39 protein-coding genes, 2 tRNA genes and 1 pseudogene are annotated in these 53,335 nt (G+C 54.4%); 33 read left to right on the top strand and 9 right to left on the bottom strand.

The features are described 5' to 3' along the window. Positions 1–7 precede the first annotated feature (7 nt). From M3A44_05985 to M3A44_05970, 4 genes and pseudogenes are all read right to left on the bottom strand, one after another. Positions 8–1,080 (bottom strand): annotated as a pseudogene (locus M3A44_05985) (IS30 family transposase). A gap of 61 nt (positions 1,081–1,141) precedes the next feature. Next, a complete protein-coding gene (locus M3A44_05980) occupies positions 1,142–2,212 on the bottom strand; it encodes an IS30 family transposase (GenBank protein ID MEQ6341201.1) in 1,071 nt (356 codons plus the stop codon). Between the two features lie 86 nt (positions 2,213–2,298). Then, positions 2,299–3,465: an IS4 family transposase gene (locus tag M3A44_05975; protein MEQ6341200.1), complete on the bottom strand. Its 1,167-nt coding sequence runs from the start codon at positions 3,463–3,465 to the stop codon at positions 2,299–2,301. A gap of 400 nt (positions 3,466–3,865) precedes the next feature. Beyond that, positions 3,866–4,240, bottom strand: a complete 375-nt coding sequence (locus tag M3A44_05970; GenBank protein MEQ6341199.1) for a hypothetical protein — start codon at positions 4,238–4,240, stop codon at positions 3,866–3,868. Between the two features lie 222 nt (positions 4,241–4,462). Here M3A44_05970 and M3A44_05965 point away from each other — a divergent pair, with 222 nt between their 5' ends. Beyond that, the gene (locus M3A44_05965; protein ID MEQ6341198.1) at positions 4,463–5,842 is read left to right on the top strand and encodes a DegQ family serine endoprotease; all 1,380 of its coding nucleotides are present in this window, start codon (positions 4,463–4,465) and stop codon (positions 5,840–5,842) included. 216 nt (positions 5,843–6,058) lie between these two features. On the opposite strand, the gene M3A44_05960 is transcribed toward M3A44_05965, so the two are convergent. The 5 genes from M3A44_05960 to M3A44_05940 form a co-directional block, all read right to left on the bottom strand. Further along, complete coding sequence (locus M3A44_05960) at positions 6,059–6,451, bottom strand: sel1 repeat family protein (protein MEQ6341197.1); 393 nt, start codon at positions 6,449–6,451, stop codon at positions 6,059–6,061. A gap of 64 nt (positions 6,452–6,515) precedes the next feature. Then, on the bottom strand, positions 6,516–7,025 hold the full coding sequence (locus M3A44_05955; GenBank protein MEQ6341196.1) for a GGDEF domain-containing protein: 510 nt from the start codon (positions 7,023–7,025) through the stop codon (positions 6,516–6,518). Continuing rightward, on the bottom strand, positions 6,994–8,205 hold the full coding sequence (locus M3A44_05950; protein MEQ6341195.1) for a response regulator: 1,212 nt from the start codon (positions 8,203–8,205) through the stop codon (positions 6,994–6,996). Before M3A44_05950 ends, M3A44_05955 begins: the two co-directional genes overlap by 32 nt. Further along, positions 8,198–8,590 (bottom strand): response regulator, encoded by a 393-nt coding sequence (locus M3A44_05945; protein ID MEQ6341194.1) that lies wholly within the window; start codon positions 8,588–8,590, stop codon positions 8,198–8,200. Before M3A44_05945 ends, M3A44_05950 begins: the two co-directional genes overlap by 8 nt. A gap of 22 nt (positions 8,591–8,612) precedes the next feature. Then, positions 8,613–11,168 carry a PAS domain S-box protein gene (locus M3A44_05940; protein MEQ6341193.1) on the bottom strand — a complete coding sequence of 852 codons (2,556 nt, stop codon included), beginning with the start codon at positions 11,166–11,168 and terminating at the stop codon, positions 8,613–8,615. A 324-nt stretch (positions 11,169–11,492) separates the two neighbouring features. Here M3A44_05940 and recA point away from each other — a divergent pair, with 324 nt between their 5' ends. From recA to M3A44_05780, 32 genes are all read left to right on the top strand, one after another. Beyond that, positions 11,493–12,521, top strand: a complete 1,029-nt coding sequence (gene recA, locus M3A44_05935) for a recombinase RecA (protein MEQ6341192.1) — start codon at positions 11,493–11,495, stop codon at positions 12,519–12,521. A 71-nt stretch (positions 12,522–12,592) separates the two neighbouring features. Beyond that, the gene (locus tag M3A44_05930; protein MEQ6341191.1) at positions 12,593–13,015 is read left to right on the top strand and encodes a recombination regulator RecX; all 423 of its coding nucleotides are present in this window, start codon (positions 12,593–12,595) and stop codon (positions 13,013–13,015) included. A gap of 8 nt (positions 13,016–13,023) precedes the next feature. After that, entirely contained in the window at positions 13,024–15,633 is a 2,610-nt protein-coding gene (gene alaS, locus M3A44_05925; protein MEQ6341190.1) for an alanine--tRNA ligase, read from the top strand. Positions 15,634–15,747: 114 nt separating this feature from the next. Beyond that, on the top strand, positions 15,748–16,968 hold the full coding sequence (locus tag M3A44_05920; protein MEQ6341189.1) for an aspartate kinase: 1,221 nt from the start codon (positions 15,748–15,750) through the stop codon (positions 16,966–16,968). Between the two features lie 224 nt (positions 16,969–17,192). Further along, on the top strand, positions 17,193–17,396 hold the full coding sequence (gene csrA / locus M3A44_05915) for a carbon storage regulator CsrA (protein ID MEQ6341188.1): 204 nt from the start codon (positions 17,193–17,195) through the stop codon (positions 17,394–17,396). Positions 17,397–17,710: 314 nt separating this feature from the next. Further along, a tRNA-Ser gene (locus tag M3A44_05910) sits at positions 17,711–17,804 on the top strand. A 63-nt stretch (positions 17,805–17,867) separates the two neighbouring features. Continuing rightward, a tRNA-Arg gene (locus M3A44_05905) sits at positions 17,868–17,944 on the top strand. 252 nt (positions 17,945–18,196) lie between these two features. After that, positions 18,197–19,129, top strand: a complete 933-nt coding sequence (locus tag M3A44_05900; protein ID MEQ6341187.1) for an EpsD family peptidyl-prolyl cis-trans isomerase — start codon at positions 18,197–18,199, stop codon at positions 19,127–19,129. Positions 19,130–19,265: 136 nt separating this feature from the next. Next, positions 19,266–20,732 (top strand): undecaprenyl-phosphate glucose phosphotransferase, encoded by a 1,467-nt coding sequence (locus tag M3A44_05895; GenBank protein ID MEQ6341186.1) that lies wholly within the window; start codon positions 19,266–19,268, stop codon positions 20,730–20,732. Continuing rightward, complete coding sequence (locus M3A44_05890; GenBank protein MEQ6341185.1) at positions 20,732–21,511, top strand: helix-turn-helix transcriptional regulator; 780 nt, start codon at positions 20,732–20,734, stop codon at positions 21,509–21,511. Before M3A44_05895 ends, M3A44_05890 begins: the two co-directional genes overlap by 1 nt. Before the next feature lie 110 nt (positions 21,512–21,621). Continuing rightward, positions 21,622–21,786, top strand: a complete 165-nt coding sequence (locus M3A44_05885) for a hypothetical protein (protein ID MEQ6341184.1) — start codon at positions 21,622–21,624, stop codon at positions 21,784–21,786. Between the two features lie 455 nt (positions 21,787–22,241). Further along, entirely contained in the window at positions 22,242–23,069 is an 828-nt protein-coding gene (locus M3A44_05880; GenBank protein ID MEQ6341183.1) for a hypothetical protein, read from the top strand. 77 nt (positions 23,070–23,146) lie between these two features. Then, positions 23,147–24,451 (top strand): hypothetical protein, encoded by a 1,305-nt coding sequence (locus tag M3A44_05875; protein ID MEQ6341182.1) that lies wholly within the window; start codon positions 23,147–23,149, stop codon positions 24,449–24,451. A 257-nt stretch (positions 24,452–24,708) separates the two neighbouring features. Next, complete coding sequence (locus M3A44_05870) at positions 24,709–26,328, top strand: ShlB/FhaC/HecB family hemolysin secretion/activation protein (protein MEQ6341181.1); 1,620 nt, start codon at positions 24,709–24,711, stop codon at positions 26,326–26,328. Between the two features lie 116 nt (positions 26,329–26,444). Continuing rightward, positions 26,445–36,740 carry a filamentous hemagglutinin family protein gene (locus M3A44_05865; protein MEQ6341180.1) on the top strand — a complete coding sequence of 3,432 codons (10,296 nt, stop codon included), beginning with the start codon at positions 26,445–26,447 and terminating at the stop codon, positions 36,738–36,740. A 226-nt stretch (positions 36,741–36,966) separates the two neighbouring features. After that, positions 36,967–38,760, top strand: a complete 1,794-nt coding sequence (locus M3A44_05860) for a DUF2341 domain-containing protein (GenBank protein ID MEQ6341179.1) — start codon at positions 36,967–36,969, stop codon at positions 38,758–38,760. A 17-nt stretch (positions 38,761–38,777) separates the two neighbouring features. Continuing rightward, positions 38,778–39,182, top strand: a complete 405-nt coding sequence (locus M3A44_05855) for a biopolymer transporter ExbD (GenBank protein MEQ6341178.1) — start codon at positions 38,778–38,780, stop codon at positions 39,180–39,182. Positions 39,183–39,221: 39 nt separating this feature from the next. Beyond that, positions 39,222–39,917: an energy transducer TonB gene (locus tag M3A44_05850; GenBank protein MEQ6341177.1), complete on the top strand. Its 696-nt coding sequence runs from the start codon at positions 39,222–39,224 to the stop codon at positions 39,915–39,917. Between the two features lie 89 nt (positions 39,918–40,006). Then, complete coding sequence (locus tag M3A44_05845) at positions 40,007–41,551, top strand: putative porin (GenBank protein ID MEQ6341176.1); 1,545 nt, start codon at positions 40,007–40,009, stop codon at positions 41,549–41,551. Between the two features lie 48 nt (positions 41,552–41,599). After that, positions 41,600–42,304 (top strand): hypothetical protein, encoded by a 705-nt coding sequence (locus M3A44_05840; GenBank protein MEQ6341175.1) that lies wholly within the window; start codon positions 41,600–41,602, stop codon positions 42,302–42,304. A gap of 209 nt (positions 42,305–42,513) precedes the next feature. Next, complete coding sequence (locus M3A44_05835) at positions 42,514–43,287, top strand: DsbA family protein (protein MEQ6341174.1); 774 nt, start codon at positions 42,514–42,516, stop codon at positions 43,285–43,287. A 52-nt stretch (positions 43,288–43,339) separates the two neighbouring features. Further along, complete coding sequence (locus M3A44_05830) at positions 43,340–44,536, top strand: type II secretion system F family protein (protein MEQ6341173.1); 1,197 nt, start codon at positions 43,340–43,342, stop codon at positions 44,534–44,536. Next, positions 44,533–46,251, top strand: coding sequence for a GspE/PulE family protein (locus M3A44_05825; protein ID MEQ6341172.1), 1,719 nt, complete (start codon positions 44,533–44,535; stop codon positions 46,249–46,251). The genes M3A44_05830 and M3A44_05825 overlap by 4 nt, the downstream gene beginning before the upstream one ends. After that, positions 46,232–47,188 carry a hypothetical protein gene (locus M3A44_05820; protein ID MEQ6341171.1) on the top strand — a complete coding sequence of 319 codons (957 nt, stop codon included), beginning with the start codon at positions 46,232–46,234 and terminating at the stop codon, positions 47,186–47,188. The genes M3A44_05825 and M3A44_05820 overlap by 20 nt, the downstream gene beginning before the upstream one ends. Beyond that, positions 47,185–47,727, top strand: coding sequence for a PilN domain-containing protein (locus tag M3A44_05815; GenBank protein ID MEQ6341170.1), 543 nt, complete (start codon positions 47,185–47,187; stop codon positions 47,725–47,727). The genes M3A44_05820 and M3A44_05815 overlap by 4 nt, the downstream gene beginning before the upstream one ends. Further along, on the top strand, positions 47,724–48,293 hold the full coding sequence (locus tag M3A44_05810; protein MEQ6341169.1) for a hypothetical protein: 570 nt from the start codon (positions 47,724–47,726) through the stop codon (positions 48,291–48,293). The genes M3A44_05815 and M3A44_05810 overlap by 4 nt, the downstream gene beginning before the upstream one ends. After that, on the top strand, positions 48,290–48,919 hold the full coding sequence (locus tag M3A44_05805; protein ID MEQ6341168.1) for a hypothetical protein: 630 nt from the start codon (positions 48,290–48,292) through the stop codon (positions 48,917–48,919). The genes M3A44_05810 and M3A44_05805 overlap by 4 nt, the downstream gene beginning before the upstream one ends. Before the next feature lie 6 nt (positions 48,920–48,925). Further along, positions 48,926–51,211 carry a hypothetical protein gene (locus M3A44_05800; GenBank protein MEQ6341167.1) on the top strand — a complete coding sequence of 762 codons (2,286 nt, stop codon included), beginning with the start codon at positions 48,926–48,928 and terminating at the stop codon, positions 51,209–51,211. Beyond that, positions 51,195–51,692, top strand: a complete 498-nt coding sequence (locus M3A44_05795; GenBank protein ID MEQ6341166.1) for a type II secretion system GspH family protein — start codon at positions 51,195–51,197, stop codon at positions 51,690–51,692. The genes M3A44_05800 and M3A44_05795 overlap by 17 nt, the downstream gene beginning before the upstream one ends. Position 51,693: 1 nt before the next feature. Continuing rightward, complete coding sequence (locus M3A44_05790; protein ID MEQ6341165.1) at positions 51,694–52,071, top strand: prepilin-type N-terminal cleavage/methylation domain-containing protein; 378 nt, start codon at positions 51,694–51,696, stop codon at positions 52,069–52,071. 40 nt (positions 52,072–52,111) lie between these two features. Next, positions 52,112–52,546, top strand: a complete 435-nt coding sequence (gspG, locus tag M3A44_05785; GenBank protein MEQ6341164.1) for a type II secretion system major pseudopilin GspG — start codon at positions 52,112–52,114, stop codon at positions 52,544–52,546. Between the two features lie 22 nt (positions 52,547–52,568). Next, positions 52,569–53,051 (top strand): type II secretion system protein, encoded by a 483-nt coding sequence (locus tag M3A44_05780; GenBank protein MEQ6341163.1) that lies wholly within the window; start codon positions 52,569–52,571, stop codon positions 53,049–53,051. The last annotated feature ends 284 nt before the right edge of the window (positions 53,052–53,335 follow it).

Here is a 53,335-nt window from a genome sequence, read left to right as displayed (position 1 = left end):
GGCGGTTTCAATGACCAAGTGCAAAAAGCGCAGCGTGATGCTGTCTGAAATCGAAAGAGTCTGGTGTAAACAACTCGGCTGGGTATTTGAAGCCCAGTGACTTGCGTTCGGTCGGCTATTGAGTTGCCAGGCACTCGCATCCAGCTCCTCCTGCGTGAAACCACTCAAGTCACTCCCCTTGAGCAGGTACTGCCGCAACAGACCATTGGTGTTCTTGTTGATGCCGCGCTGCCAGGAGCTGTGTGGATCGGCAAAATATACTTTCACCCCTGTGGTTTCTGTCAACCGTTGGTGTGCCGCCATTTCCCTGCCTTGATCGTACGTCAACGAGAGGCGCTTTTGCGCATCAATGCGGTTGAGCAAGTGACTGAAGCCGGTCAACGTCGCCTCAGCAGTGGCATTTTCGATTTGTGCCAGTACCGTGAACAACGTGGTCCGTTCCACCAGCGTACCGACAGATGAGCGATTATGCGCGCCATTGATGAAGTCACCCTCCCAGTGGCCCGGGATCAACCGCTCTTCAATCTCAGGCGGACGGTCATGAATGCTGACCATGTCAGGAATCCGTCCGCGCCGGTCTTCGCCACGCGCACGGGGACGGCGCTTGGCATGGCCGAAACGCAACAAGCCAATCACTTCCGTGCGCAGTTCGCCACGCGGCATGGCGTAGATGGCGGTGTAGATGGTCTCATGGGAAACCTGCAAGGTAGGGGTATCTGGATGCACAAGCGCCAGTGTGCCAGCAATCTGCTCCGGTGAGTAGCCTGCTTTCAGGTGGCGCATGACTGAATCCCACAGCGTGGTTCCCAGTCGCAGGCGACCCTCAACACGCGGCTTGATCGTGCAGCCATGCGCACGTTTGTGGGCTGCCTCGGCACGATAGCCTCCCGCCACAGCCGGTCGTCCAGGGCCGCGAGGCGTTTTCGGGCGGCTCCAGCCATTGCGCCGAAGTTCACGTGAGACGGTAGAGGCTGACCGGGTTATGGACTTGGCAATTGCGGCAGGTTTGACCCCCATCTCCAGTTGCGTTTGTATCATTGCCCGCTCTTCAATACTCAATTGATCGTAGTTTTTTCCCATGCAACATTATCCCCTAAAAATGTTGCACTTGGTTTTTGAGCGCGCCCTACAGGGGGCGGTTTCAATGACCAAGTGCAAAAAGCGCAGCGTGATGCTGCCTGAAATCGAAAGAGTCTGGTGTAAACAACTCGGCTGGGCATTTGAAGCCCAGTGACTTGCGTGGTCGGGTATTGAGTTGCCAGGCAATCGCATCCAGCTCCTCCTGCGTGAAACCACTCAAGTCACTCCCCTTGGGCAGGTACTGCCGCAACAGACCATTGGTGTTCTTGTTGATGCCGCGCTGCCAGGGGCTGTGTGGATCGGCAAAATATACTTTCACCCCTGTGGTTTCTGTCAGCCGTTGGTGTGCCGCCATTTCCCTGCCTTGATCGTACGTCAACGAGAGGCGCTTTTGCGCATCAATGCGGTTGAGCACATGACTGAAGCCGGTCAACGTCGCCTCAGCCGTCGCATTTTCCATTTTTGCCAGTACCGTGAACAGCGTGGTCCGTTCCACCAGCGTACCGACAGATGAGCGATTATGCGCGCCCTTGATGAAGTCACCCTCCCAGTGGCCCGGGATCAACCGCTCTTCAATCTCAGGCGGACGGTCATGAATGCTGACCATGTCAGGAATCCGTCCGCGCCGGTCTTCGCCACGCGCACGGGGACGGCGCTTGGCATGGCCGAAACGCAACCAGCCAATCACTTCCGTGCGCAGTTCGCCACGCGGCATGGCGTAGATGGCGGTGTAGATGGTCTCATGGGAAACCTGCAAGGTAGGGGTATCTGGATGCACAAGCGCCAGTGTGCCAGCAATCTGCTCCGGTGAGTAGCCTGCTTTCAGGTGGCGCATGACTGAATCCCACAGCGTGGTTCCCAGTCGCAGGCGACCCTCAACACGCGGCTTGATCGTGCAGCCATGCGCACGTTTGTGGGCTGCCTCGGCACGATAGCCTCCCGCCACAGCCGGTCGTCCAGGGCCGCGAGGCGTTTTCGGGCGGCTCCAGCCATTGCGCCGAAGTTCACGTGAGACGGTAGAGGCTGACCGGGTTATGGACTTGGCAATTGCGGCAGGTTTGACCCCCATCTCCAGTTGCGTTTGTATCATTGCCCGCTCTTCAATACTCAATTGATCGTAGTTTTTTCCCATGCAACATTATCCCCTAAAAATGTTGCACTTGGTTTTTGAGCGCGCCGGGGAATTTTTTAAAGGTGGGGGCAGAAGTGTCCGGTAATTTAATTGAATAGATTCAATTGGTTATTGTCTTTCTGCATGCTCATTTGCGTCTCCGCATTTTTAAGTAATTGATCGAGTGGCGTTTTCTCGAAAAGAGTCAGGCTCAAAATCTGTAGGATTGTGTAAAGCGAAGCCTCGGTATTGAGCCGCTTTTTCACGATGGCGACCACGACGTAAACCGCGATGGCGATCCATATTTGCGTCTTGACTGCATTCTCGGTGGTGCCATAGAACCGCTTGATTCGAAGATGCTGTTTGATCCACTTGAAGAATAGCTCGACCTGCCAGCGGCAACGATAAAGCTGAGCGATGGTCAGCGCAGGCAGGTCGAAGTTGTTGGTCAGAAAGACCAGAAACCTGTCGTGTTCGGCATCGTAGAACTTGATGCGTCGCAGGTGCTGCGGGTAATCCTTGCTGGCCTTGCGAGCAGTCAATGCAATGGTCTGGTCGCAGCGCAGTCCAGTGGACTTGTCCACGGTGCGAGAGTAGACGCGACGAAAGAGCAGATTGGATTTGCCACGGATGACAAAGAACGCCTGTGCTTGATGCAGGGTGAACCAGCGAGCGAAGTCGGTGAAGCCACGATCCATGATGTAAAAGCTGCCGGCTTCGGGTATCAGGATATCGAGCACATTGACCTCGTGCATCTTGCCATCGCTGATGTGGATGAAGGTTGGAATGTTGCCGCGCAGGTCGAGCAGCGTATGCATCTTGACGGCAGCTTTGGTGGAGCGGAAGCGTGCCCACGGAAAGACGCTCAAGCACAGGTCGATGGTCGTGGTATCGAGTGCGTAGACCGTCTGTTCCAGTTCGACCGCAAAGCTGTCGCTGGCGTAAAGCTTTCTGGCGGTCTGGATTAAGCTCATCGCGAAATCCGCGTAGATGCGACGGTCGCGTTGCTCGTTGGCATCGGCCAGCGTGCTCTTGGCGATGTTGCCTCGTATGCCCAAGTGATAGAGCTTGGCTTGGTGGGCGCGCAGACAGGTTTCGATGTCGCGCAGGCTTTCGCGGTAAGTCAGCTGCGCGAACGCCATGCAGAGAAATTGATCGAGATGCGAAAAAGTCTTGGTGGGATATTTGGAAGGGTAGCGCTGCACGCAGCGACGGAATGTGTGAAGGGGCAAATGCTCCATGAGTTGTGCGAACACCAACTGGCCTGAATACATGACGGAAACTCCTGGGGGGAAAGCCCCAGTTTCCCAAAAAATTCACGTTCAAGTCGGTGACACCCCTAAACACACACTTTCCTATTCAACATCATCATGTTATATAGCCGTCTTTGCGAAATTGCCGGACACTTCTGAGGTGGGGGATAAAAAATGCCGAGAATGCATGGAATGGCTATTTATTGAGTACCGTGAATACGGTACTCAATCGAGCCGGGAATTTTTGGTGGAAAGGGGTGCGCACCATCGTAAGCTTGGTGGACGCCATTTACGAGAAGGGTGTGACAGTTTGTGGCCGCGAGAAAAGAGACCTTGAGCACTGCTGCAGCGCTCCACTGATTTGAGCTGGTGGGATATAACCATCCATCCTAAAATGGTACTTTTGTAGTTTCTAACTCCCTTAGTTGTTTTTAGCGCCTTGATCTACCCATTTATTCATAAGAGTTGACTTGCCTTTGGGTAAGCCGCCCTTGATGCCATATGGCATGCTGATGGCGGGACTCGCGTGACCGCTGACAAGGACGTTAAGAGTGCTAGTCAAACTGGAGTCGGGCTGAATTACAGGGCCAAATTTGGTGCCCTTCATCAGGCTCTGGTAAGTGCGCAAATCAAATCCGCTTTTGTTATAACCTTTGCCACCTGGAACGTGACAACTCAGGCAATAATCTTTAAAGATAGGGTAAATATCGTTTTTATAACTAATTTCCTTTTGCCCCAACGCGGGTAGTGAAAAGGCTGTAAGTAAGGCGCCCCCTAGTAAAATATTGGTTTTCATGTTGTTCCTTTCATACGATTTCGACATCAACTGCCGCATTACCGCGCTATATAAAGAATATCCGCCACTGCTTACGGTCTGCAACTCTTTTTCCCTAGGCTTGTCAAACCGCGCAATGTGCATGGTATATGCGTTTTCTTGGCGTCCCGGTGGTTTTTGAGCTCTTTTTTATGGGTTATCATTACTTGCAGCAGTACGCAGTGTCACAAAGGTAGATTGATAATGAAAGCAAGATTCAAGTCCATTGCGGTTGGTTTTCTGCTGGCGGCGGCCAGTGCGTTATCCATGTCGGCGATAGCGGCGCTGCCGCTGGCGGATAGCCAGGGTGTGGCTGTGCCGACGCTTGCGCCAATGATCGAGAAAGCGGCCCCTGCGGTAGTCAACATTTCTACGCGCGGGCGCGTCCGCGTGGAGGATAACCCGCTGCTTCAGGATCCTTTCTTTCGCCGCTTCTTCGGCGCGCCCGACATGCCGCGCGAGCGGCCCACCCAGAGTCTGGGTTCGGGCGTGGTAGTGGATGCAGCCAAAGGTTACGTGTTGACCAATAACCACGTCGTCGACAAGGCGGATGAAATCACCGTTACCTTGCGCGACGGGCGCAGTCTCAGCGCCAAGTTGATCGGCGCGGATCCCGAGGCGGATGTGGCGGTGATCCAGATCCCTGCCCAGGGCCTTACCGCGCTGCCGCTGGCCGATTCGAGCAGGCTGAGGGTGGGTGATTTTGTGGTCGCTATCGGCAACCCGTTCGGTTTGGGCCAGACGGTAACCTCCGGCATTGTCAGCGCGCTGGGGCGCACGGGCCTGGGGATCGAGGGCTATGAGAATTTCATTCAGACCGACGCCTCCATCAACCCCGGCAATTCAGGGGGCGCGCTGGTCAACCTGCGCGGTGAGCTGGTGGGCATCAATACCGCTATTCTTGCACCCGGTGGCGGCAATGTCGGCATTGGCTTCGCCATCCCCAGCAACATGGCGCACGATATCATGCGGCAACTGGTGACTTACGGTGAGGTGAAGCGTGGCCAGATGGGTATTATGATGCAGGATCTGACGCCGGAACTGGCCAAGGCATTCAACATCAAAGAGCAGGCGGGCGCAGTGGTCGCCAAGGTTTTGAAGGGATCTCCGGCGGATAAAGCCGGCTTGGCTACTGGGGATGTCGTTACTACTGTGAATGGCAACCCGATACGCGGCGCGGCCGAGTTGCGCAATGCTATTGGCCTGCTGCGCGTGGGGGAAAAGGTGGCGCTGGGCGTGCTGCGCGATGGCAAGCCGCACACCATTAACGTGCTAATAGCACAGGCTTCGCAGGCCAAGGTGGATATGGGCCGGGTTCAGCCGCGCTTGGCGGGCGCGACATTGGGCATGATTGAAGAGGGCTCTCCGCTGTATGGGCGCATCGAGGGTATGGTAGTGCTGGATGTCGAGTCTGGCAGCCGGGCCTGGAGTGCCGGTTTGCGCAAGGATGACATCATCCAGTCAATCAACCGCCTGCCGGTGCGCACCATCGACGAACTCAAGCGCGCCATCAAGGCCAGTGAGCGCCGCTTGCTACTCAATGTGCGCCGCGGCAGGAGCGGCTTGTTTATTGTTATTCAGTAGTGTTACGTGCCGTCCACGAAAAACACGAAAGGCACAAAAAAATGGGAGGGGTTGTTGGTGCAAAATGCGCCTGGGTTTGCTATCCGAAAGCATCAGGCAAAATCATTGGTATCCCCCTTTTTCAAGAGGGGAACTCGATATCAGGGGTGTGCTGAATAGTTGCACTTTTTCGTGCCTTTCGTGTTTTTCGTGGACGGTCCGATTTCAACGCGGGATCTATTGGTCGCCTCCGGCCGCTACCATTCTGTCATACCAGTATTGCGCCCTCTTTGGGTCACGCTCCAGTCCGAACCAGCCATTTTCATAGCCTGCGGAGATAAATTCCATGGCCTTGACCGAGCCGCTTTCGGCCGCAGTGAGATACCACTTCACCGCTTCCTGTTCGTCCATTTTCACGCCCAAGCCGCTATGAAACATCATGGCCATGGTGAATTGGGCATTCGCATCCCCTTCTATCGCCTTGGAACGGATAATGACGAACGCCTCATCGTAGTCGCCTTTTATGGCGGCTTTATATCCATCATTAAGGCTCGCCGTTTGGGCATACGGCGTGAGGGTTAATAGCATGCCGGCAAGCATGATTTTGGGGAGGCTGGATTTAATCGGCACCGTTCATCTCCAGGGCGGTTAAGGTTGGTTAGGTCTTGTTGGTATGTGACAGCGAAATGGGGAATCAGTTGCTGGATGACACTTTGCTGTCCGCCAGCACCACCTTGTTTCTCCCGCTGCGCTTGGCTTCATAAAGGGCCTTGTCGGCGGCCTCGTTGAATTTGGTGACACTGCCATTGGGCGGAAAGACCGCCAAGCCACAGCTAAAAGTGACATTAAATTCCCTGTCATCCACCCGGTGGCGTATTTGTTCAAAGCTGGCACGAATCTCGTTCATGATGCTTTCCGCGCGCGGGGCATCGGCGTCGATGAGCGCCACGGCGAATTCCTCGCCGCCGTAGCGGCCAATGATGTCGGTTTTGCGCAGGCGCTGTTGCAGCAGGCGTGACAGGCTTTTAATAACCCGGTCGCCGGTCGCATGTCCATAGGTGTCATTCACCGATTTGAAGTGGTCGATGTCGATCATGGCAAAGGCCAGTGGGGCATTGTGGCGCCGGGCGAGTCCTGCGGCATTATTTAATAGATCCTTGGTGGTGGTATGGTTATAGAGTCCCGTCAGGCTGTCGCGCGTCATGAAGGAGCGCAATATGTGATAGCGCCGCACCCGACTTGTCACTGCCGAAATCAAGTGGTCCGGCTGGATCGGCTTGACCAGGAAGTCGTCCCCCCCCCTGACGCATCGCTTCAAGCTGCTTGTTCAGATCGGTCTCGGCGGAGAGGAATACAATCGGGATCCCTACGTAGGCCTCCTGCTGGCGGATCACCATCGCCAACTCCAGACCGTTGCAGCCGGGCATATACATATCCATAAGGATTAGTTCCGGTGCAAATTCGACCAGCGCCTGCATGATGTTCATGGGGTCGGTCACCACCTCGGTGACCATGCCGACCTCCTGGAGCGTCAACGCGAAATAACGCGCCAGCGAAGGCGTGTCATCGACGATCAGGATACGATAGGGTTCGGGCGCCTTCTGAGCGGTGAGCGTATCGAGTGCGTCGACCATGGCGCCAATGTCCACCGGCTTGGTGAAATAGGCTGCGCCTCCTGCGCGCACCCCCGCCAGCCGCGCCTCCAGATCGCCGCGCCCGGACAGGAAAATTACAGGCAGGGGCGCTGCGCGGCCCTCCTGTATCTCCACAATGGCATCGGCGCCATTGCCGTCGGGCAGCCCCATATCCATGACGAGTGCTGCCGGAATGGTTTGGCGCACTGCCTGCCTGAATGCGGCGAGGCTGTGAAAAACGTGCGTTGTGTAATTGAAGTTGCCGAGTTGCAGGGCCAGGTCCTGAGCCAGGAGGGGATCATCCTCGACCAGGTAGATCAGCCGGTTCTCGCCAGCACTGTCCGGCGCGCGCGGTGCAGGAGTGCCGGATTCTTGCCAGTAATTTGCCCCGCTCTTTCTCTCGCGCTGCCCTGCGGCCCGTTGCAGATCTTCCAGTAAAACACGGATTTGCGCACGCTGCACCGCTGTGGATGGTACGGCGAGGTCGAGTATCTCTTTCGCCAGTGTTTCCAGAGCGCGCGCTGCATCGCTCACGGCGCTAAAACCGAATGTGGCTCCGGATCCCGTCAGTTTGTGAGACAAATAGTGCAGAACTTTAAATGCCTCGCTTTCTTCCGCTTCTCCGCATTTGCCGCCGCACAGCGTGTCCACGATCGTCTTGATCTCCTGAATCTTGCCAGGCAATTGCGTCGCAAAAGTATCGCGTAGCGCTTGCAATTTTGCCATCACATCATCGGATGGATTAGTCATGGGCTTCCTCCCACAGACGGCGGACGGTGGCGGACAGTGTCATTGGATCAAAGGGTTTGGGGATCACAGCAATCGCGCCCATTTCTTTATACTGCGCCACCTCGTGCGGCTGGACCTTGGCAGTCATGAAAATCACTGGTGTGGCGGCGGTTTGCGGGATACCACGTAACGCCTTGAGGGTGCTAGGGCCATCCATGTCGGGCATCATGACGTCGAGCAGGATCAGGTCGTGACTCAATCCTGGTGCGACTTGAACGGCCTCCCTTCCCGAGCTGCATATCGTCACAGAAAAGCCGCCGATGGCCTCAAGGGCGATCTGGGCCACCGCTTGAATATCAGCTTCATCTTCCACGTACAGAATGCGGTTTAATGTAGGTCGCGTCATCGTGCTTTCACCTTGAGTATGTTTAGTCACCCAGCTCTCGCCATTCCGGCAGATCGAAATAAAACGTGGTGCCGACGCCCGATTGTGTTTTGAAACCGATCTCTCCGCCATGTTTTTCGATAATAGCCTTGCTGATATTGAGTCCCAGGCCGGTGCCCCCTTTCTGTCGTGTATCCGAGGCATCGGCCTGCGCGAATTTCTGGAAAATACGGTGATGGAACTCTTCCGGTATGCCGGGGCCGTGGTCTGTGACACAGACGCGAATCCCCCGCCCATTCCGCGCTACTGAAACGGCCACCACATCGTTCGCGGGAGAAAACTTTGTGGCATTGGACAGCAGGTTTGCCATCACCTGCATCAGTCTGTCCTGGTCGGCCAGTGTTTTGACGCCGGAAAGATCGCCATCCAGGGTGTATCGGACGCGAAATTGTTCTGCATAAGCCAGGTTGGCTTCCAGCGCCTCTTCCATGAGCCGCATGATTTCCACAGGATGAAAATCAAACACCATTTTTCCTGATTCGATTTTTTCGATATCCAGAATGTCGTTGATCAGGCGCACCAGACGTTCACAGTTATTATGGGCGATGTCCACCAGGCCTTTTGCCTGCGCAGGGATTTCTCCGGCCACACCGCCCGCGATCAATCCTAGCGCGCCGCGAATCGAAGTGAGGGGTGTTCTGAGTTCGTGGCTCACCGTCGAGACAAACTCATTCTTCAAGCGATCGACCTTCTTGCGCTCGGTGATGTCGCGGACTATGCCCGTGAACAGGCGTCGTTCCCCCAGCCTCATTTCGCTCACCGCAAGGTCCATCGGAAAGGTCGAGTCGTCCTTGCGCCGTCCGGTAACCTCGCGCCCGATGCCAATTACCTTGGCGGCCCCGCCTCCCATATAATTTGCAAGATAGCCATCATGGCCATCATGGTACGGCTCCGGCATGAGCATTTTGATATTCTTGCCAATGACTTCGTCCGGCCCATAGCCAAAAATTTGCTCCGCAGCGAGATTGAATGACTCAACGGTTCCTTGCTCGTTGATAGTAATTATGCCGTCCAGAACATTATCCAGAACAGCGCGGATACGCGTTTCGCTGGCACGCAATTCCCCTTCGGCTTGTATGCGCGGCGTTATGTCGGTTGACATGCCGCAGATGGCATAGAGAGTCCCAGTGGCATCGTGCAGCGGGAATTTAACGGCGAGATAGGTATGTAACCCATCGTCGTGGGGCACGACTTCCTCCCACGTCATCGAGGACTTTGCATCGGCCACTTTCAAGTCATTGGCGCGAAATGTGTCAGCGACCTCTTTGGGAAAGAGATCATGGTCGGTTTTGCCCTTGACGTAGGCCCTGTCAAAATGGGTGAAACGCTCATACGTGCTGTTTATTAAAAGATACCGGCCTTGCAGATCCTTAACGTAAATAACTGAGGTGGAGTTATCCAGAACAGCTTGTAACTGCTGTTGGCTATTCTTCAATGCCGTTTCAGCTTCTTGGCGTTGCCGGTTATTTTTGTGCGCAGTGATGATGTTGGCGCAGGTGTTAAGCATGGGCTGCAAATAGAAAAGCACGTCGTCGTTATAGCCGCCTGGCCGGTTGGCGATGCCGACCATGCCTGCCATATGGCCGCCGCTGTAGAGGGGCGCACCCAAAAAGGCGTTGAGTGCGGGATGGCCTTCTGGAAGTCCGCCTCGGCGTGGGTCTGTTGCCGGGTTGTTTGAGATGACGGGCAGTTGGGTGCGGAGAACTTCACCAAACAAGGTTTTTAAATTGTAAAACTCCAGGCCGTCCGCGCTATTTTTTTCGTAAAACCCCCGTGTTTCTGTATTCCAGGCAATGTTGGTAATAGCGTAGGTATGGAGGTAAGGCAGGTTTTCCGCTGTATGGCGCACCTCACCAATGAAGCCATATTCGCTATTGGTTAACGCGAGCAGATCCGCCAATAACTCATTAAATATCAGCGATGTATCGGTATCGGCAATAAAGCGTGTCTGTGCCCGGCTAACGGCATTTAGCAAGTCATGGTTGTTGTTCAGCTCATCCCCGGTATCTTTGCGGGTGCCACCCGTATTTTTGAGCGCCCAGGCTTGATGGAGGTGGGTAAGGTTTAGCTCTTGCTGCGCCAGGGCGGCAAGACTTCTCAATGCCTCCCGATCCTGCTCGCTCAAATGTCTTGGTTTATGATCTATGATGCATAGCGTACCCAGCTTGCGACCATCCATGCCAGTCAGCGGTTGTCCGGCATAAAAGCGGACATGTGGCGCGCCAGTGACAAGTGGGTTATCAGCAAAACGCGCATCAAGCAGGGCATCGGGAATGATAAACGTGTCATCGCTGAGAATCGCATGTCCGCAAAAGGAGACGCTGCGCGGTGTTTCCGTTGCGGACAGTCCGTGGCAGGATTTAAACCATTGGCGGTTTGCGTCCACCAGGCTAACCAGGGCGATGGGCACGTCAAACAACCGTGCGGCCAGCCGGGTGATGCGGTCAAAACGGTCTTCTGGCACGGTATCCAGAACATTTAGTGCGTGCAGTGCGGCAAGCCGCTCGGTTTCGTCAGTCGGCAGTGATGGTTCCAGCATGAAGGCTCCCTCGGATTTTGCCGCCGTGAGCGCGCCATTATTCCGTCATTAATTGGTCGTGGAGATAGGTAATGCAATACGCGCGCCAATACCTTGCCACCGCTCCTGGTAAGGGCTTTGCCCGCTGAGCCTGCCAGGAATAAGTTTGCAGGACTAGGCCATTCGGCGCAATCTGTGGAATAATGAGACATATTTTTGGGGTTTGACAAGTTCCCTGCTTGAGACTTTTCAGATTATCCCTACACAACACGAAACCTCTTGATAAATAGGGGGTTGCGTTTTTTGTTTGATCAGGCCTACACAACAGGTGCTAAACACATGAGCATGACAGATGAAAACAAGAAAAAGGCGCTGGGCGCGGCGCTGAGCCAGATTGAAAAGCAGTTCGGCAAGGGTTCGGTGATGCGTATGGGCGATGGCGGCGTGGCGCGTGATATCGGCGTGATTTCGACCGGCTCGTTGGGGTTGGACATTGCGCTGGGCATCGGCGGCCTGCCGCGCGGGCGCATTGTTGAGATCTACGGGCCAGAGTCTTCGGGCAAAACCACATTGACGCTGCAAGTGATCGCCCAAGCGCAAAAGCTGGGTGGTACCGCGGCCTTCATCGACGCCGAGCACGCCCTGGACCCGGCCTATGCCCGCAAGCTGGGTGTGAATATTGATGATCTGCTGGTGTCGCAGCCGGATACCGGCGAACAGGCCCTGGAAATTGCCGATATGCTGGTGCGTTCCGGCGCGGTCGATGTTGTGGTGATCGACTCGGTGGCGGCGCTCACGCCCAAGGCCGAGATTGAAGGCGAGATGGGCGATTCCCACATGGGACTGCAAGCGCGTCTGATGTCTCAGGCGCTACGGAAATTGACGGGCAACATCAATCGTTCCAACACCATGGTGATCTTCATCAACCAGATTCGCATGAAGATCGGCGTGATGTTCGGCAACCCCGAAACCACCACCGGCGGCAATGCGCTCAAGTTCTATGCCTCGGTGCGCCTCGACATTCGCCGCACCGGCGCCATCAAGAAGGGCGATGAGATCGTCGGCAGCGAGACGCGCGTCAAGGTCGTCAAAAACAAGGTGGCGCCACCCTTTAAAGAGGCAAATTTCGAGATCATGTATGGCGAAGGCACGTCCCGCGAGGGTGAGCTCATCGAGCTGGGCGTCGAGCACGGTTTCGTCGAAAAATCAGGCGCCTGGTACAGTTGCAACGGCGAACGTATCGGCCAGGGCAAGGACAATGTGCGCACCTACCTGAAGGAACACCCCGACATGGCGCGTGATATCGAAGAAAAGATTCGCGCCAAGTTGTTGCACAAGCCCCACGCTGCCGAGACGGAGCAGGTTGACGCCTGAACAGGAAGCGTACTCCGCCGGATGACAGGGCAGAGGGGGAAATCAAGCCTTCTGTCGTGCGCAGCACCGCCATGAATCTGCTCGCCCGGCGCGAGCACTCCACCCGGCAGTTGCGGCGCAAGTTGAGCGCCCGTGGCATGGAAGGCGCCGTCGTCGATGATACCTTGGCGGCGCTTGCCGAAGAGCGCCTGCTCAGTGATGAGCGCTTTATCGAAAGTCTGGTGCGTTCGCGTATTGCCAAGGGTTATGGGCCATTGCGTATCCAGGCTGAATTGCGCGAGCATGGCATCGGCGACGAACAGATCGGCAATGCCGTCGACGCTGACGCCGGGTTTTGGCGCGACAGGATTGTTGATGTAAGGCGCAAGCGCTTCGGCGCTGCGCCGCCATCCGATGTAAACGAACGCGCGAAGCAGATGCGCTTTTTGCAATACCGGGGCTTTACCTCCGAACAGATCAGGGCCGCTTTCAAGCAGGCCGATAGTGATGAGTGATTGATTGAATGATGACCAGTGCTGAAGTGCGTAGCGCCTTTATCGATTTTTTTCGCGGCCACGGCCACGCGGTGGTGCCCAGCAGTTCGCTGGTGCCTGCCAACGACCCCACCCTGTTGTTTACCAACGCTGGCATGGTGCAGTTCAAGGATGTCTTCCTGGGCCTTGAGCACCGCCCCTACACCCGTGCCGTGAGTTCCCAGCGCTGTGTGCGCGCCGGCGGCAAACACAACGATCTGGAAAACGTCGGCTACACCGCGCGCCACCACACCTTCTTCGAGATGCTGGGCAATTTCAGCTTCGGCGATTACTTCAAGCGCGAGGCGATTCAATACGCCTGGGAATTCCTCACGCAAGTGCTGAAGCTGCCGCCCGAGCGCTTGTGGATCACGGTGTTCGAGGAAGATGACGAGGCCGCCGATATCTGGCTCAAGGAGATTAAGGTAGATCCGGCACGGTTTTCAAGGATAGGCGCGCACGACAACTTCTGGTCGATGGGCGACACCGGCCCCTGCGGCCCCTGTTCCGAGATCTTCTACGATCACGGACCTGCCGTGGCGGGTGGACCGCCGGGCTCGCCGGAGGCCGATGGCGACCGCTACATCGAAATCTGGAACCTGGTGTTCATGCAATACAACCGTGCCCCGGATGGCACGCTCACGCCATTACCCAAGCCCTCGGTGGACACCGGCATGGGGCTGGAGCGTTTGGCGGCGGTGATGCAGCATGTGCACGGCAATTACGAGATTGATCTGTTCCGCAACCTGATCCGCGCGGTGGCGCAACTGGCGGGGGTCGCTGATCTGGGCAACAACTCGCTCAAGGTCGTAGCGGATCATATCCGCGCCGGCGCTTTCCTGATTGCCGATGGCGTGATGCCTTCCAACGAAGGGCGCGGCTATGTGCTGCGCCGCATCATCCGCCGCGCCATTCGCCACGGCAACAAGCTGGGGATCAAAGACGCCTTTTTCTACAAGCTGGTGGCGCCCCTGGTTGCCGAAATGGGTGCCGCCTATCCCGAATTGACACACGCCCAGCAGCAGGTGGAGCGGATGCTGCGCCTCGAAGAAGAGCGCTTTGCCGAAACGCTGGAACACGGCCTCAAAATCCTGGAGCAGGACATCAGCAAGTTGGCGGGCAAGGTGATTCCGGGCGCTACGGTATTTCGCCTCTACGACACCTACGGCTTCCCCGTCGATCTCACCGGCGATATCGCCCGTGAGCATGGCCTGACCCTTGATACAGCCGGATTCGAGCGCGAGATGGAGGCGCAACGCGAACGCGCCCGCGCCGCCAGCCAATTCGATGTGGCCTATGCTGGCAAGCTAATGGGTGTGGAGGGGAGTACGGATTTTACCGGCTACGAACACCTTGCGGGCGAAGCCGCGATCGTTGCCTTGTATCGGGATGACGGCACGGCGGTAAATGCGCTGGAATCAGGGCAAGCCGGCAAGGTTATCCTTAACCGCACCCCGTTTTATGCCGAATCCGGCGGCCAGGCAGGTGATGGCGGTGTCATCAAGGGTGGGCAGGCCGACTTTGAGGTGCATGGCACCCAAAAACAGGGTGAAGGTGTACATATCCACAACGGTGCACTGAAATCCGGTGCCTTGCGCGTGGGTGACAAGGTGCAGGCGCAGGTCAATGCTGCCAAGCGCCAGGCCATCGCCCTCAACCACTCTGCTACCCATCTGCTGCATGCCGCGCTACGCCAGGTGCTCGGCCCGCACGTCGCGCAGAAGGGTTCGCTGGTTGAGGCTGAACGGCTGCGCTTCGACTTTTCCCACTTCGAGCCACTTTCGCCCGCGCAGGTCAGGGCGGTCGAACGTCTGGTCAACGGGCAGATCCGCGCCAACTGCGAGGCGCAAACCCGCGTCATGTCCTATGATGAGGCAGTAGCAGCGGGCGCCATGGCGCTGTTCGGCGAAAAATACGGTGATCAGGTGCGCGTACTCAGTATCGGTGAATTTTCAACCGAACTGTGCGGCGGCACCCATGTGCGCCGCGCCGGTGACATCGGCCTGTTCAAGTTTGTTTCTGAAGCGGGTGTGGCGTCGGGCGTGCGCCGCATCGAGGCCATCACTGGTCAGCGCGCGCTGGAGTGGGTCGAGGAGGAGGAAGACCGCCTGCTACGCATCGCCGATGCCATCAAGGCAGGCCGCGATAACGTGGATGACAAGGTTGGGCAGCTTGTCGAGCGGGCACGCAAGCTGGAAAAAGAGCTGGAGCAGATCAAAGGCAAGCTGGCGAGCAATCAGGGCAGCGACCTTGCTGCGCAGGCGGTGGAGATCAACGGCATCAAAGTGCTCGCCGCCTGTCTTGAGGGTGTAGACCCCAAGGCATTGCGTGATACGGTGGACCAGCTCAAGAACAAGCTCGGCTCGGCTGCCGTGGTGTTGGCAGCGGTGGCAGATGGCAAGGTTAGCCTGGTGGCCGGCGTTACCAAAGATTGTATCGCCCAGGTGAAGGCAGGCGAGCTGGTCAATATGGTGGCCTTGCAGGTGGGTGGCAAGGGTGGTGGGCGGCCTGACATGGCCCAGGCGGGCGGTGATAACCCCGCGGCCCTCGCCGCTGCGCTGGCCGCCGTACCGGAGTGGGTGCGGCAGCAGCTTGCATAGAGGCTAAAGTGGGTTTCGGGTAGTTTTCCCGTGATTTTAAGCTTATTCATGCTGTCCCGTTTCTCTTTTGTCTGAAATTAAAGTAGAATCCGCGTCTTTTCTTGGCAACTCACTATGGCTCTGATTGTCCAAAAATACGGTGGCACCTCTGTAGGGTCGCTTGAACGCATCGCCAACGTGGCGGAAAAGGTTATTGCCGCGCGTGCTGCGGGGCATGATCTGATTGTGGTGGTGTCCGCCATGACGGGCGAAACCGACCGGCTGCTCGGGCTGGCCAAAGGCATTGATCCCCAGCCCAGCCCGCGCGAACTGGATGTTCTGCTTTCCACCGGCGAGCAGGCCACCATTGCATTGCTGAGCATGGCGCTGGAAAAGCGCGGCTGTCCGGCGCGCTCCTATACCGGCGCCCAGGTGCGCATCCTGACAGACAGCGCCTTTAACAAAGCGCGCATCGTGGATATCGACGTGCAACGCCTGCGCGCGGACCTGGCCTCCGGGCGGGTTCTGGTGGTTGCGGGCTTTCAGGGCGTCGACGAAGCGGGCAACATCACCACGCTGGGGCGCGGCGGATCGGATACCACGGCTGTGGCCTTGGCCGCTGCACTGAAGGCCGATGAGTGCCAGATCTATACCGATGTGGATGGTGTCTACACCACGGATCCGCGCGTCGTCCCCGAGGCGCGCCGCCTGGATCGCATCACCTACGAAGAGATGCTGGAAATGGCGAGCCTGGGCGCCAAGGTGTTGCAGATCCGCTCGGTGGAGTTTGCCAGCAAGTACAACGTACCTTTGCGTGTCCTGTCTTCTTTTGCGGAGGGCCAGGGCACATTGATTAGTTCTGAGGAAGATGTAATGGAGCAGGCGCTGATTTCCGGCATCGCGTTTAACCGTGACGAAGCCAAACTGACCGTATTGGGTGTGCCCGATCAACCCGGCGTTGCCCACCGCATCCTCGGCCCTGTCGCAGATGCCAATATCGAAGTGGACATGATCGTGCAGAACGTCGCCGAAGACTCGACGACGGATTTTACTTTCACGGTACACCGCAACGATTATGACAAGGCGTTGCGCATTCTGCGTGAAACGGCGGATGAGCTGGCCGCGCGTGAGGTGACCGGCGACAATAAAATCGTCAAGATTTCGCTGGTAGGCGTAGGAATGCGCTCCCATGCAGGCATCGCCAGCACCATGTTCAAGACACTGGCCACTGAGGGAATCAATATCCGCATGATCTCCACATCGGAGATCAAGATTTCCGTCGTAGTGGATGAAAAATATCTGGAGCTGGGCGTGCGCGCACTGCATGCCGCATTTCATCTCGACGATAAGAAATAGTATTAAGAAAACAGTGCATTATTGTTGTGATTCGGGTTTTGCGGCAATGTGTCAAAGGGAAGTTTGGAGAGCATTTCTTTATTGCGGCAGGGATTAATCAGCACTTCTGTATTCAGTTTAGGGTCGTGTGGCCGATACAACACAAGAGCGGATCATGGCAGGAAGTGATCCAGTCATAGGCCATAGAAGTGACGCATACATTTGAATTCTTAAGGAGATGAATCATGCTGATTCTAACCCGTCGTGTGGGTGAAACACTGATAATAGGTGACGATGTCACCGTAACTGTTTTAGGCGTTAAAGGTAATCAAGTACGGATTGGTGTGAATGCTCCGAAGGATGTGAGCGTGCATCGCGAAGAGATATACCAGCGCATCCAGAAAGAAAAGGAGCACGCGCACGCTGAGGAAGAAGGGCTGGGCGTATAAGAGCTGGTCTGCTTGGCGTGTCATGCCGTGGTATTTCAAGCAAACCGCCGGCTTGTGATGTGAGTTGCACAGTGCCGTGTATTTAAGGTGCTCCCTGTTCCTTATCAGGTGTGGCGGTGGTTATGCTTCCTCGTGAGCTAGAACCCCAGCTTTGTAGGTGTGTGCCATTTTTCTGGTTGATGGAGGCAGTGCTTGCCTCCATACCCAAGAAAAAAGAGGTTGCGGGCTGAAATAGATGTCCCATTTTACCAGAGGTTCGTGGTAATATACTCGGCCTTGTGGTTTACAAGACCTTTGGGTAATCTAGATTGTCCGGAGAGATGGCCGAGCTGGTCGAAGGCGCTCCCCTGCTAAGGGAGTATGGGGTCAAAAACTCCATCGAGGGTTCGAATCCCTCTCTCTCCGCCATATTTCGCTTGATGTCTCTTGACACCAAGCGCTGGGGTCTGGATAATGCCCCACCTTGAAAATGCGCCCGTAGCTCAGTTGGATAGAGTACCTGGCTACGAACCAGGCGGTCGGGAGTTCGAATCTCTCCGGGCGCACCATTTTTAATCCCCGCCTTCACAGCCATCTTCTGGCGCAGCATCCCCACAGCTCATTTAAGCCTGGAAACGGCAATTGAGCGCTTCATTTTTAAATAACGCCGCTGGAACATCCCAGCCGACTGTTACGCCATTTTTAGTTCACGGTCAGATATTCATCTGATTGTCATATATCCTCTCCACAATAAACGCCCATCTCCAAGCCAACTTTCAGTGAAACTTGCAAGGCGTTCTTCAATGTATAGCAAAAATATTATGTTACCCGCTATCTTCCTTGCTGTTCTCTTGAGCGGTTGCGGGGGTGATGACAAGCCAGGCAAGGATGGTCAGGTTGTTGCGAAGGTCAACGGCGATGAGGTCACGGTTCATCAGCTCAACTATGAGCTGGGGTTGCTGGGGCAAGCCGCCACCAAAAATACCGATCAAGTCGCGCGTCAATCCCTGGAGCAACTTGTTAACCAACAGCTTATTGTGCAAAAAGCCGTCACGGAAAAAATTGACCGCGATCCTCGGGTGATGCAAGCGTTGGAGCGCGCCAAACACCAGGTGTTGGTGCAGGCATATATGAGCAAGGTTGCGGGGAGGGATTCAACACCGCCCAGCAAGCAGGAAGTTGGCGATTATTACAGCAAGCACCCCGAGTTATTCGCTGATCGGCGCATCTATCAGATCCGTGAAATCCTTCTCGACAAGAGCATACCTGCCGCTGAACTTCAGGCTCAAATCAAGAGTTCGAAGACGCTTGAGGAGATGATGGGCTGGCTGGAGGCAAAAAAAGTGCAGATGAAATCGGACGTGCTGGTTAAGTCTGCGGAACAATTGTCCCCGGAAATGTTGTCGCGTCTGTATCGGATGCGGCAGGGGCAGGTGATGGCATTTGAGGCGCCGAATAATATTTCACTCTCCATACTGATGGCCGTGCGCAACCAGCCGCTGAGCGAAGCCCAGGCCGCGCCCGCGATCGAGAATTTTCTGCTGAACCAAAAGCGCGGAAAGCTTGCCGATGATGAAGTAAAACGGCTGAGAGGCGAAGCGAAGATTGAATGGCTCGGTAAATTCGCAGCCAAGGGAGATGATAAGGCCACTCCTCCAGCAGTAAACCCAGGGCAGGAAAATGCAGCGAAGCACGTCGCTGATGAAAAGTCGAATGACGCTGATTTTATAAAAAAAGGCGTCTCAGGTTTGTAGCTGTTTCATTGTGAGGAAGGGTGAAAATCACAGCATTTTTTACCTGTTCCGTTTTCACGAAAATTTAATATTTCATGGTTATAGTGACAGGTGAATCAGGAATCGGATGTGTGTTAGCTGCTTAGGATAAGCCTCGATGAAGCCCGTTATTGCACAGCATAATAATCACTATCACGGGAGTATTGTCGACATGCCTAACAAGAAGCTGCATGTAAATGCCAACGCATTCATGCCGCCTTATCTGGCGCTTCTTGAGTATCTTCTCGACCCTCTTCTGATAGTAGCTTCACTTTTTCTGATTATTCATGCCTATGACATATCCTTGCAGAATCCCCATATTATTCTGGCAGTGATCGCCTTTTTTGTTTCGTGTGTCATCTTTGAACCGTCCGACGTATGCCGGCCCTGGCGCTATCGTGGGTTATGGGATCGGAGCCGTAGCCTGGTTGTTTCATGGATTCTTCTTGTCGGGATTATGCTGTTTCTTGGGTATGCAACCAAGTACTCCGAGGAGTTTTCCAGGCGCGTGATGCTGACCTGGTTTTTTGCAGTGCCCCCTGTCATTTTGCTGGGAAATGGCTTGGTACGCATACTGGTTTCAAAATTTTACCAATTGGAAACCAATACCCGCTCAGCAGTCATTGCAGTGGCTAATGATGCCAGCCAGCGGCTTGCGCAAAGCATATGCGGCAGTCCTCAGATGGGCATGTCTTTGAAGGGATATTTTGATGACCGCTCGATTGATCGTCTGGGCGCGATAGGGAGCGATCAGCTTCTTGGGCGACTTGACGACATGGCGCGCTATGTATCGGATAACAGGATAGATGTGATTTATATTGCGCTTCCCATGGTGAAGCAGGAGCGCATCGTAAACTTGTTGAATGGGCTGCGTGACACCACGGCGTCGGTATACTTTGTCCCTGATATATCCTTTTTTGATCTGATTCAGGCCAGGATGGGGGAGATCAATGGCATACCCGTCATGTCGGTGTGTGAAACGCCATTCTTTGGCCTGAGCGGTTTGTTGAAGCGGATGTTCGACATTGTCTTCTCTGGCGCGGCCCTGACTGTGTTATCTCCCGTTATGCTGTTGCTGGCGATCGGCGTCAAGGCAAGTTCGCCTGGCTCTATCCTGTTTTGCCAGCGCAGATATGGGCTGGATGGTGAGGATATTGTGGTTTACAAGTTCCGCAGCATGACGGTCTGTGAAGACGGGGATCAGGTCAGTCAGGCGACCCGTACTGATAAGCGCATCACTCCTTTTGGCGCGTTTCTGCGACGCACTTCGCTGGATGAGCTGCCTCAATTTATCAATGTGCTGCAAGGAAGGATGAGCGTGGTTGGGCCGCGTCCCCATGCGGTGGCCCACAATGAAATTTACAGGAAATTGATCAAGGGCTACATGGTGCGTCACAAGGTCAGGCCGGGTATCACCGGATGGGCGCAGGTGAACGGGTTGCGCGGCGAGACGGAAACCCTTGAGAAAATGAAGCTCCGTATCGATTATGACCTGGATTATTTAAGACATTGGTCCATGGACCTTGACATTAAAATCATAATGAAAACCGTTCTGCTGGTTTTCAAGGATCGTCATGCTTATTAATGCGGATATTTAATAACCACATGAATGAATCAATAGATCTTGATGGGGTAGCGCTTAAGACGCTTATGGATGCCGTCGAGTCCTCCTTTCATATCAAAAGCAAAAATCAATTTTTCATCTGGGCGCGCGGGGAGTTGCAGAACATATTTCCTCATGAAGTGATGGTGTCGTTTCTGCATGACATACCAGGAAAAAAGACCTATGTGGACACGTTCTGTGGAATCTCTGTGAGCGATAAATTAATTGACGGCATGTTGTGCGGTGATAATGGCGTGATGAATAAGCTGATGGGCGCATGGAAAAAGTCACTATGCCCATTAGTGATGGATAAAGATTCCATCCGTGTCGCTATCGGCGAGGGTGGAATGTCCACCCTGGAAAAGGAAGGCATAGATCATCTCGTGTCGCATGGCATGCACGACACGAATGAGAATGTTGTGTCATTTTTCAGTTTTATGCGTGTCCCAGGGGATGTGGGTCCGCATCATGCTCGATTGCTTGAGGTGCTTGTTCCTTACCTTCATCGTGCCATGATAAGTGCCGTGGTTGATGATCATGAGAGTGGCAGGGATGCCCAGCCTTGCAGTGTGATCATAACCGACAGGGAAAAAGAGGTGTTGAGGTGGATTCAGGTTGGCAAGAGCAATTGGGCGATTGCTGCCATCCTTGGCATTAGCCCGTTTACCGTAAAAAACCACATCTGTAAGATCACCAGGAAGCTCGGCGTTCAAACCAGAGGTCATGCGGTTTCCAAGGCAATTGAGCTAAATATTATCTAGCAGGGCGCCCCCGTGTTTTATGGGCGGTATTACTTTTTTAAATAATAGTCTATTTGTAATAATCGCTGATTATATTCATGGAAGATGTTTCGTTAACGTGAGGTGGGGCGATGAAAAACACATATCTTTATGCCGGGATGGATGATGAGCGTAATGATGACCTTGATGATTTATTTATTGACGATATTGAGGATGACGCCGACGTCTGGTCGGGCGATGATTTTTTTGAATATTATTTATGTAAAACGGAAGATGTCGAATATTTTATGCATTGATTAGGGTTAATTAAACGGATCAGACGACCGTTTCCTCGCTGCAAAGATATTTATTTTTACATCTTGTCAATAGTCCGTTCGGACTATGCACACCACTCCTCCATTCATGCTGCTGCAATATTCCGTCCTTATATTCACGGAATTGAATTTTGTCGTATTGCGGTCACTAACAAATAAAACAAAGTCTCCCCGGTCATAGTCCGAACGGCCTATGGCGATAAAGAGTTTTAACACAAAAGCGTAATAATTATCTGAGACGATAGCGTCTCGATGCACTGGAAATGTTTTTGGGTCGAGGTGTTCGTACTGCTTTTAAAGAGTTGTGCCTGCCATGAGGCGGGGATTGAAGTGTGCTGAGGGAGGAGTCAGGGATATATGCCAAATGGATTTGGCATACAGGGATGTGGGGGATGTGTGGGTAATTCAATAAACTTTGCATTAGGGAGCGATTTTAAATGAGCATGAAACTTAAAGTATTGGCCGCCGCTGTTGCGCTGGCTGCCGCAGGTCAAGCGGCCGCAGCAATTCAGGATGGTACTAACGGTAACGGCGAGTTGTTCCTGTCGGTATGGGATTCAGTGGGCCAACAGTCCTATATCCGCGGCCTGGATACATTGATGAACGATTTCGGCACGGTGAATGCACCTGCCGCGGCCAGTTTTACGGCTAACGTGGACGCCACACCTGGTTTCACCAAGAGCTGGGTAGCGGATTCTACCTGGAGCACGTTTGTTGCCGGCAAGTCCGCTGCGGATATCGCCAATTTCAAGTGGGATGTGGCCGCCTTGGATAGCGTAGGAACATCCGGCGCTCACCAGCAGCGTTATCTTACTACCACGAACGAGGATCTTACTGCGTGGCCGACGACCGCAGGTGTGCAGCAGAACAACGCCAATATTAGTAATATGAGTATTGTGAATACCGCGCTGCAAACCGCCAATCTCACCTTGGGTGCCAGCAAGTCCGGCATCTTTACTTCCGGCAATGCGTACTACGCGGGCCTCAAGAACGAAGCCATGAGTGGCAAGGCGTCATTTAATACCAATTCCAACGTCGGCACGGCATTGGAATTCTACTACCTTACCCGCTCTAGCAGCACGGCCAGCGCCGAGGCCCTGCAGTTCAAATATGGCAGTGCCGACAGCAAGGCCCAGTTCATGCTGGGCGCAGATGGCAACCTGAACTATACGGTTGCTGCGGTGCCTGAGGCAGAAACCTGGGCGATGTTCGCCATGGGCCTGCTGGCCGTGGGCGCCGTCGCCCGCCGCCGTTTGTCCGCGTAATACAATCACCGCCCCCTCCCGCCGGGAGCGGGAAGGGGGCGGTGTCTAACCTTTAAATAAACCAGAGGAATAGTGTAATGAAACTGAATAAACTCGCTCTCGCCTGTGGTGTCGCCATTGCAGGTTTCGGCGTGCAGGTCTCTGCCGCAACAGTCAATGTTTATATCTCTGGCTCTTCCGCGCTGACGCCTTCGCTGGAAAAAGCCGTTTCGGTATTGTGCGATTCCGCCAAGCCGCAGACCGATAGAAATATCTTCCGCAGCAGCACCGGCAGTGCCTACCAGTGTACGTCCAAGGCCTCGGTGTTTGGCGGTGTCGCCAAGACCATCGAGATCCGCAAGCGTAACAGCGGCGGCTCCGGCCTGGGTGTAATGAATGTCGCCAGCTCGACCTTGACCGGCTTTACCGATCCGGCCTCCGGCGCCTGCGCCGCTGCTGCAGCGGTCACCATCAATGGCGTGACCTTCAACCAGAAGACCGGATGCACCGATGCGAACCTGATACCCACAGCGGGCATGTCCGATGTGGAGCCCGAGCTGTTCGCCAGCCAGGGTTACAACGGCGGCTTGAGCAAGGCCCCCATCGTCGGGGCGATGTTCGGCGTTCCGGTCTCCGAGAAGCTGTACCGCCAGTTGCAGGCGTTGCAGGGCATCAGCGAAAGCGGCGCCTCCTTTGATCCCGCCAAGGCGCCTGTTCTGACCTCCGCCCAGGTGCGCAGCATGTTCACCGGCAGCTATAACGACTGGACGCTGGTCAACCCCGGCATCGTGACCGCGGGCGGTGCATTGGCCTCCACTGCGGTGAAGGTGTGCCGCCGCGTGGCGACCTCCGGCAGCCAGATGACCATCAATGCCCGGTTGCTCAATAATCCGTGCGGCAATGCCGCAAGCGCGAGCTTGCCTCCGACAGACAACACCAATGACGATAACCTGGCTAACGATACCGTCCCTGGCGATACGAGTTATTCCGGTGTGTTTACCGCTGTGATGAACCCAGGCTCCACTGATGTGGTCACCTGTTTGAATGCGGCGGACAACCAGAATGAGCTGGCGGTCGGCCTGCTGGGCGCCGAGTTCACCCCGGCGGCAACCGATAAATGGCATTTCGTGAAGCTGGATGGCGTGTTCCCGAACGTGGCCAATCTGGTGTCGAGCGCCTATGACCTCTACTCAGAGGCCAGTTTCAATCGCCGCGCGAGCGGTTACAGCGCCGATCAGACCACGATGATGAACAAGCTGGTTGCGACCATGGGCGACCCCGCCTTTATCCCTGCCGGCGCCGCTTCGCTGCCCGCCAATGGCTTTACCCCGGACGGCATTCAGCCGATCCTGAAGGGTGGTCGCGGCGGCAACACCTGCTCGCCCACCACGCTGCAATTCTGATCCTTGTCTACAGGATAAATAGCGTTTTTTTGTTGATCCCTCTCTCATCCCTCCCCGCAATGGGCGGGGGATTTTTTGCGCGGTTCCAGTCATTCTTTCGTCACATCCGTGGCGTTTTTTTCATTCGTTTGTAACATTCAAATGTGACACTTGCAAAGTTATAGGCAAGCTCCCGGTAAACACAAGGCGCTGTTTTGGGGTTCCCACTATTTGCAATTATCCGGCACGGACGCATTGACTAAAGTTGTTTAAAAATAATGAAACAAATCTCTTTTGTGTTGTGCTGTGTTTTTATTCTTGCTGTATTCCCTGCGATGGCGGAGGAAAAGCAAGGTCAGGTTGAAAGTTCCGGGGCGGAGCAGGTGCTGGTCTTTGATGTGACGGAGTACCGAGTGGAGGGTAACACGGTGCTGCCTGTCATAAAGATCGAGAAGGTGCTTTATCCGCATTTGGGCACGGCAAAAAAGATCGAGGACGTGGAAAAGGCGCGCGCCGATCTGGAAAAGGCCTACCGCGATGCAGGGTATCCCACCGTGCTGGTGGATATCCCCGAGCAGGATGTGAACAACCGAATGGTGCGATTGCGCGTGACGGAAGGCAAGGTTGAGAAGGTGCGTGTTGTCGGCTCCCGTTACTATTCGCAGGGGCACATCCTGGAAAAATTCCCGGCGCTGACGCAGGGCGGTGTGCTGTATCTGCCGGATGTGCAGAAAGGCTTGGGCCAAGTCAACCGTAACGCGGACCGGCGCGTGACGCCGATACTCAGGCCGGGCAAGACGCCTGGCACTGTGGAGGTTGATTTCAAGGTTGAAGACAAGCTGCCGCTGCACGCAAGCCTGGAATTGAATAACCGTTACAGTGGCAATACCAGCCCATTGCGGCTGACCGGCATGGTGCGTTATGACAATCTGTGGCAGCGAGAGCACAGCTTGAGTTTGCAATACCAGACCGCGCCGGAAAACACCAGCGAGGTCAGCGTGCTTTCCGCTTCATATCTATTGCCAGTGCCGGATTCCGATAAATTGATCGCCATGTACGCCGTGCGTTCACGCAGTAATGTTGCGGCGGTGGGAAATATATCGGTGCTGGGGCAGGGCGATATTTATGGGGTGCGCGCCATTCTGCCGCTGCCGCAACGCGACCGTTATTTTCATTCCTTGTCGTTGGGATTTGATTACAAGGACTTCAAGGAGAACGTGACGCTGCTTGGTGCGGATTCCATTCGTACCCCGATCAGTTATTTGCCATTTTCAGTGCAATACAACGCGACCATACAAGGCGATAGAGGCGTGACACAGGCGGATGTGGGGTTGAATTTCGCCTTGCGTGGCCTTGCGGATAAAAGGATTGATTGCTTCGGGCAAGACGTGAGCCAGTTTGAATGCAAGCGCCACAATGCCAAGGCCAATTATTTATACCTGAAGGCAGGTTTGCAGCGCGCTCAGAAATTGCCGCTGGGCATGACCTTGGTCGCGCGGATCGACGGGCAGTTGGCCGATCAGCCCTTGATCAGCAACGAGCAATTTGGCGCGGGCGGTGTGGACAGCGTGCGTGGTTACTTGATGTTCGAGCGGCTGGCCGACAATGGTATGCGCGGCAGCCTGGAATTGCGCAGCCGCTCCTTCGCCAAAGCGCTATCCGCAAGAGTCGATGACTTTTATGTTTTAGGATTTCTGGAGGGCGCAAAGCTGCGCGTCTCGCAGCCCTTGCCCGGACAGCTGTCGCGCTTTGACCTGTCGAGCGCGGGAGTGGGGGCGAGATTCCGTGGATGGCGCCATCTGAACATGGCTGTCGATGCGGCGGTGCCCTTTACGAGCACGGCCTATACCACGGCGGGAGATGTGCGTTTCCATTTCCGCCTGGCGTATGAATTTTAAGCCTGTGCCGGCTTTATTTCAGGAACCCTTCGCTCGCTTTTTTCAACGGGATGCGGGAGGGGCGTCATTTTGAATTCTACTAATGCCTTACAAAAAATACTCCTGGAGTACAGCATATGAACGCCAACCTGTTCCGTTTGGTTTTTAACAAAGGACTAGGCATGCTGGTGCCTGCCTGGGAAGGGGCGAGGACACGCCAGCCCGGCGGCGGACGGCGCAACAGGGCGGGAAAACATGCTGCGCTAGGGGGCGGGATGTTGTTGGTGGTGTTGCTGCCAGTGCATGCGGAATTGCCGGTGCCGTGCGGCGGCGGCCTGTGCGGCACGAACCCGGCGCTCAATCTGCCATTTGAGACCAGCGGGCGGGCGGATTACGCTGTGGCGGGCGCAAAGGGAACCGTCAATCAGCTCGATCCACGGGTCATCCTCAACTGGGGCAGCTTTAACATCGGGGCGGGCAATAGCGTGGAATTCAAGCAGCCGGACTCGGGTTCGGTGGCCTTGAATCATATCTGGCAGTCGGATGCCTCGCGGATCGCCGGTGCTCTTAGTGCCAATGGCCAGGTCTATCTCATCAACCAGAACGGCATCCTGTTCGACAAGGGCGCGCAGATTGATGTCGGCGGGCTGATCGCCTCTAGCCTGAATGTCTCGGACGCACAGTTCAAAAGCGGCGGACTCTTTAGCCAAACAGGTACCACACCCGTGCCCTCGTTCGCGGGCGGTGGCAATGGCGGGATCGTCGTGGATGTGGACGCTTCGTTGACGGCGCGGCCGGGCGGCAAGATCATGCTGTTCGCGCCCACCGTCGAAAACAGGGGGCGGATCGAAGCGCCGGACGGCCAGGTGATCCTCGGCGCGGGGCAGAAAGTGTATTTGCGCGGCAGCAGTGACGTCAATCTGCGCGGCCTGCTGGTGGAGGTCGACGCCGGCGGAACGGCGACCAATGCGGCGGGAGGAACCATCATCGCCGAGCGCGGCAATATCACCCTGATGGGGCTGGCGGTGAATCAGATGGGCAGGCTCAGCGCCACGACCACGGTGCGTGCCAATGGCTCGATCCGCCTGCTGGCGCGCGATACGGTAGTGGCGAAGTCTGACGTCGACACTACTACCTTGCATGCAACGCATACCGGCGAAGTGAAGCTGGGTGCGGGCAGCGTGACCGAGGTGCGGCCGCAATTGGGCGATGCCGCGACTATTGACGATAGTGTGGCCTTTAGTCCTTCGCGCGTCGATATCATGGGCAAGACTGTGCATGTTGACGGCAATATTGTCGCGCCCGGCGGCGTGGTCGCCATCACGGCCGTGGATGATCCATCGGTATATAACTTGTCTGATCCGGCGCCGGCCAGGACTCCTCCGCGCAGCGATGGCGGGGTTTATCTTGGCGCATCGAGCCAGATCGACGTTTCGGGCACCCGGGATGTCAAGGAGCTCGAACTGCCAATGTCCCGCAATCAGCTTAGTGTGGAGCTGCGCGGTGATGAACTCAAGGATTTTCCGGTACAGCGCAATGGTATCTTGCGAGGCAAAACGGTCACTATAGACGCGCGCACCGGCACGCCGGTGGCGGATGTGTCCAAATATATCGCGGCGATTCCCCGGGGCGTGGCGGAAAAGACCGCAGTGGGCGGTTCGGTGGACATCAAATCGCAGGGCGACATCGTGATGCAAGGGGGCGCCAAGATAGATATTTCCGGTGGACGCCTCCATTACCTCGATGGTTATATCAGCACTACCAAGCTGGTGTCGCAGGGAGTGTTGTATGACATCGGCAATGCCTCTCCCGACCGTGTTTACGACGGTATTGCCGGGGTGTACAGCAGGCAAAGCAACAAATGGGGAGTGAAGGAAACTTTCGGTTTGGATAATGTAGGGCAATTCTCGCCGGAATACATCGAAGGGAAAGACGCCGGAACGATAAGCTTCAAAGGCTACGGTCTGGTTCTGGATGGCGATTTCCGCGGCAGCGCCACAGCGGGTTTGTACCAGCGGGAGGCAGGCAAGCTGCCTCTGGGTGGTAAGCTCATCGTGGATGATTACCTGTATGCAGGCGGGACAAACATTCACGATGTGATTTTTCAGACCGGGCCATCCGCGACGGGTGATTTGACGAATGGTCCCGTAACGGCGCCCCTGGCCATGTCGACCGATTTTTTGGTGAACGGCGGTTTCAGCCGCATGGATTTTAATCGCAACGGACGCATCGATGTCCCCGTGGATTTGCGCTTGCCGGAGGGCGGCGAGCTGAAGCTGAGCGCCACTACGCTCGACATCAATGCCAATATTACCGTGCCCGCCGGCACGATTTCTCTGGGGGCCAATGGGGGGAAGTTGACGGTAGGCGCGGGCAAGGTGATCTCCGCGCGTGGTATGTGGGTGAACGATATGCCGCAAATGGCGCTGGGCAATGCGAATGGCCCGGCCCTGATAAAGGGTGGCACGATCACTGTTCAAACCGCTAAAGACACGGATTTGATCTTGGGTGAGCTTGACGCCGGAATCTTGCGCCCCGCAACTCTGGATGTGACGGGCGGCGGCTGGTTGAGCGCCGGCAGGCAGTTGAAAAAGGGCAAAGGCGGCGATATAACCATCGACAGCGGCGGCAGGCTGATGCTTGGTGCGGCGTTGCAAGGTCTCGCGCCAGGCGGCGGCGGGACATTGAAGCTCGCCGCCCCTGAGATATTGATCAAGGACGGCGCGCCGCTGGCTACGCCCGCCGGTTTGCTCATCGACCCTGCCCAACTATCCCGGTCCACGCAATTGACTGTCCCCTCATGGATATTCAACCGCCTGGGTTTTGCCAGCTATGTGATTACAGCGAACGGATCGGCCATGCAGACCGTTTCCAAGGGTGATTTGGTTGTTGCCGCCGGCACCACAATTACTCTGCAAGCGCCCTATCTTGACTTGGGTACGCGCTATGTCATGCAGTCCACCGGCGCGGATATCCGCGATTTTGCGCAATTGGCGGCGCTGCCTGAGCAGCGAACGCCGGTGAGCCTGACCTTGAACCATAGCTCGGCGTTGGACGGTTCCAGGCTAAGGATGGAGACCGGTTCGCTGATACAGGCCGATCCCGGTGCGAAGATTGCGTTGAGCACCCAAACCGGGATGGTTATCGACGGGCAAATTGATGCCCCGGCGGGCGCCATTAATCTCAGCCTGAATGCGGACCTGGATTACCCTTTCCAGCCAGCGCAGGCGATTTGGCTGGGCCGCGACAGTGGTTTGTTGAGCCGCGGAGCGGTGAGTTTGCAGCCTAACGCGCAGGGAACCCGCAAGGGTGAGGTGCTGCCGGGAGGGACGGTCAACATTAATGCGAAACGCGGCTATGTGGTGGCCGAGGCCGGTTCCGTTATCGATGTGTCCGGTACGCAGACGAACCTGGATCTGCCCGGGGCGGACGGCACGAGTCTGGCGAACACGCCGGTGGCGAGCAGCGCCGGTTCGATCAAGCTGACGGCCGCCGAAGGCATGCTGCTCGATGGCGAGCTGACGGGCAAGGCGGGCAGTGGGGCGAGTGCTGCGGGTGGCACGCTGGCATTGACTTTGACTACGGTCAACAGAGTGCCAGGCACCACTTATGCTCCGCCATCCGGCGACCGCGATATCGTGCTGCGCGCTGGCGATGCGATGGCCATACCCGGCGGGCTTGCCGCCGGGCAGGCGATACCGGATGCGCTGAACGGGCAGGCATTGTTTAATGTCAACAAGCTGGCGAGTGCTGGCTTCGATCGCTTCAGCGCCAAAAGCGATAATCAAATTCAATTGCAGGGCGATGTTGATATCAACCTGAAGCGCAGCATCGTGCTGGATGCGCCCGCGCTGAATGTGCTGGGCGGCAAGGCAAGCCTCAGCGCCGCTTATGTCGCGCTGGGCAGTTCCGATTTAATGTTTCAGGCGCCCCCTGCCGCGACCGGTGGCGAGGGCACTTTGACCGCGCGCGCGGATTTGATCGAACTCATCGGCAGCAGCTCGCTGCAAGGCGTGAAAGAGGCCAATCTGGAATCGCGTGGCGATATCCGCCTGCGCGGTATTCAGCCTTCGACAACGGCAAATAATCTGGCGGGATCGTTCGCCGTGGCGGACAACTTGAATTTGCAGGCAAGACAGGTGTATCCCACTACCTTGAGCGAATTTAATATCACGAGCGGCAATGGCACGGTGCAGATTCTGCCCAATAGCGATGCAGCGCCGGTGTTGTCGGCGGGCGGCAAGCTCACTATGACGGCGCCGCATATTGTGAACAAGGGTGTGCTCAAGGCGCCGCTGGGAGAAATCGCACTGAACGCCACAGGCGATGCCGGTGACGTGATCCTGGATGCCGGTAGCCAGACTTCGGTATCGGCGGAAGGCCAGTTGATTCCCTATGGCAAGACCCAGAATGGCACGGACTGGGTATACGATGTCTCCGGGAACCTCAGGGCCATCGGCGCGCCGCCACAGAAAGCCGTACGCCTGACTGGCGCGAACGTGGATCTGCGCAGCGGGGCGAAAGTTAACCTCTCCGGTGGTGGCGACCTGTATGCCTACGAGTTTGTGCCGGGGCCGACCGGTTCCAGGGACGTTCTCGCCAGCAATACCAGCTATGCCATTCTGCCAGGGTTGGGCGTTTCGCCCGCGCCATTCGATCAGCAATATTACAAGGACTCCAATCTGATGCTGGGAGACAGCGTTTATCTCTCCGGTGGCGCAGGGTTGAAGCAAGGTTTCTATACCCTGTTGCCGGCACGCTACGCCCTGCTGCCTGGCGCCTACCTTGTGACAGCGCAGGGAGGGTACCGGGATATCGCGCCGGGGCAGTCCTATAAGCTTGCGAACGGCAGCGAGGTGCTCGCGGGTAAGTTGGCCTCTGGCAGCGATGTGCTGGACAGCCGCTGGTCCGGTTTTGCCGTTACGCCGGGCGATGCGGCGCGGCGGCAGGCGCAATATAACGACAACTATGCGGGGGCATTTTTTACCGCGCAGGCGGCCGCCGCGAGCAACGCAGCGGTTCCGGAGCTGCCGGGTGACGCGGGGACGCTGGCTATTGCGGCGGGTAAAGCACTCCGTTTGGACGCCACCCTGAGCGCTGCTCACGCCGCCGATGGCCGTGGCGCAGCGGTGGATATCTCCGCTACCAGGCTGGCGATAGTTTCGCCGCAGACTGCGGGGAGCCAGGCCGAGGGCTTTGTAACGATTGATGCGGCCAGCCTGAGCAGGCTCGGCGCAAGCAGTCTGCTGCTTGGCGGAACGCGCCAGCAAATCACGGGCGGCCCGACAATTCGCGTAAACAGCGAGCAAATCGTTGTCGCCAACGATGCCGCAAATACACTAACCGCACCAGAAGTCATACTTGCCGCAACCGGTCAGGTGCAGGTGAAGGCGGGGAGCGTGATTCAAGGCAAGGGAAATTTTTCGGGTACCCCCAAAGATATCCAGATCGGTGACAAGGTTGATCCCGCCAACAGTAATAGCAGCGATATTGACGGCAACGGGGCTTTGCTGCGCGTGTCTTCCGGCGGGTCGGCGGCCATCACCCGCCTGAATGCCGATGGGTCGCACGGTGCGCTGGATGTCGAATCGGGGTCGGTGCTGGAAGGCAAGTCGGTGGCGCTTGACGCCACGGCCGGCAACACCTTCAAGGGCGCGCTCAACCTCCAGGAAAACGGCGCGCTTGCCATCGGCGCCGGGCGCATCAGCCTGGGAGAAACGTCCGCCGTTACCAGCGGTCTGGTGTTCTCCAAGGAGCAGCTGGCCGCTTTGAACAAAGCGGCAAATCTCACGCTGCGCAGTTACAGCACGCTCGATCTTTGGGGCGATGTCGCTCTGGGCGGTGTGGATGCCGGCGGCAAACGCTTGCTTGCCAAGCTCTCCCTGGAGGCGGGGGGTATCAATGGTTATGCCAATGCAGGCAAAACCGCCAGAATCAATGCGGGTGAAGTGACATTCTCCAATCCCAGCAAGATTGCCACAGCGGATACGCCGGACGGACTAGGCAAGCTGGCAATAGGCGCGGATCAGATCACTTTGGGAGAAGGCGATAAGAAGATTCAAGGTTTCAGCCAGGTGGATATTGCCGCAGGCCGTGAGATCACCGGCCAAGGCAAAGGCACGCTGGATGTGATGGGGAATTTGACGCTAGAGGCGGGCCGCCTTGGCGCCGCGAAACGCGCTGATCAAACCTATTCCGCTTCCGGCGATGTCGCTATCGTCCAAGCCGCGCCAACCGCGGATCTGCCCACCGCGAGCGCGCTGGCGGCAAACCTTAGCATCATTGGAGCCAGCATTCGCGATGCGGGCAGGATTGAACTGCCCGTCGGCAAGGTCACCCTTACAGCGCGCGATGGCGACGTGATATTGACCGATGGAGCGCAAATCAATGCCACAGGACTCACCAAGACCTTTGACGGCGTACCGGTCTCAGCACCGGCCGGCAAGGTCAGCCTGGTCTCCGTAAAAGGCAATGTCGAGGTGCAAAATGGCGCGAGCGTCGATGTCTCCGGCGCTGAAAGCGGCGGCGATGCCGGCGCGCTCAACATCGGCGCCGCCGCGGGTACCGCGCACATCGCCGCCGGGACGCTGAAGGGTACTGCGGTGACGGCGGCGGGACAGGAGCAGGCGTCACTGCAGGGCACCTTTACACTGGATGTCGCGACGCTGGATGATTTTTCCACGCTGAACACAGCCTTGAACCTGGGCGCGACGCTGGATAAGCAAGGCAATAGGCACGCAACAGGCGGGTTCACCGAGGCGCGGGATCTGCGTGTCCGTAGCGGTGATGTCATGGTGGCGGCGACGGACACCGTCAGAGCGCATGATTTCAAGCTGACGGCGGACAGCGGCAAGATCGACGTTCAGGGCACGGTGGATGCCTCTGGCGCGAAAGGCGGCCATATCGCATTGTCCGCGCAGGGCGATGTGGTGTTGCATGCCGGAAGTACCCTGGATGCCCACGCCACTGCCGATAATGTCAAAGGCGGCAAGGTTGAGTTGGCGACCACGGCGGGCGTTATAGATGTGCAGGATAAATCCGTAATTGATGTGTCCAGCCAGGCCGGTGCAGGCGGACGGGTAGCGTTGCGCGCACCGCGTAACGGCGCCGATGTGAATGTGGCATCGCTGGCGGGGACGATCAAGGGTGCCGACACGGTCACCGTCGAGGCGGTCAAAGTTTATACCGCAAGCAGCATCAACACAGCCAGGTTTAACACCTGGAGGAACGAAACACTGGCGTATATGGACGATGCCAATGTTGATGCCATCAAGGCGCGTCTGGGCAAAACATCCGATCCCGCCTTCCACGTTGCGCCCGGTATCGAGGTGCAAAGCACGGGTGACTTGACGCTCGCCAACGACTGGGACTTGTCCGGCTGGCGCTTTGGCGCGGGTAACGAGCCAGGTGTACTGACCTTGCGCGCCGTTGACAATCTGAACCTGAGAAGCAGCCTGAGCGATGGCTTTAGCGGCGTCACACCCGCCAGCTTGCTGAAGGCCGGCCCGTCCTGGTCTTACCGTCTGGCGGGCGGGGCCGATCTGGGCAGCGCCGATCCCTTGGCAATATTGCCCGCCGCGCAGCTTGCCAACGGCAAGGGCGATGTCGCTATCTCCGCCGGCAAGCTGGTGCGCACCGGTACGGGCGATATTGATGTCGCCGCAGCGCGCAACTTCGAACTCGGCAAGGATGCGTCCGGCATCAACAAATCCAATGCCGCCCTCTATACCGCAGGCGAGCCATCCGCCCCGGAGGATAAGTTCCCGGTGCCGACCGGGTCGGGTATAAGCGTGAATTACCCGGTCAATGGCGGCGACATCCATATCCGTGCCGGCAATGACGTGAAGGGCGCCGTTACTCACCAGCTCATCACCGAATGGCTGCAGCGGCGCGGACAAACCAACGCTAATGACGGCACGATAGTGAGCGGCCGCAACACCAGCTGGTGGATCAACTTCGGCAAATTCGCGCAGAACGTGGGCGCGCTTGGCGGCGGCGATGTGAGTGTGAACGCGGGCGGGAATATCGATAACCTGTCGGTGGTCATACCCACTACCGGCAGGCTCCCCGGCGTAACGAAGACGCTACCCGATTCCGACAAGCTGGTGGTGACCGGCGGCGGCGATATGAGCATCGATGCCGGCGGCGACATCCGCAGCGGTGTTTTCTATGTGGGCAAGGGCATGGGATTGCTGCAGGCAGGCGGTTCGATCGTGGCAGGGCGCAAGGTTGCCGACACTAATCCAGCCGATACTGCATACAAAGACCTGCCGGTGCATACCATTCTCGCCCTGGGCGATGGCAAATTCGATGTCCGCGCCGCTGGCGATGTGCAGATCGAAACCATACTGAATCCGACGGTGGTTGCGCAAGATACGTCGGTGACCTCCAATGCCGCGAAGACCTATTTCTTTACCTATAGCCCCAGCAGCGCTGCCGCGATTACCTCTGTGGCGGGCGATGTCACTTTTGCCAACAATCTGGATGCGATCGAGCAGGCAGTTGCCAAGGGGGTAGGAACTCTCAAAGACATTTCTTTCATTAAAGATGGGCGGCCAACTACTGATAGACCCATGCTTCAGGTCTATCCAGGTAGCCTGACCGCGCGCGCGCTTGAGGGTAATATCGTTGTGCAAAATAGCATGACGCTGTTTCCTTCCCCTGCCGGGAATTTGCGGTTGTTCGCTGACGGTAATGTCGTTTTTGGGGATAAGACAGCCGCGAGCGCGACCGAGTCATTATTTATCAACCTGTCGGATGCCGACCCTGCCTTGTTGGTGAATCCGTTGTATATCCCCGTCAATCCAGGCGGTCAGGTAGTTTTGCAGGACACCATTTATCGCTTGGGAACATTCGGCGCTGCCACCCATGCATCAACCCCTATTCATCTCCAGGACATAGTGCCCAATAACGAGCCAGTGCAGGTGGTTGCCAATACCGGCGATATAAACGGCGCGTTTTACCTCGCCAAGCAGGCGCGTTTTTATGCGGGCAGGGATATCAAAAACATATTCCTATGGAGCCAGAATGTCGCGCAAAGCGACGTGACTAGCCTTACAGCGCAACGCGATATATTTTTTAATACGCCGCGCGACGCCAGCACCGGCGCGCAGATTCAAAACGTTGGGCAGATCTATCTCGGCGGCCCCGGCCGCCTGGATATCCAGGCCGGGCACAATGTCGATCTGGGCAATTCCACGGGCATAGTAAGCCGTGGCAATCTCGACAATCCCAGCCTGCCGGCGCGCGGCGCGGATGTGACGGTGATGGCGGGCGTTGCGGGCCAGGCGGACTATGGCTTGTTCATCGAGAAGTATTTCGACCCCGCCAATACACTCACTGCGCAGGACTATAAATACAGCGGGGATCTGGCAGCCTACATCAAGCAAACAATCAAACTCAATGACAAGCTTGCCAATCCCACCGACGCGCAGGCATTGCAGGAGTTCAAGCGCACGGTGACAGCGGCGCATCTGGATGAGTTGACGAGTTACATGAAAACCCTGACCAAAAACGATGCTCTGGCGCCGGATCAGGCGTTGGCCGCCTTCAAGGCGCTTACGCCGGAGCAACAGAAATCGCTCATTATCAAAGCCTTCTACGATGAGTTGAAAGCGGCGGGCAGGGCCTATACCCCGGAGGTTGGAAGCAGCGCTTACTCGCGCGGCTATGAGGCCATCGCGTCGCTCTTTCCCGGCGAGGCCCACGGCGATATAAGCCTGCTCTTCAGTCAGATCAAAACCGAATCCGGCGGCGACATCAATCTTCTCGTGCCCGGTGGTGGGGTCAACGCCGGCCAGACCACGCCGCCCGCCGAGTCCGGTTCCGCCAAGGTAGCCGATCAGCTTGGTATCGTGGCGCAGGATACCGGTGCGGTGCGTGCCTTCGTCAAGGGCGATTTCGCGGTCAATGAATCGCGGGTCTTTACCTTACGCGGCGGCGACATCCTCATCTGGTCGTCCGAAGGTAACATCGACGCCGGCAAGGGCGCCAAAACCGCTGTCTCCGCGCCCCCGCCAGTGGTGATCACGCTCCCCAATGGCCAAACGATAACCAAGTTTTCCTCGGTGTCCGGCAGCGGCATACGTTCCATCCTGGCAGGCACGGATATCATGCCGGGTGATGTTGACCTGATAGCTCCCAAAGGGGTGGTCAATGCCGGTGACGCCGGTATCGGTGCGGCGGGCGGCCTCTGGATCCCTGGCACTGTGATCGGGGGAGATAATATCACTGCCGGTGGTAAGTCCAACGTGCCCGCTCCCGACGCCGGCTCACTCGCCGGCACCCTGAGCGGTGTAAGCAACATCGGCGCCGACACCAGCAAAATCGCCGAAAAGGCCACCCAGGATCTCTCCGCGGCAGCCGCCAATCCGGTGAAAACCACCTTCCGGCCTTCGTTCCTGACGGTGGAAGTGATTGGCTTTGGGGATTGATAGTCGTTGAATGTAGGGTGCGCTGTGCGCGCCAGAGAAAACAGCCTGGGCGACATGGAGCGGAACTCAGGCTGCGCACCTCATTTGATTTGATCAAACGGTTTGCTATTAACAATTCTGCAACATTCGGCAGGTAAAGTACCCCCTTCTAAAGCAAGCGCATCACGTTCATGTGGGCGTGGGCGGCATATTCCTTCGATTAACCGGACTCACGAATAAAAATGTCATGAAATTGCAATCCAACAAAAAGATATCGCGCGTTTTTTTATTACTGGCGGGTTTGATGACGCTTGCTCCGGGTGTTTCTCATGCTTGGTGGAGTGACGATTGGTCGTTCCGCAAAAAAATCACCCTCAACACCACGGAAAGTGGCGTGAATATCAAGGAAAGCTTGGCGTCCGTGCCGGTCTTGGTGCGCCTGCACAGTGGCAATTTCGATTTTTTGAGTAGCAAGGAAGACGGGTCGGATCTACGCTTTGTCAGTGGCGATGACAAAACGCCGCTCAAATATCACATCGAAAAATTCGATGGATTGAATGAGCTTGCGGTGATCTGGGTGCAGGTGCCCACGTTGTCCGCGCAATCCAACGCCGATACCATCTGGTTGTATTACGGCAATGAAAAGGCGGCCACAGGCGATGATGCGAAAGGCACTTACGATGTTAATCAAGTTGCCGTCTATCATTTTGGCGGACAGGGCGCGCCCAAGGATCAGACCGCCTATGCCAACAACGCGGCGCAGTCTACTGCGAGCGAAGCCCCTGCATCATTGATCGGCGCGGGCGAAACATTCAATGGCGCAAGCACCGTCAACATCCCTGCATCACCTTCACTCGATTTTACCGCAGATAAGGGTTTCACGTTCTCCGCATGGATCAAGGCAGCCGCCGCGCAGCCGAACGCTGTGATATTTTCACAGCAGGAGGGAGCATCATCGCTGGTCATCGGTATGGATCAGGCCGGGGTGTATGCCCGCATGCCCGGCGCGGAAACAAAACGTGCCGCGCTGGCGCCGGGTGTATGGCATCACGTGGCGGTAACTGGCGGTAAACGCCTGGTTGTTTATGTTGATGGTGTTGAGGTAGCGGCAGTGGACGCTGTCCTGCCGCTACTGGGCGGGAACATCACGCTGGGTACCTCATTTACCGGTGAGATGGACGAGGTGCAGATATCAAACGTTGCCCGTTCAGCGGACTGGATTAAAGCAGCGGCGCAAGGGGAAGGTGTCGATGCGAAGTTGATCTCCTACGGCGCGGATGAACAAACTGAAGGCGGCAACACGTCTTATTTTAAGACAATCCTGCAATCCGTCACGCTCGATGGCTGGGTGGTGATTGCGATTTTGATGGTGATGGCCGTCATAAGCTGGATCGTGATGGTGAGCAAGGCGGTCGTCATCGGCAGAATGACCAGGGATAATAAAAAATTCATCATGTCATTCCAGAAAATCGCATCCGATCCAGGTGTGCTGGACAGGGATGATGATCAGGATGATCAAGCCAATAAAGAGACGCCGTTTGCCGCGGCATTGTTCGGGCGGCATGATCATTACCAAAGCTCACCGATATACCGCATCTACCATGTAGGCGTGCAGGAAATAAAACACCGCTTTGGCAACACTGACCCCAAGCTGGTAGGCAAGGCACTCTCGCCGCAGGCGATCGGTGCGATCCGCGCCAGCCTTGATGGGGCATTGGTCAGGGAAAATCAGAAGCTCTCCAGCCAGATGGTGTTGCTCACCATCGCCATCAGTGGCGGGCCATTCCTTGGGTTGCTCGGCACTGTGGTGGGGGTGATGATTACCTTTGCCGCGATTGCCGCCAGTGGCGATGTCAACGTCAATGCCATCGCGCCCGGTATTGCCGCGGCGCTGGTGGCTACCGTGGCGGGCCTGGCCGTGGCGATTCCAGCACTGTTTGGCTACAACTACCTGATCAGCAAAATCAAGAATATCACTGCGGATATGCATGTGTTCGTCGATGAGTTTGTTCATAAGCTGGCTGAGAATTACGGAAACTAGGGCTAAGGAATAAGACGATGCAAGTGCAGTCCGAAGATAAACCGTATGACGACATCAACGTCACACCCATGCTCGATTTGGCGTATGTGCTGCTGGTGATTTTTATCATCATGACGACCGCATCGGTGCAGGGTATCAAGGTCAATCTGCCCAAGGCCAGCGCCACACCCAGCCTGGCTAAACCGACCACCAAGGCGATTACGATCACAGACGCTGGGCAAATATTTCTCGACACTTACCCGGTGACAATGACGGAGCTGGAAACACAGTTGCGCAGCTATAAGGCAACCAATCCAAGCTTTCCCGTGATCATCAAGGGCGATTCCAAGGTTCAATATGAAAAGGTGATTGACGTACTGGATTTGATGGGCAAACTCGATATTACACAATTGGGTTTAGTTACACAGAAAATTGTCAAATAAGAGCGCTATGCCAGGCTCGCTTTTGTTGGGATGTAACTTGTGAGTGCCGACAAGAAGTTCCTGTTCCGCTGGGCGCCCAAATTGATGGCGGCGGCATTTATCCTGCTGTTTATTGTGGCGGCAATCTATTTTCTGAAAGACATTATTTTTGCTGATGATAGCCATAAAAAACAGGTGGTCCATGAGATCTCGTTGATAAAGCCACCGCCTCCGCCTCCAAAGCCAGAGGAAAAACCACCAGAACCAGAGGTGAAAAAAGAAGAGGTAAAAGTTCCTGAGCCGGAAACGCCCCCTCCGCCGGATCAGCCTGAGAATGCCAAGCAAGACGAACCACCGCCCGCCAATAATTTAGGGCTGGATGCCGATGGCCAGGCAGGTTCGGATTCCTTTGGTTTGGACGCCAACAAAGGTGGAAGAAGCATCATCGGCGGGGGTGGTGGTAACGGCGGTGGCGGAAATCGTTACGGCTGGTATGCGGGTATGGTAGAGAAGGGCATTCAGGATGTTTTGGATAACAATAAAGAACTCGCCAAAGATAACTATAAAGTTGTCATAAAAGTCTGGGTCAACAAGGACGGAAGTGTCGAGCGCTTCGATCTTGGCGGCTCTTCCGGAAATTCAGAGACAGATAAGGCGATAAGGACAGCGCTGAAAGAAATGACGCGGGTGAAAGAGCCGCCTCCTGATGGAATGCCGCAACCTGTAAAGCTGCGCATCACTTCGCGTTTGTTGTAAGCCGGCAGATATGCCGCATTACCCGTTGATTCTCATCCCTCCGGGGTGAGAATCGCGATGAAAAATTCACAGTTGAGAAGAACCTGGAAATGGCAATTAAAAAATTGGGTGTTACCGTCTTATCTCTCGCATTGTTTAATCCATCCGCGTGGGCCGGAGAAAAGGAAGATCTTGAAAAACTACGCGGAACTACCAAAGGATTGATTCAACTCCTGGTGGAACAGGGCGCGATTACCAAGGAAAAGTCCGGGGAGTTGATGAGCGAGATTGAGAAGTCTCCCGCTGAAACGGAAACACCGGAAGAAGAAGTAGATAAAAAAACCGTGCGTGTGCCTTACGTGCCTGAAACGGTCAAGCAGGAAATGACTGAACAGATCAGGAAGGATGTGCTGGCACAGGCCAAGCGGGAGCAGTGGGGCAAGCCCGGCGCAATCCCTGATTGGGCGCAGAAAATAAAGTGGGAAGGCGATCTTCGTCTGCGCTCACAGGGCGATATGTTCCAGAGCGATAACGCTACCTTCTTCTATAAAAACTATCTGGAGATTAATCGGGTTGGTGGCGATGCAAATACCAACAATCCCTACCTTAATACCACCGAAGATCGGCAACGCTTCCGTTTACGGGCAAGGCTGAGCATGCTCGCCGAAGTCACGCAAGGCGTCACGGCCGCATTCCGTCTGGCCACTGGTAGCGCCAATGATCCTGTTTCGACCAACCAGACGCTGGGCAACATGGGCAACCGTTTTAATTTTATGCTTGATCAGGCCTATGTCAAGCTGGAACCCTATCAATGGTTGACGGTGGCGGGAGGCAAGATACCCAACCCCTGGTTTGGCACAGACCTGGTGTGGGACGAAGATCTTAACTTCGATGGCGCCGCTGTGCAATTCAAGCCTCGCATCGGCAACGAACTGGTTTGGTTCTCGACGCTGGGTGCTTTTCCGCTGCAGGAAATTGAGTTGTCGAAAAAGGACAAATGGTTATACGGTGCGCAGACCGGAGTCGATTGGAATCGAAGCCAGTTCAGAGCAAGATTTGGCGTGGCTTATTATGATTACCAAAATATCACCGGGCAGATAAACACTGCGCCCGGCAGCCATCTACTGGATTTTACCGCGCCACAGTTTGTCCAGAAAGGCAATACCATGTTCGATATTTCACAAACCCAAAATCAAAACTTGTACGCCCTGGCATCTGAATATAAGGAACTAAATATAACCGCCAACCTCGATATATACACATTTTCCCCGGTACACGTCACGCTGACGGGTGATTATGTCAAGAATGTGGGGTTTAAAAAAGAAGACATAGTGCGGCGCACAGGGAGGGATGTCGGCCAGCAGAATCAGGCGTATATGGGCAGGGTCGCTGTCGGCATGCCGAGGATCAAACATCGCCACGATTGGCAGGTATTCGGTGGTTATAAACACCTGGAAAGCGACGCCGTATTGGATGCCTTCACCGACTCCGATTTCCATCTGGGTGGTACCAATGCCAAAGGCTGGATAGCGGGCGGTAGCTATGGTGTTGCCACCGATACCTGGCTGACCCTGCGCTGGTTGAGCGCGGATCAGATAGTTGGCCCGCCGCTTGCCATCGACGTTATGCAACTTGATTTGAACGTGAGATTTTGATCCGTGTATTTTTTAACGCAACGAAATACAGCCGGGGCCAGGCAAGAGATGAACGCCATGATCCGTAATAGAGCATTGCTTCTGATCGTAATATTCAGTCTTGGGTTGGCCGGAAATGCCATCGCTGATTCTGGTGATAAAAAGGAACGCGAGGCGCTAAGAAAAATGCGCCTCATGATGCAGACGTTTGAACAGGAAAAATCGGCCCTGCAGCAGGAAAACAACAGCCTGAATGAGAAAGTGAAGGCGCTGGGCAGTCAGGTCGGTGATATCAAAAGCGCTTCCACAAGCCAGATCAGGAAAAAGGACGCTCGCTTGGGCGAGGCTGAAAAAGAGCTGGTTACTGTCAGACAGGAAAACTTATCTCTGGTAGCCAAGCTGCAAGGCGCCCAGCAGAGCCTGGAAGAATTGACGCTGAAGCACAAGGAGGTTGTTCAGGCCGCGCAAATCAGTCTTCAATACGGCGTCAAGCAAGGCGAGGAGTCTAACAATAAGATAAAAGAGGCTGAAGCCAAAATCGCTCAGCAGTCTCAAGCGATTGATATGTGCGAGAAGAAGAACCTGGTGCTTTATGAGCTGAATGTGGAGATCCTGGATAAATACAAGAGCAAGGGTGTTTGGGGGGCATTTATTCAGACCGAGCCCTTTACGCAAATAAAACGCGTTGAAATTGAGAATACACTACAAGAATATAAGGACAAGCTTGATAGCCAGAAAATGGAAAAATCTGGCCTCGGCAAGGGAGGATACTAAACATTGGGAGCAAGGTTTTTCTAGCGGTCTTCTCTCGGACAAGTCGCGCCCTTTTATTTCCCTTCGCTTTTGGCTGATACCCCATCAATTATTCAGCCGCTTCACGTAATCAGATTGTCATATTGCCAGACTATTATTGCCCTCAGGTTACATAGCTTTTAACACCAGCGCATCCTTAATAACCGGCACTGCATTCTACGGAGATTAAATTGAGAAAAATATTGTGCCTCATGGCGTGCGCCATTCTTGCTGCGTGCTCGGTAAATCCGCCAGCACATACCGGCAATGAAGAAATTCTCAATAAACTTGTGGAGATGAGCAAGCAGATCACTACGCTAAGTGATGATGTCGGCGTGATCAAAAAGGCGTTGGCCGTTGCGATTGGCGGCGCGCCTGAGCAGCCGAAACCACCCGTTATTACAACGATTGAACTCGATGACGCCTCCCCTGTGCGGGGTGATGGAAATGCCATCGTGGCAATCGTTGAGTTTTCGGATTACCAGTGCCCATTTTGTGGCCGGTTCCATGCGCAGGTTCTTCCAGAATTGAAGAAAGAATATATAGATGCCGGTAAAGTCCGGCATATTTTTCGTGATTTTCCGCTGGATTTTCACCCTCAAGCAAAGGGTGCGGCTATTGCTGCAAATTGTGCCGGTGAGCAGAAGGCTTATTGGGAGATGCACGATAGTTTGTTTGCAAATCAGAAACGCCTTGGCGCCGCTTTTTACGAAGAGCGCGCTAAAAAGATGAACCTTAATCTGGCCTCTTTTCAGGCTTGCCTGAAAGATGCAAAGCAGGCGGAAAAAATAGAGAAGGACCTGTCTTATGGGCAAAGCCTTGGGATAGACGGGACCCCCAGCTTTTTCATTGGACGCATTGAAGGCAAGAAGCTCGTGGATGTTAAGCAGATAGTGGGTGCGCAGCCCCCGGCAGTGTTTTCCCAAGCAATTGAAGCTGCTTTGGGGAGCGCGCCTAAAAATTGATGGTTACTTTACTTGCGAGATGAGACTCCAGAGTAAGTGATATTTGATTTGTATGCCCATTTACCAGTATAGCGCCTTGACAGAAAACGGCGTTTTAGCCGCAGGCGAGGGGGTTGCCACCTCAAGCGAGGCTTTACGCCAGGAATTGGTGGGCAAGGGTCTGCTTGTACAATACATCCGTCAAAAGAATTCTGGCTTGGGCTTGCGCAGAAAGCGCATCAAGGCGGAGGAGTTTTTGCTATTCAATCAGGAATTCGTGGCACTTATACGGGCGGGCTTGACAATACCCGATGCCTTGAAGATAGCGGCAGACCGTCCTGATAGCCCGATGTTGGCCAGTCTCCTGCGGCATGTGGATGAAGAGGTGCATGGCGGTGCGCTACTTTCCGAAGCCTGTTCCAGGCATCCCGAGGTGTTCGACGGTCTTTACGTCTCTGCGATAAAAACCGGCGAAAAGACGGGCGTGCTGGCGGCAGTTCTGGAGAAATATCAAGCACATCTCAAGCGCCGGGTTGGTCTGCAGAAAACCATTTCACATGCAATGACCTACCCTGTGTTTTTGTTGCTGGTGTTAGGTACGGTGCTGGGTGTGTTGTTTTTGTTTGTCATGCCGCGTTTTGTGGCGATGTATAGCGATTTTGGCGCTGAACTGCCGCTGCCCACACAAATTCTCGTTACATTGGTAAATAAGTTGCCTTTTTATTTGCCGGTAGTGTTATTGCTGGGCACGCTCGGATGGTTCGCCATCCAAGCATGGGTTAAGACCGAGGCAGGGCGTCTGAGGGCGGATCATTTGAAGGGGCGCCTGCCGATGCTGGGGAAGATCTATCAGGATATTGCCATCGTACAATTGGTGCGGACGCTCGCCACCCTGCTCTCCGGCGGTACGCCCTTGGTCGAGGCCATGCACATCACGCAGGATTCACTTACCAATCGCGCCAAGGCATGTGCGTTGGCACAGGCCGAAAACCTAGTGATAGGAGGTCAAAGCCTGGCGTCTGCCATGCGCAGCACGCAACTCATGCCGGGAACGGCGATAAAGATGATTGAAGTGGGTGAGGCTTCGGGTGGGCTTGATGCCATGTTGGAGGAGATCGCCCAGTTCTATGAGGAAATACTAACTAATAAACTTGCACGCATGACAGCATTGATCGAGCCAATATTAATGTTGATCATGGGCATCATAATTGGTGGAACGATCATCGTGATGTATTTGCCGATTTTTCAGATTGCGGACATCGTCAAATGAGACATCCCTTCAGTTATCAGAAGTTGGGTGACATCCTGCTGGACAAGCAGTATGTCAGCCAGCATCAGATTGATGCTGTGTTGGCCGTCAAAAAGGTCCGGCTCGGCGAGGCGTTGCTTGATGAAGGCCGTATTACACCGGCACAATTGGCCGAAGCTCTGGCCGAACAGTGTGGTTTGCCCTATGTTGATTTGGAGGGATTTATCATTTCTCCAGAGTTGTATAGCTTGATATCCGCAGCACACGCCTATCAGCATGGGGTTGTTCCCTACCAGAGAGATGGAGAGGAGTTGATCGTTGTTGTTTCTCCCCCCTGCGATATTACTTTGGCAGACCATCTGGAACGTTTGAGTGGTTTGCAGGTGCGCTTATACGCCAGCAGTCCACAAGCGATTGCAGCGGTGTTGAAGCGCAGCGAGGGTAATTCCGAGGTGTTGAAGGGCGTCTCCGAGGATTTCAAGCTTGCCATCGTCAAGGAGAATGACGATGGCAGGGAGCAATACGTATCATTGGATGCGGCCAATGATGATGCTGCAAGTCCGGTCATAAAGCTCATTAACAGCATGCTGTCGGCGGCCATTCAAAAGCGCGTCAGTGACGTGCATATAGAGACCTACGAAAAGGGTATCTCGGTTAATTATCGTATCGACGGTGTTTTATACCCCGCGACCGATACGCTCGACCGGCGTCATCAGAGCGCGTTGGTGTCGCGCCTCAAAGTGATGGCGGAGTTGGACATCGCCGAAAAAAGGGTGCCGCAGGATGGACGCTTCAAGTTGCGCTTTGGTTCGCGCGACATAGATTTCAGGGTATCCATCCTGCCCAGTGTATTCGGCGAGGATGTGGTGATCCGGATTTTGGACAAATCATCCATCACCGATGGAATGAAGAGTTTACGGCTTGAAAGCCTGGGGATGGCACCGGAAATCCTGAAGAAATTTCGCAAGAGTATCCATGAACCCTATGGCATGGTGCTAATTACTGGCCCCACCGGCAGTGGAAAAACGACCACGCTGTATGCGGCGCTCAGCGAATTGAACACCGGTGATGAGAAGATCATTACTATCGAAGATCCGGTCGAGTATCAATTGCACGGCATCGTGCAGATCGCGGTAAATGAGAAGAAAAATCTTACCTTTGCCAAAGGGCTACGCTCCATCCTGCGACATGATCCCGACAAGATCATGGTAGGTGAAATACGCGATGGAGAAACAGCGCAGATTGCCGTGCAATCGGCCCTGACGGGACACCTGGTGTTTACAACGGTGCATGCAAATAGCGCCTTCGATGTTCTCGGGCGCTTCAGCCACATGGGAGTGGATACGTATAACTTCGTATCGGCGCTCAACTGTGTAATGGCGCAACGCCTGGTGCGAATCATTTGCCCGAAATGCAAGCGTCACACCACGGTTGATGATGGCCTTCTGGAGTTGTCTGGGCTCGATCCTGCGCAATATCAAAATCAGGTATGGTACGAAGGAGTCGGCTGCGATTACTGCCACGGTACGGGTTATCGCGGCCGCGCCGCTGTTACCGAGTTCCTCGCTTTGTCGCCATCCATCCGCCAGATGATCATAGAGCGACGCCCGATCAATGAGATGCAGGCGGCGGCGGTGCAGAATGGCATGGTCACATTACGTCAATCCGCGTTGGCGTTAGTGTTTTCAGGTCAAGCGACGTTGAAAGAGATTAATCGTGTCACTTTCGTTGAATAATCTTTTTGACAGAATTACGCCACGCTCTAAAACCGTGTTTGGGATCGGCATCGGCAGGGATCGTCTTTCAGTCGCACATGTTGTCACCACAAAACAGGCACGCTATATCAAACGGATCAAGCAGATAAATCTGCCCTTCACGCTATTCAGTGGCGCCCCTACGCCCGAGATAGGCGATGCGCTTTCATCCGTGCTGGACGAGTTATGTTGTGAAGTCAAGAGGTCGCATATCCCCATCCAGATTGCATTGCCTGACCCGGCAGTGAGCTTGCGAGTATTCGATCTGGATGCCATTCCTAAAACCAGCAAAGAGCAGCTGGCGCTTGCACACTGGCGGTTCAGCAAGGAATTGCATTTGGGGGGACGCGCCATTGAATGCAGTTGCCAGCCTATCGGCGTGGATAACGGCAAATATCTCTTACTGGCGATGGCTGTTGATCGGGATTGGTTGCTGTGCCTGAAGGAGGCATGCCGGACCGCGGGCGTGATTAGTACAGTCATCGACATGGCGGCATGTTACCGCTTTAACCGGTTTTATGGCCGATTCTCCTGCGATGGCGCCGATATGGTTGTTATTTCTTTGGATGACGATGCCTGGACAGTGTCCATTTCGGATGAGCAGGGTCGATTACGTTTTGTCCGCTCGCGTTGGCGTGAAACCATGCCGGAACGGGCGAAAGAATATCAGGAAATCGCCGCCGAGTCAGAAAGGTTGGTTCGCATATATACGCATTCCGCCCCTGGACGGAGCATAAAAAACATACACACGATAGGTAATGCCCAGGATATCTCTGGCGTTGCGGATTTGTTGGATAAACGCATGGTAGGGAAATGTATCAGGGTGGCCGGAGGAGTCGAATTCATGTCTACGCAAGGCATGTCCGGAAATACCGTGGACAGCATGGTATCAACCCTGTCGGCGACGATATTGCGATGAGAATTAAAACCAATTTTTCGACGTCATCCGCTGCCACGGCACCACGGATAATGGTGGTTTTATGGGTGACCGCGTTGCTGGCTATGTTGTTAGCCACTTGGATGGCTATGCAAACATCCCAGATGAAGCAGGCGAAGATCGATTTGGAGCATGAATTATCCGAACTCAAAAACAGGCACGTCGCTGGTATGCCAAAAGAATTTCCCAGCCAGAAAGAGCTTGCTACGTTGAAAAATCGTATATCCGCTGTTTCATCCATATCAAGTGGTGGGGAAAGTTCGCTATCCGCATTCCTGAGAAAAATAGAGCTGTTGCTCCCTGATGAAGCCTATCTTGTGACTCTTCATTACAAGGGAGATACCAGTGAGGCTCAGATTACGGCTGAGGCCAGCAGTGCAAAAATACTCACTGTTTTTTTGCGCGATCTTGAAAAAGAAAAAAGCTTCAATGAAGTTTTTCTGACAAAACAGTCGCAGCGTACATTGAACGATAAACAGATTGTTCAGTTCGACCTGCGGATAAAGGAACGTCTTTCATGAAGGCGGCGCATCCTTTTTCGGAAAACATAGTGTATTCGCTACGCCATCCCCTGATCAAGGCGGGGATGGTGGCTGGCGGGTGCGCCATAATCCTGGCCATTGTAGTCTGTTTTGGATATTGGATGCCTGTACGCAAGGATATCAACAGCTTCTCTGAATCGGTTAATCTCGAACGTAAGCGGATTATTGATGATACGCGCTCTGTTCAAATCTATAGCGCATATTTGAGCGCTATTAAACAACTTTCGGCCATTGATAAAAAAATAAATAGCCCTGCCGGCCATGCTGATCTTGTAAATAACATTGATAGTATTGCAATACGCAGAAAAATATCGATTATTTCTGAATCCTACGATGAGGGTAAAGAAAGGAATGGGTACACGCCGCTGTATATGGAGTTGGCATTACAGGGAGACTATCAGGGTCTGAATGAATTTCTTGTTGATATTCGTAGCCTGCCAACCTGGACTGTTGTTGGCGAGGGCTCGATAAGCCGCCTGGCAGGGCAGCAGGATTTGGTTAAGGCGCAATTGCGCTTAATAACTTATCACAAGACGGGAAGATGAAAGATTACAAGGAAATTGCCATCAGGCATCGCAATGCAATACTGCTGGTGCTGGCTTTTGTTTTGATGGCAGCCAACATATTAAATTGGGGGGCGTGGGGTCAGGTCAATTCTCGGGAGGCACACGGAATAGGGTCGACGGCAGGCGAATTCCAGGTTTCTGATTTTAAGATAAGAGATCTTAATGCGCCTGTGGAGCAGGCTAATGTGGTTGGACGTGACTTGTTCTATCCAGTTTTTGAAGAATATTCAGAACCTGTAAAAGAGACAACACCCATTGCGACGGATTATAACAATAAACCAATAGCTAATGATGAGACACCTGCCGCCGTACCGCAAAAATCTCCTGAGCAACTTGAAGAGGAGATGGCGCGCGCCGACGCCGCAAATTTTAAATATCTTGGTTCTATTTGGCACGGAGGACAAGGGCAGGCACTTTTGATGAACATGGAGAAACGATATTTTGTATTTTCTGGAGACAAGGCCGGCAGTCGCTTTGTTGTTGAAAGGATAACGAACGACGCGGTATCCCTAAAAGATCCTGTCACAAATGTGACGGCTCAAATACTAATATCGGGAGGGTCCGCGTTAAATGCGGCTCAAGAAACAAGTGATATTGAAAGATAGCGTCTAATGAATCCTATAAAAAAAATAACATGTTATTCAATGGTGGTAGTGTTGTTCCTGTTTGTTGCGGCTTGTGCCGGACCGATTCGAAAGGCGGAGAAATATGAAGATAAGCAGGAATGGATAAACGCCGTCATTGAATTCCGGAAGGCCTATAGCGATGACCCAAGGAATGTGGAGTATAAGTCACGTCTGAAGCATGCGGAATTCAAGGCGGCTGATTATTATTATCATCAAGGAATTCTTCTTTTGGAGAAGGAAAAGATTGATGAATCCATTATTCAATTCCAGCAGGGTTTGACGGCAATGCCGGGTGATGAGAGGCTAATGCAGGCGATAAACAAGGCGCTTTCGAAAAGAGAGGCCAACAATCTTTATCAGGAAGGAGTTCTGATAGAAGGCGCGGGAAATGCCGACGAGGCGAAACGCATCTTCCAGAAGGCCGTAAATATCTATCCTGATCACAAGGCAGCATCAGAGGCCATTGCCAATATTGAAAATAAAAAAAATAAGGAGTTTGATACCGAGAAATTCTCTTTGACTTCAATATCTCCCATCTCGCTTAATTTCCGTCAAGCCGATATGCGCTCTGTTTTTGAGTTCGTTGCCAAATCTTTTGGCATAAATATTATATTTGATGAGGGCGTCAAAGCTATATCTCCTGTCACAGTGTTTGCCAAGGATGTGTCTTTCGAGCAATCTTTGGCACTGATTAATGTGGCAACCAAAACTTTTTATAAAAAAATAAGTAAAAATACCATCATTGTTGTGCCGGACTCGAAGGAGAAGCGTGGCCAATATGAAGATCATGTGATGCGAACCTTTTATTTGAATACTATCCGGGCTAAGGAGGTGGTGGATATCCTGAGAGGTGTAATGACCATCAAGAAAATAATCGTCAATGAACAGTTAAACACTCTGGTTGTCCGTGATACCGAGGAGGTTATCAGGCAGGTAGCAAAAATTATTGATGTCAACGACAGAAAGCCCGCTGAAATAGTTCTGGAAGTAGAGATTTTGGAGATGAATCGCACCAAGGCCGAGCGTCTGGGTCTTGACCTTGGGTCGTATCAAATCAGCGCCACGGTTCCGTCAGCCATTGCCCTTAGTGGGTCCATTAGTGGCGCTATTGAGACGGCCTCATTACTTACGCTTCCTTCTGCGACCTTCAGGTTTTTTAAGCAGGATGTAGATGCCAGGACGCTTGCCAATCCCAAGATAAGGGTTGTGAACGGAAAATCCGCAAAAATCCATATTGGCGACCGTGTACCGTTGCGTGTTTCCACTATCATCAATACGACGGGGCAGGTGAACACTACCTATGACTACAAAGACATTGGTATAAAGCTTAGCGTTGAACCAACCATAAACCTGGATAACTCATCATCAGTAAAGCTTGGCTTGGAGGTGAGCTCCCTGGGGGCTAATCTGGGATCAGCGACAGAGCCGGCATTCCTTATTGGTAGCCGGAATGCTGAAACCTTTATGCTGTTGCGTGATGGTGAAACAGCGATTCTGGGCGGTCTTATTCGTGACGAGGATCGCAAAACGATAGTAAGGGTTCCATTGCTGGGAGACATTCCCGTAGCAGGCTCTCTATTTAGTTCTTACGATACCTCAAAAGGCCGCACAGACGTTTTGCTGACTATCACCCCGCGTGTTGTGCGAGGCTGGGATCTGCCCGCTAAGGACGCTCGCCAGTTTTATTCTGGAACGGAAGATAAATATCTTGATCAAGCACCTTTTCAGAGCCTGGTCTCTCCAGTAACGGCTGAGGTAAAGGATAGCGCAGTGATACAGGAGTCATCGCAGGCGCCGGTGAGCGAAAACCAGGCGACACCTTCATTGTCAGGCCAGTCGATCGCGCCAAGTGGCGTGGGTAATGTTATCCAAGTCCCCATCCTCGGTTTTTCTGCGCCCGCTTATACGGCCACTAATCAAAACGAGGTGGAAGTTCAGCTTCTTTTTGACAATCTTTCTAAAAATAGGGAGATTGCCACGGAAATACACTTCAACCCAAAGGTATTGGAATTTGTCGGAGGTGATGCGGGTGAGCTCAGTGTCGGGTTTTTTCAGGCAGATAAAAATGAGACAGGAGATGCTGTACGTCTAAGTGCAGGCTTTGCAAATGACGCTGTTTCTACTATGGAGAAAGGTATTCTGGCTACCCTCCGGTTCCGTGCGTTGAAGCCAGGTGTTTCCGCTCTGACATACGGTGTCTCATCGGTAAAAAATGCAGCGGGTGACATCATTAGCCCACAGTCAAATATCTCTCGTGCCATTGTACGGTAAGAAACACCATGTCCGGGGAATCACCTTCGTCGAGTTGCTGGTGACGCTAGTGATTCTTTCGATTCTCGCGGCAGTTGCTTTGCCTTATGCTGAAATTACAGTACGCCGCAACAAGGAGATAGAGTTGCGTCAGGCGCTGCGTGATATGCGTGGCGCCATCGACCGTTTTCATCTTGATTGGGAAACCGCAAAAATATCTAAACTGAATAACGCCGTTAGCGAAGACGGTTACCCGAAAACTTTGCAGGTATTGGTTGAAGGCGTGGGTGCTGATCAGGCCAAGGGTGGGAAGGTTAAATACTTGCGCCGTATTCCTGTCGATCCCTTTACAGACTCAAATAAGCCATCACACGAGCAATGGGCGCTACGTGGCTATCAGGACGTACCTGATTCAAGTTCGTGGGGCGGGGCGGATGTTTACGATGTGCGGTCAACGAGCCGTCGCAAGGCGATTGACGGCAGTTTCTACAAGGATTGGTGACATGCCCTGCGGTATTGTCCACAAAGAGCAAGGCTTTACCTTGGTGGAGCTGATGGTGGTGCTGGTTTTGATTGTCACTCTTGCCAGTCTTGCCGCACCCTTGGTAACCAACTCAATACAGCGTGGTCGTGAGGCTGTGCTCAAGGAAGATTTGCTGGTGATGCGCAAGGCGATTGATGATTACTATTCGGATACGGGAAATTATCCGGAAGATATCAAGCAACTGATGGAAAAGCGCTATCTGAGGAAAATCCCTGTTGACCCTCTCACCGAGCGCAGTGATACGTGGCGTGAGGTTCGTGATGATGCGGGGATTATAGATATAAAAAGCGGAGCGGATGGAAAAGCCGCCAATGATGAGTCCTACAGTGAATGGTAGCTTTTTTATTTTAATTTGGTTTGATGTGAGGGGCTGATCTATGAAAAAGAGTATGAGATGGTCTTCCGGCTTTACCATGATGGAATTGCTGATTGTGCTGGTTATTATCGGATTATTGGCTGCTTTGGTTGGCCCTGCGTTGTTCCAGCGCATCAATCCGGCAAAACAATCGGCGGCGCGCAGCCAGATTGAAAATTTCATGACAGCTCTTGACACCTATTTTGTCGATAATGGGCACTTCCCAACGACGCAACAGGGCTTTTTGGCGTTGCGTGTGAAACCGGAAGGCGATGAAAAGTGGGCGGGGCCTTATCTCAAAAAAGATGTGCCAAATGATCCATGGGGGAATCCATACCAATACCGTGCTCCTGGCCATAATGGCGGCTACGATATTTTATCTTTGGGTGCGGATGGAAAAGAGGGCGGTGAAAATGAAAACAAGGATATCAATAGCTGGGAGATCGACAAGAAATAGCCAGGATGGATTTACCTATATCATGGTGCTGGTCGCAGTTGTAATAACCGGCCTGATGGAAGGTGTTGCAGCAACCATCACATCGCGAGTTACGCAGGCCGAGAGGGAGAAGGAATTGCTTTTCCGTGGCCTGGCATATCAGAATGCGATAAAAAGCTATTATCAGGCCGGCAAACAACTTAATACGTTCACCTTTCCACGCTCGCTAAACGATTTACTGAAAGACCCTCGTTTTCCTAGTAGGCGTCACATTCGTGCGCTGTATGTGGACCCGATGGGGAAAGGTGATCATGAGTGGAGTGTAATCCGCGCAATTGATGGCGGCATCACCGGCGTTGCCAGCGCGAGCAAACAGAAATCGTTAAAGACCGCCAACTTTCCCGCCGGTTTGGAGTCTCTGGCGGGCAAGAAGTCCTATGCGGAATGGGTTTTTATGTATAACGCTCCCGCAGCAATTCAAGTTCCGCTTCCAGCCAGGCCAATGCCTGTGCAGCGAAATAGATAATGATTAGCGCCATCAGTAATAGATATCGGGTTGGGGGTGAGATAGCACGTAACTTCAGCCAAAATGGGTTAGCGTTTTTTGCGTAAGCCACTAATTTCGTGGCACTGGGCGCCACAGAAATTTTACTTATTTTTCAATGTCCGTGATGCAATCCTTCCTTGTGGCCCATGACATTCCTCACGAAGGTATCGTTTTCCTTGTCTCCAAGATCGGCATAAGCAAGGTGCTGATAGGACTGCATCCGCGCCTCGGAGGTCATGGTACAGGGGGCTGACGCCAGTGGG

Source organism: Gammaproteobacteria bacterium, assembly GCA_040183005.1.
Classification (GTDB): Bacteria; Pseudomonadota; Gammaproteobacteria.
This window is presented reverse-complemented; position numbering and strand designations above follow the sequence as displayed.

What these genes read in the sequence shown, in the direction of transcription:
- M3A44_05980 (MEQ6341201.1), bottom strand. Translation starts at nt 2,212, where the DNA reads ATGGGAAAAAACTACGATCAATTGAGTATTGAAGAGCGGGCAATGATA.
- M3A44_05975 (MEQ6341200.1), bottom strand. Translation starts at nt 3,465, where the DNA reads ATGTATTCAGGCCAGTTGGTGTTCGCACAACTCATGGAGCATTTGCCC.
- M3A44_05970 (MEQ6341199.1), bottom strand. Translation starts at nt 4,240, where the DNA reads ATGAAAACCAATATTTTACTAGGGGGCGCCTTACTTACAGCCTTTTCA.
- M3A44_05965 (MEQ6341198.1), top strand. Translation starts at nt 4,463, where the DNA reads ATGAAAGCAAGATTCAAGTCCATTGCGGTTGGTTTTCTGCTGGCGGCG.
- M3A44_05955 (MEQ6341196.1), bottom strand. Translation starts at nt 7,025, where the DNA reads ATGACGCGCGACAGCCTGACGGGACTCTATAACCATACCACCACCAAG.
- M3A44_05950 (MEQ6341195.1), bottom strand. Translation starts at nt 8,205, where the DNA reads ATGACTAATCCATCCGATGATGTGATGGCAAAATTGCAAGCGCTACGC.
- M3A44_05945 (MEQ6341194.1), bottom strand. Translation starts at nt 8,590, where the DNA reads ATGACGCGACCTACATTAAACCGCATTCTGTACGTGGAAGATGAAGCT.
- M3A44_05940 (MEQ6341193.1), bottom strand. Translation starts at nt 11,168, where the DNA reads ATGCTGGAACCATCACTGCCGACTGACGAAACCGAGCGGCTTGCCGCA.
- recA (MEQ6341192.1), top strand. Translation starts at nt 11,493, where the DNA reads ATGACAGATGAAAACAAGAAAAAGGCGCTGGGCGCGGCGCTGAGCCAG.
- M3A44_05930 (MEQ6341191.1), top strand. Translation starts at nt 12,593, where the DNA reads ATGAATCTGCTCGCCCGGCGCGAGCACTCCACCCGGCAGTTGCGGCGC.
- alaS (MEQ6341190.1), top strand. Translation starts at nt 13,024, where the DNA reads ATGATGACCAGTGCTGAAGTGCGTAGCGCCTTTATCGATTTTTTTCGC.
- M3A44_05920 (MEQ6341189.1), top strand. Translation starts at nt 15,748, where the DNA reads ATGGCTCTGATTGTCCAAAAATACGGTGGCACCTCTGTAGGGTCGCTT.
- csrA (MEQ6341188.1), top strand. Translation starts at nt 17,193, where the DNA reads ATGCTGATTCTAACCCGTCGTGTGGGTGAAACACTGATAATAGGTGAC.
- M3A44_05900 (MEQ6341187.1), top strand. Translation starts at nt 18,197, where the DNA reads ATGTTACCCGCTATCTTCCTTGCTGTTCTCTTGAGCGGTTGCGGGGGT.
- M3A44_05895 (MEQ6341186.1), top strand. Translation starts at nt 19,266, where the DNA reads ATGAAGCCCGTTATTGCACAGCATAATAATCACTATCACGGGAGTATT.
- M3A44_05890 (MEQ6341185.1), top strand. Translation starts at nt 20,732, where the DNA reads ATGCGGATATTTAATAACCACATGAATGAATCAATAGATCTTGATGGG.
- M3A44_05885 (MEQ6341184.1), top strand. Translation starts at nt 21,622, where the DNA reads ATGAAAAACACATATCTTTATGCCGGGATGGATGATGAGCGTAATGAT.
- M3A44_05880 (MEQ6341183.1), top strand. Translation starts at nt 22,242, where the DNA reads ATGAGCATGAAACTTAAAGTATTGGCCGCCGCTGTTGCGCTGGCTGCC.
- M3A44_05875 (MEQ6341182.1), top strand. Translation starts at nt 23,147, where the DNA reads ATGAAACTGAATAAACTCGCTCTCGCCTGTGGTGTCGCCATTGCAGGT.
- M3A44_05870 (MEQ6341181.1), top strand. Translation starts at nt 24,709, where the DNA reads ATGAAACAAATCTCTTTTGTGTTGTGCTGTGTTTTTATTCTTGCTGTA.
- M3A44_05865 (MEQ6341180.1), top strand. Translation starts at nt 26,445, where the DNA reads ATGAACGCCAACCTGTTCCGTTTGGTTTTTAACAAAGGACTAGGCATG.
- M3A44_05860 (MEQ6341179.1), top strand. Translation starts at nt 36,967, where the DNA reads ATGAAATTGCAATCCAACAAAAAGATATCGCGCGTTTTTTTATTACTG.
- M3A44_05855 (MEQ6341178.1), top strand. Translation starts at nt 38,778, where the DNA reads ATGCAAGTGCAGTCCGAAGATAAACCGTATGACGACATCAACGTCACA.
- M3A44_05845 (MEQ6341176.1), top strand. Translation starts at nt 40,007, where the DNA reads ATGGCAATTAAAAAATTGGGTGTTACCGTCTTATCTCTCGCATTGTTT.
- M3A44_05840 (MEQ6341175.1), top strand. Translation starts at nt 41,600, where the DNA reads ATGAACGCCATGATCCGTAATAGAGCATTGCTTCTGATCGTAATATTC.
- M3A44_05830 (MEQ6341173.1), top strand. Translation starts at nt 43,340, where the DNA reads ATGCCCATTTACCAGTATAGCGCCTTGACAGAAAACGGCGTTTTAGCC.
- M3A44_05825 (MEQ6341172.1), top strand. Translation starts at nt 44,533, where the DNA reads ATGAGACATCCCTTCAGTTATCAGAAGTTGGGTGACATCCTGCTGGAC.
- M3A44_05815 (MEQ6341170.1), top strand. Translation starts at nt 47,185, where the DNA reads ATGAGAATTAAAACCAATTTTTCGACGTCATCCGCTGCCACGGCACCA.
- M3A44_05810 (MEQ6341169.1), top strand. Translation starts at nt 47,724, where the DNA reads ATGAAGGCGGCGCATCCTTTTTCGGAAAACATAGTGTATTCGCTACGC.
- M3A44_05805 (MEQ6341168.1), top strand. Translation starts at nt 48,290, where the DNA reads ATGAAAGATTACAAGGAAATTGCCATCAGGCATCGCAATGCAATACTG.
- M3A44_05800 (MEQ6341167.1), top strand. Translation starts at nt 48,926, where the DNA reads ATGAATCCTATAAAAAAAATAACATGTTATTCAATGGTGGTAGTGTTG.
- M3A44_05790 (MEQ6341165.1), top strand. Translation starts at nt 51,694, where the DNA reads ATGCCCTGCGGTATTGTCCACAAAGAGCAAGGCTTTACCTTGGTGGAG.
- gspG (MEQ6341164.1), top strand. Translation starts at nt 52,112, where the DNA reads ATGAAAAAGAGTATGAGATGGTCTTCCGGCTTTACCATGATGGAATTG.
- M3A44_05780 (MEQ6341163.1), top strand. Translation starts at nt 52,569, where the DNA reads ATGGTGCTGGTCGCAGTTGTAATAACCGGCCTGATGGAAGGTGTTGCA.